The organism is Mycobacterium sp. E3198 (assembly GCF_001667015.1).
Taxonomy (GTDB): Bacteria; Actinomycetota; Actinomycetes; order Mycobacteriales; family Mycobacteriaceae; genus Mycobacterium.
In genome coordinates this window covers 1-57671 of record NZ_LZIS01000114.1, presented here as the reverse complement: position 1 = coordinate 57671, position 57671 = coordinate 1, and the positions used below count along the sequence as shown (strand labels likewise).

The following is a 57671-nucleotide window of genomic DNA, read 5'->3' as shown; positions in this document are numbered from 1 at the left end:
ATCGCGTTGACCGCCGCCGCCGCCATCGCGCTGCCGCCGCGGCGGCCGCGCACCACCAGGTAGGACATCCCGCGCGGACGGTCGATCAGCTCCTGCTTGGACTGCGCCGACCCGACGAACCCGACCGGCCCGCCGAGCACCACCGACGGCGGGGAAACACCCTCGTCGATCAGCTCCAGCAACCGGAACAGCGCGGTCGGGGCGTTGCCGATCGCGAGCACCGCGCTCGGCAGCTGCTCGGCCCACAGCTCCACGCCGGCCGCCGAACGGGTGGTGCGCCGGCGTGCGGCCAGCTCGGCCGCGCGCGGATCGGCCACCAGCGACACGACCCGGTTGCCCGCCGGCAGCCGGGCGGCGGTGATCCCGGCGGCCACCATCGACGAATCGCACAGCACCGGGGCCCCGCCGCGCAACGCGGCGCCGGCCCGCGCGACGACGTCGTCGGTGTAGGCGACGTGGTCGGCGACGTCGACCTGCCCGCAGGTGTGGATCAACCGGACCACCACCCGCGCGACGTCGGCCGGAAACCTCGCGAGGTCGGCTTCGGCGCGGATGGCCGCGAACGACTGCCGGTAGATTTCGGCCGCGTCGCGGATGTAGTCGAGCACCCGCTCACCTTAAGGGCTGGTCGCGGAGCAGCCGGTATCCCTGTCCGGTCGCGACCAGCACCTGGCCGGCCGGCGGGCTGCCGCACGCCCGCTCGCAGCCGACGAAATGACGGTGCCCGCCGGCATCCGGATCGCCCGCCTGCAGCGACAGCGCGGCGTCCGTCCGCACGTCGGCCGCCGAGTGCGCGCAACCCGGGCTGCCCGTGCAGGCGCTGACGCTCAGCCAGGGGGAGTTCTCGTCGAAGACCAGCCCCAGGGGCGCCAGCACCCGCAGGGCAGTGTCCGCTACCTCTTCGCTGAGATCGCACACCAGCACCGACCGCCACGGCGTGACCACGAGGGGAGCCTCGATCGCGGCCAGGAACTCCGCGACCCGCGCGGGCAGCACGCCCAGCGGCACCGCCGCGGCCAGCGTCACCCGGCCGTCGTGCTGGTTGATCCACCCCACCGGGCCCTTCGTGACGGGCGGGAACGGTGCGGCGCTCATGTCGGCGCCGGGCAGCAGTTCAGAGAGATCCGCCAATTCGCCGACGCGCCAAGCCTTTCCGCGGATCCCGACGAACCGCACGGCCAGCGCGACCAGCGCCTGCGCCACGTCGCCGGCGGCCAGCCGGACGCCGGTGTCCCGGCCGGTCACCACCAGGGCGACGCCGTCGTCCAGCGCGTGCACGCCGACGTCGGCGCCCAGTCCGGATACGTCGGCGCGGCCGTCGTCGACGGCGAACCAGAACCGGCCACCCAGCTCCGCCAGCCGGGGCTCGGCGCAAATCGCCGCGTCGAGCTCGGGCACCCACCCGCGCACGTCGGCCGCCCCGCCGACCCGGCCCGACAGCGGAGACGCCACGATGTTGCGGACCCGCTCGTGCGTCGGCGACGGCAACAACCCGGCGCCCGCGATGACCTCGGCGACCGCGGCAACGTCGGTGATGCCGCGCACCTGCACGTTGCCCCGCGCGGTCAGCTCGAGCGTGCCCGAGCCGAACCCGCTCGCGACGCCGGCCAGCGTCGCCAGCTGGGCGGCGGAAATGGCGCCGCCGGGCAGCCGGACCCGCACGAGCGCGCCGTCGGCGGCCTGGTGCACCTGCAGCGCGCCGGGGCAGGCGTCGGCGTCGCGGTCTCGGGCCATCACCACACGCTACGTCCGCCGCCGCACCGGTTGAGTAGCCGACTACGCTAGCCGCCCGGCAACGCCGAGCCGGACACTGCGATTGCCCCATTTCGTCCAGTTCAGGAGCGTGGAATGGAACAACGCGGTGGTCATGCGGTGGTGCTGGGAGCGAGCATGGGCGGCCTGCTGGCGGCCCGCGTGCTCGCCGACTTCTACGACCGGGTCACGGTGGTGGAGCGAGACATCCTGCCGCTGCATCCCATCAACCGCCGCGGCGTTCCGCAGGGCAGGCTGATCCACGCCCTGGCCGCGCGCGGCACGCAGGTTCTCGACGAGCTGTTCCCCGGGTTTGTCGACGAACTCACCGCCAACGGCGCCGGCATCTGGGACGACGGCGACTTCTCGAAGGTGTCGATCTCGGTGGGCGGGCACACCACGCCGCGATCCGGCAGGGCGCCGAACCCGCCCGTCGTCCTCTTCCCGAGTCGGCCGCTGCTGGAATGGAACGTGCGCCGGCGGGTGAAGGCGTTTCCCAACATCACGTTCCTCGAATGCCACGACGTGGTCGGCCTGATGACCACGCCGGCTCGTGACCGTGTCATCGGGGCCAGGGTCGTGGACCGCGTCCTGGAGCGCGGCAAGGCGCTGCCTGCGGACCTCGTCATCGACGCGACCGGCCGGGGGTCTCGCATGCCGGTGTTCCTGGAGGAACTCGGTTACGGCCGCCCGCGGGAGGACGAGGTGACGGTGCAGCTCGCCTACGCGTGCCAGCTGCTGCGCCTGAAGCCCGGCGCGATCCGCCAACACATGATCGCCCTTTTCCCCGAGCCCGGGCGGCCCAAGATGTTCGGCCTGATCCGAAACGAAAACGACACCTGGATGTTCGGGGTGGGAGCCATGGCCGGGCTGCAACCGCCGGGCGCGACGGCCGAAATGATCGAATACGCGGAGGATTTCGTGCCCGCCCCGGTGTTGGACGCGTTGCGCGCGGCCGAACCGCTGGGCGCGGTGGTGCACCATCGCGTGCCCTCGAACCGCTGGCGGCGTTACGACAAGATGCGCCGCACGCCCGATGGCCTGCTGGTGGTGGGCGACGCGGTGTGCAGCTTCAATCCCATCTACGGGCAGGGCATGACGGTCGCCGCGATCGAGGCGACGGTGCTGCGCGACTGCCTGCGTCGCGGGTATCGCGGCCTGCCGCGACGCTTCTTCCGCACGTCCGCGAAAACCGTCCGGGTGGCGTGGCAGACCGCGGCCGGCTCCGACCTGGCGCTTCCCGAAGTCGAGGGGCGCCGGTCGATGTCGATGCGCCTCAGCAACGCCTTCCTGGAGCGGGTGCTGACCGCCGTCGAGGTCGACCCCGTCGTCGCCGGGCAGTTCATGCGGGTCACCGCGATGGTCGACCCGCCGGCCCGGTTGTTCCGTCCGTCGATTGTGCGGCGCGTCGCCCGAGCCAGGGGCCGTCGGCCGGCGGGTGTCCCAGTTAACCGCGAGGAAGAGAAGGGAAGTCAGATGTCGAACGACAACATCGAGGTGACCAAGCAGGGCTACGAGGCATTCACCGCGGGTGACCTCGAAGCGGCGTTGGGCGTCTTCAGCGACTCGGCCGAGTGGACCATCAACGGCGACAGCATGATTGGCGGCACGTATCGGGGCAAGAACGAGCTCACCGAACTGTTCATGCGGCTGGCGGAGAAGGCGACCAAGGTCGAGGCGAAGCGCTACCTCGCCGACGGCGACGTGGTCATCGTCCTGACCCGCGTCAGCGTCGGCGACGAGAGCGCCGACGAGGCCGATGTGTTCGAGTTCCGCGACGGCAAGGTCGTCAAGGCCCACTCGTTCGGCGACACCGCCATGCAGGAACGCGTCTTCGGCAGCAAGCGGGTGGCGACCGCCTAGGTCAGGACGTTCCCGTCCGCCGCGCGTAACCCTGGCGCTTGCCGGTGTCCAGGTCGCTGGTGAAGACGCGGTCCGTGCCTGCCGCGCGTCCGATCGCCTCCGCGATGCCCTGCGGCATCAGTCGCTGCACCGACGCCAGGATGCCCATCGAACGCGGGACGACCACGCGCCGTTTGGGTTTGGCGATCACGCCGACGACGGCGCGGGCGACGTCTTGCGGCTCGGCGTTCTTGAAGCCCCGGGCGTGTCCGACACCCGCGATCATTTCCGTGTTCGTCAGGGTCGGCATGATGGTCGAGAAGTGGACGCCGCGGCCACGGTTCTCCATGCGAACCGAGTCGGTGTAGCCGAGCACGGCGTGCTTGGTGGCGCAATAGGTGGCGATGCCCGCGCATGGCAGCACGCTGGCCATCGACCCGATGTTGACGATGTGCCCGCGACCGCGCGGCAGCATTCGTTCGGCGGCCAGCTTGGTGCCCAGGATGACGCCGACGACGTTGACGTCGAGGACCCGCCGGGTGACGGCGTCGGGCTCGTCGACCGCGCCGCCCGCGGCGATCACCCCGGCGTTGTTCACCAGCACGTCGAGGTACCCCAGCTCGGCCTCGACGGCGTCGAGAAAACCGGCGAAGGATTGCCGGTCCGTCACGTCCAACGCCCGGCACACGGTCAGCCCCAGCCTGCCACCCGCCTCCCGCACGGCCGCCTCGTCGACGTCCCCGATGGCCACTCGGGCGCCCAACCCGTGCAGGGCCGTGGCGATGGCCAGGCCGATTCCGCGAGCACCGCCGGTGACGGCGACAGTTTTTCCGGAGACGTTCATCAGCACAGTGTTGCGCCGAGTGTGAATTGGCGGCGTGGTTCGCGCGAATTTTTCGCCCTGGGTGCACGTTCGGCGCGATTGGATCCGCATCCGCCGGGGCACACTCGTCCCCGTGAGGACGCAGGAGTACGCCCCGGGGCGTTTGGTCGACGTGTTCGGCGACTCAGCGCAACCCACGGTCTTGCTGTGGCACGGCATGCAGACCGACGCGCGCGCCGCCGTCCGCCCCCTGGCCGGCATGCTGGCCGACCGCGGCGCGGCGGTGGTGGCCCCCGACTGGAATTCGCACGCCGACGACGGCGGGCGCGCCGACTTGCTGCGCTCGCTCGACTTCGCCCGCGACCTCGCAACCGACGCCGCCCTCGTGCTCGTCGGGTGGTCCATGGGGGGCTGCGCCGCCGCGGGCCTGACGTTGGACGCGGCGCGCTTCGACCTCGCCCTGGCGCACACGGTCTGCCTGGCCGGCGCCTTCATGGTCCACGACCCGATTTCCGGTCGCCGGCCCTCCGAGATGGTGTCCGCCGACCGCGTCGGTGCACCGTTCACGTTGCTGCACGGCCTCGCCGACGACGCCGTGCCGGTGGCCGCCAGCAGGGCGTTCGCCGCGCAGCTGCAGGAAGTGGGGTGGCCTGTCGAGCTGGTGGAGCTGGCCGCCGACCACGGGTCGATCGCCGGCGCCGACTACGACCCGGTCGCGGATCGCTACGAGCCGGGGACGAGCGAGGAGGCAAAGCGGGTCGCCGGCGAGGTCGCCGCCCGCATCGCGGCGACGCTGCGGTACGAATGATGGGTGGCTGAGCCGACCATCCTGCTGCTGTCGACGTCCGATACGGACCTGATCAGCGCCCGCTCCAGCGGCAAGAACTATCGGTGGGCCAACCCGTCGCGCCTGTCCGACGAGGAACTCCCGGAGCTGTTGGCGGGCGCCTCGATCGCGGTGGTCCGCATCCTGGGCGGTTACCGCGCCTGGCAGAGCGGCATCGACGCCGTGCTCGCGAGCGGCGTCCCGACGGTGCTGGTCAGCGGCGAACAGGCCGCCGACGCCGAACTGACCGGCCTGTCCACCCTGGCCGCCGGCATCGCGGTCCAGGCGCACATCTACCTCGCCCACGGCGGCGTGGACAACCTGCGCCAGCTGCACGCCTTCCTGTCCGACACGGTCCTGATGACCGGCTTCGGTTTCGCCCCGCCCGTGGTGACCCCGACCTGGGGCGAGCTGGACCGGCCGGATGCCCGAATGACCGACGGCCCCACCATCGCGGTGCTCTACTACCGCGCCCAGCAGCTGGCCGGCAACACCGCCTACATCGAGGCGCTGTGCCGGGCCATCGAAGACGCCGGCGGGCGCGCGCTGCCCGTCTACTGCGCCTCGCTGCGCACGGCCGAACCCGAACTGCTGCACCGGCTCGGCGACACCGACGCCATGGTGGTCACCGTGCTGGCCGCCGGGGGGCTGCGGCCGGCCGCGGTGTCCGCCGGCGGCGCCGATGACAGCTGGAACGTCGAACACCTTGCGGCCCTGGATATTCCGATCCTGCAGGGGCTGTGCCTGACCAGCCCCCGGGAGCAATGGCGCGACAACGACGACGGCCTGAGCCCGCTCGACGTGGCCAGCCAGGTCGCGGTGCCCGAGTTCGACGGCCGCATCATCACGGTTCCGTTCTCGTTCAAGGAGATTGACGACGACGGGCTGATCTCCTATGTGGCCGACCCGGAACGCTGCGCGCGGGTCGCGGGCCTGGCGCTCCGGCACGCCCGGCTGCGGCACGTCGCGCCCGCCGACAAGCGGGTGGCACTGGTCTTTTCGGCCTATCCCACCAAGCACGCCCGCATCGGCAACGCGGTCGGGCTGGACACCCCGGCCAGCGCGGTCGCGCTGCTGCGGGCGATGCGCGAGCGCGGCTACCGGGTGGGCGATCTGCCGGGGGTCGAGGCCGGCGACGGCGACGCCCTGATCCACGCCCTGATCGAACGCGGCGGCCAAGACCCCGACTGGCTCACCGACGGCCAGCTGGCCGGCAACCCGATCCGGGTGTCCGCCAAGGACTACCGCGCCTGGTTCGCGACGCTGCCGACCGAGCTCGTCGACGCCGTGGTGGCGCACTGGGGCCCGCCGCCGGGCGAGGTGTTCGTCGACCGCACCCGCGACCGCGACGGCGAGATCGTCATCGCCGCAATGCAAGCGGACAACCTGGTCCTGATGGTCCAGCCGCCCCGCGGCTTCGGGGAGAACCCGGTCGCCATCTACCACGACCCGGACCTGCCGCCCAGCCACCACTACCTGGCGGCCTACCACTGGCTCGATGCCGGGTTCCACGCCGACGCCGTCGTGCACCTCGGCAAGCACGGCAACCTCGAATGGCTGCCCGGCAAGACGCTGGGCATGTCGGCGGCCTGCGGGCCCGACGCCGCGCTGGGCAACCTGCCCCTGATCTACCCGTTTCTGGTCAACGACCCCGGCGAGGGCACCCAGGCCAAGCGGCGCGCGCACGCCGTGCTCGTCGACCATCTCATCCCGCCGATGGCGCGCGCCGAAACCTACGGCGACATCGCGCGTTTGGAGCAGCTGCTCGACGAGCACGCGAACGTGGCCGCGCTGGATCCCGGCAAGCTGCCCGCCATCCGCCAGCAGATCTGGACGCTGATCCGCGCCGCCAAGATGGACCACGACCTCGGGCTGAGCGAGCGGCCCGCCGAGGACGCCTTCGACGACATGATCCTGCACGTCGACGGGTGGCTCTGCGAGATCAAGGACGTCCAGATCCGCGACGGGCTGCACGTCCTCGGCCAGAAGCCCACGGGGGAGGCCGAACTCGATCTGGTGCTGGCCGTCCTGCGGGCACGGCAGCTGTTCGGCGGCGAGCAGGTCCTCCCCGGACTGCGGCAGGCCCTCGGCCTGGCCGAGGACGGCACCGACGAACGGTCGTCGGTCGACCGGGCCGAGGCCGCGGCCCGGGCACTGGTCGGCGCGCTGCAGGCCACCGGCTGGGATCCCGGCGCCGCCGACCGGCTCACCGACGACCCCGACGTCGCAGCGGTGCTGCGGTTCGCGGCCACCGAGGTGGTGCCCCGGCTGGCCGGCACCGCCGCCGAGATCGACCAGGTGCTGCGGGCGCTGGACGGGCGGTTCATCCCCGCCGGTCCGTCGGGTTCGCCGCTGCGCGGCCTGGTCAACGTCCTGCCCACCGGGCGCAACTTCTACTCCGTCGACCCCAAGGCGGTGCCGTCGCGGCTGGCCTGGGAAGCCGGTGTGGCCCTGGCAGATTCGCTGCTGGATCGGTACCGGGCCGACCACGGGCAATGGCCGCAATCGGTGGGGCTGTCGGTGTGGGGCACTTCGGCGATGCGCACGGCGGGCGACGACATCGCCGAAGTGCTTGCGCTGCTGGGCGTCCGGCCGGTCTGGGACGACGCGTCGCGGCGCGTCGTCGGCCTGACGCCGATCCCGCTGGCCGAGCTGGGCCGCCCGCGCATCGACGTCACCGTGCGCATTTCGGGCTTCTTCCGCGACGCCTTCCCGCACGTCGTCACCATGCTCGACGACGCGGTGCGGCTGGTCGCCGAGCTTGACGAGCCCGCCGAGGACAACTACGTGCGCGCGCACGCGCAGGCCGACCTGGCCCAGCACGGCGACGTAAGGCGTTCCACCACAAGGATATTCGGATCCAAGCCCGGCACCTACGGCGCCGGGCTGCTGCAGCTCATCGACAGCCGCAACTGGCGCGACGACGCCGACCTCGCGCAGGTGTACACCGCCTGGGGCGGCTTCGCCTACGGGCGCGATCTGGACGGGCGCGAGGCCGTCGACGACATGAATCGCCAATACCGGCGGATCGCCGTGGCGGCCAAGAACACCGACACCCGCGAGCACGACATCGCGGACTCCGACGACTACTTCCAGTACCACGGCGGGATGGTCGCCACCGTGCGCGCGCTGACCGGCCAGGCGCCCGCCGCCTACATCGGCGACAACACCCGGCCCGACGCGATCCGCACCCGGACGCTGTCGGAGGAGACCACCCGGGTGTTCCGCGCGCGCGTGGTCAATCCGCGCTGGATGGCGGCGATGCGCCGGCACGGCTACAAGGGCGCGTTCGAGATGGCGGCGACCGTCGACTACCTGTTCGGCTACGACGCGACCGCGGGGGTGATGGCCGACTGGATGTATGAGCAGCTGACCGAGCGCTACGTGCTGGACGCCGAGAACCGGAAGTTCATGGCGGAATCCAACCCATGGGCGCTGCACGGCATGGCCGAACGGCTGCTGGAGGCCGCGGGCCGCGGCATGTGGGCGCAGCCGCAACCGGACACGCTCGACGGCCTGCGCCAGACGCTGCTCGAGACCGAGGGCGACCTGGAAGGCTAGCTACTCGCCGGTGTGAGTCAGTCCGTGAAGTCGATGCGGACGCTGATCGGGTCGGATTGCAGGGCGCGGAAAGTCGCGGCGACGACCGGTGACCACAGCCGCGATGTCGCGAACGTGCCGGCCCGCTTCGCCGGGTCGTCGTCGGGCTCGAACCGGGCGACACCGGAACGCCACCGGTTCCGTTGCCGGATGCGCACTTTGGGTTCGGCCGCGACGTTGAGGGCCCACCCGGACCGGCGCCCGTGCTGGGAAATGATCCAGGCGCCGTCGTCGTCGAAATTGGCGGACACCGGAACGCGGCGACGGGACCCCGACTTCCGTCCGGTCGTTTCGAGCTCGGTCGCGAACGTCGTCCGGATGCCGAGGCGGCCGAGCAAAGCCACGGTGGGATTGGCGAGGTAGCGCCCGATCAGGCGCTCCCTGCGGAACTTCCGGACCGCGCGCCGGGTGGTGATGGGGTCAGCCGCGTCGTTCGACATCGTTAGCCTCCGGCGGTAGATCGATCGGTCTACTATCTTGGCTCAATCTAGTAGAATGATCGGTCTACCGCAAGCGGGTGCCGAACGCCGAGGGTGAGGAAGGTCGATGTCTGCACGGGAGCGTCTGATTACCAGCGCCATTGCGCTCGTTCGCACCGCCGGGGTCGCGGGCGCCAGCGTGTCGGCGCTGCTCGACCACTCCGGCCTGGCGCGCCGAACGCTCTATCTGAACTTCCCGGGCGGCAAACCGGAACTCGTGCAGGCGGCAACCGACGCCGCCGGCGCCGAACTCACCGCCGTCCTCGAGGAGTGCGTGCAGGACGCCGATCCGGCGCGGGCCGTGGCGGCCTTCCTGCAGGCGTGGGAAGCGATGCTGGCCGACAGCGACTACACGGCGGGCTGCCCGATCGTCGCGGCGACGCTGGGCCGCGCGGAGGCGCCCGCCGCCGCCGATGCCGCGGCGGGGGCCTTCAGCGCGTGGGAGGGCCTCTTGGCCCGGCTCCTCCGCGAAGCGGGAGTGGAGCGATCGGCGGCCGCCGACCTGGCCACCACCGCGGTTGCCGCCGTGGAGGGCGCGGTCATCATGGCCGTGGCGCAACGCTCGCCGACCCCACTGCGGCGGGTACGGCGGGTGCTCTCCGCCCAATTCGCCGTCGGTTAGCCAAACCCGATCCCGAAGGCTGAGCCGGCAGCCTGTCAGATGAAGTCCGAGCCGCCGTCCACGTTGACCGTGGCGCCCGTGACGTAGCCGTTTCGCCGCGACGCCAGATAGGCGGTGATGGAGGCGACCTCTTCGGGGAGGCCGGCGCGACCGAGATCGCAGGGCTGGTGAAAGTTGTTGTCGATCCAGGTCATGACGTCCACCGGGTTGGTGGCGTCGAGGCCGTCGGCGGCGAGGATGTCTTTCAGGACCTCGGTGAAGCTGGCGGTCACGATGGTCCCGGGACACACGCAATTGACCAGGATGCCGTTCTTGGCAAGGCTTTTGGACAGGTTCTTTGTGATGCTGGCCAACGCCGCCTTCGAGGCCGTGTACGCGACGATGCGCGGGTTCTGCCGCTGAATCGAGTGCGCGGACAGCGTCACGAGGCGGGCCCACTCCGCGGAGCGCAGCAACGGCAGGGCGGAGCGGATCGATCGCACGGCCGACATCGTGCCGAGGGCAAAGGCGTCGTTCCATTGCGCGTCGTCCATCTGCTCGAAATAGCCGTCGCCCGGTCCTATCGTGTGGACGAGGCTGTTGAGTCTTCCCCAACGCTCGGAGATCGCGGCGAAGCCATCGGCGATGGACTCGGCGTCGGCCATGTCCACGCTGATCCCCACGGCATCCGGGGCGCCCGCCTCGCGCAGCGATGCCACGGCGGCATCGAGCGCCTCTTGGCCCCGGGCCATCACCGCCACGCTGGCTCCTTCGGCTGCAAGGGTTTCGGCGATGGCCAGCCCCATACCCTTGCTGCCGCCCGTAACCACGGCCGTCGCTCCCGTGAAGCCCAGGTCCATCCGTGTCTCCCTTCGGTTTGTCTGCGGTTGGCTAAACCTGGGCGATCGCTTTTGCCGGCACGCCCAGCCCGCCCAAGCAGAACCGCAGCGCGCGTTGGCGGACGTTGTCGCGGTCACAAACACCGGTTGCCCATTGCCGCTCGATGGCCGCCCACACCACGGCGTGGATGGCCTGCGCGTCGATCACCGGATCGATGTGACGGAACACTTGGCGCTCCAATCCGTGTCGAAGCGTTTCGCTCAGCGGCGTGAGCAATCGCTCGTAGGCCGGCTGGACAAGTTCGGGGGAGGCGAACATCTGCGATTGGGCCTCCAGCGACACACGGCGCAGGTCGGATTTGATGTTGTCGTCGAACGCCAGGTCGAGCCGTCCGTCGATCCACGCCGCCACGGCGCCGATCTCCGTGGTGGCGGCAGCCATGCGCCGGCGTAGTCGCCGTTCTTCCACCCGCGCCATTTCCAGGAAGAGCGCGGCCACGAGTGCGTCCTTGGACTCGAAATGCCGATAGAACGCGCGGGTGCCCAACGACGCGCGTTCGAGAACGGCTGCGATACTGACGCCGCGAACTCCCTGCTCTCGCAGCGTCATTGACGCGGCGGCCAGGATTTCGCGGCGCACCGCCGGGTCTGGTGGCAGTTTGTCGCGTCGACGCGTTCGAGGAGTGACCACGCGTCAGGCCGTCGCATCGTAGGCGGCGAGGTAGTCCGCAAACCGCTCACGAACACCTTCGGGCGTCAGGCCGTAGTCCGCCAGTTGGTAGTCGTGGCTGCCGCGCGAACCCGGCCGGTGCGCTCGCGCCCATCGCGTGACCGCGCGCAACGAGGCGTCGGTAAAGGTCAACCCCAATGTCTCGTAGCTGGTCTGCAGGGTGCGCACCGGATCGTTTTGCAAATCGGCGAAGGAGACGTCCGCGAATCGGTCGTCGCCGACCCGGTGACGGAAATCCATCGCCCGACGCACGCCTTCGACCCAGCTGTCGAGTTGCTCGGCGCCAAGCTCAATGGCGTCGTCGCGGTCGCTGCTCCAGCTGCGCACGTACTGGATCAGGCTGCACACCGAGCCCATCACCCTGGCCGGATCGCGGTGACTCCACAGGAATTTGGCGTTCGGATACGCGTCGACGAGCGCGTCGAGGGCGAACATGTGCACCGGCGTCTTCAGGTGCCAGAGAACCGGCGGGCAATGCCATTGCAACAGCTTGAGCACCCGCCGGTGGAACGTATACGTCTCGCGCATGTCGCAGCCCATCAGCCACTCCAAGTACCTTGGCGCTCGGACCGCGCCGTCGAAGTGAAAGGTCCGAAAGCTCATACCCATGAGGTCCTGGCATTCGGTGGGGGCCGTGGGTTCGGAGTTGTACAGCGTTTTCATCAGCGGGAACATGTCGTCGAGCATTTCCAGGCCGGCCTGGGCCTGCGCGATCCGGGGGTCGCTGTGCTCGGTCGCCGTCTCCGGCGGCGGGGTGGGTGCCTGCGATTCCCACATGCGCAACGAGCGGAACTGGGGATCGGCCGCCACCAGTTGGCTCAGAGCGGTGGTCCCGGTGCGGGGCAATCCGATGACGAAGACGGGCCCGCCGACCACCTGGTCGTCGATCTCGGGGTGCGCAGCGTAGGCGTCCTCGATCTTCAGGCGCTGGGTCAGCGCGTTGCTGAGGGTGGCGTGCTGGATGACGCGTCCCATGTCGTTGAGGTCGGCCTCGGTGTTCAGCGCTGCGACGATGCGTTCGAGGCCCTCGCGATAGTAGGGCGAGCCGAAATCATCGAGACCGGTTGCGGCGCAAGCACCCTCTTCCAACTCGTCAGCGTCGAAGGTCATCGTCCGAACCTTTCGCGCACAGCGCGGCCGCGTGCCGCCATGATCGATTTCCGCTCTTCGGGCGTGACCATCGCGGTGTCCGAAGGCAATTCCGCCCGAACGTCGCCGACGGATACGACTCGCGTCGTCGGCGTCGGCGCCGTCGTGGTGCGCACACAACGCAGGATGATGGGGCCGCTGCTGTGGCCGGCGGTGTCGAGCCAATTGGCGACGCCGGGATCCTCCGCACACAAGACCGCGCGCACCAGGCCATCGGAATCAACTGCCGCCTGATGGGCGTTCAGGCTGGATTGGTGGCGCCCGTAGTGAATGGTTTCCCACCACGGGTTGCCGATGGAAAAGCTCCAGTAAATCCCTTGCGGCGGTTCCACTTCGACGATGAGCGCCTCGCCGGGGCGCAGCTCCCACCGGCCGATCACCGGCCTGTTCTCCGCGGCGGCGCCCATATCGGTGCGGTCGATGGGCGGCAGAAATCCGTTCGGCGGGGCCGCCGCCCCGAACTGCAAGAAGAACGCCAGGTTGTCGTGGACGAAATCGCCCAGGGCGACCAGCTGTCGAGTCACCGCATGGTCCGCGTCGACCGGTCGGGTGGTGGTCGGCACGGTGTCTCCGATGCTTTCGACGCGCAGCGACGATGCCACCTCGGTGTCCCAGTCGTAGAAGAAGTGCCGCACCGTCAGCGTGGGATGCTCACCGTCGATACGCATCCAATTGCCGGCCTGCTCGGTGGCCGACAGCACCACCTCAAAATTTCCGTCGGCATCAACCTCGAGTTCGTCGACCAGTGCGTTCGCCGTCGCCGCGATGCCGTTCATCGTCTGCAGCCCGACGTAGCGGGCGGTGCCGCGATTGCCGAACAGCCGGTAACTCCGGTCGCCGCGCAGCACGGCACGGGTGTAAATGCAGTCCGGACACTCCATTCCCCAGGTGACGACGTCGTCGGTGCCGGTGCGTTGCACCGCCAGGGTCGGATCCCGATCGAATCGCAGCACCTCATCGATGCCGGCCGTGAGCAATACCAGCAGATGCCGGAAGCCGGCGGCGCGGTCGACTCGATTCCGGCCGGCCGATTCGGATTCCACGACCCGCGCGGCCTCGCGGAGCCTGTCCAGCAGGTGCGACCACGCCCGCGCGAGGTCGACGTCGCCCGGTTCCGGGGAGAGCGCGGCCTCCGCAATCGCGAACGGCAACCACGCCATTGGCTTCTTCGGGTCGCTCACCTGTCCCCGCTTCGGTCGGTGCTACGGCGTCCTTAAATGAAAACCGGGTTTACGGTTAACGCCCGCTGACTATCGCAGCTCATGGACGCGAATGTCAACGCCGCACCCGCTCAGCGGTAGGTTGACAACCGTGACGCCCACCTTCGCCGACCTCGCCAAGGCGCAGTACATCCTGCTGACCACCTTCACCAAGGACGGTAGGCCGAAGCCGGTCCCGATCTGGGCCGCGGCGGACGGCGACCGGCTGCTGGTCATCACCCAGGAAAAATCGTGGAAGGTCAAGCGGATCCGCAACACGCCCCGGGTCACGCTCGCCACCTGCACCATGCAGGGCAAGCCGACCAGCGAGGCCGTCGAGGGCACCGCGGCCATCCTCGACAAGTCGCAGACGGCGGCCGTCTACGACGCGATCGGCAAGCGCTACGGCATCGTGGGCAAGGTCTTCAACTTCGTCAGCAAGCTGCGCGGCGGCATGCAGAACAACGTCGGCCTCGAACTAAAAGTGGCCGCAAGCTAGACCAAATGGGCACCGTCCTGATCCCGATTCCGGATCGCGACTTCGACCCGACCGAGGTCGCCATCAGCTGGCGCGTGCTCACCCGGGACGGGCATCGGGTGCTGTTCGCCACCGAAAGCGGTACCCCCGGCGTCGCCGACGACATCATGGTGACCGGTCGCGGGCTGGACGTCTGGTCGAAGCTGCTCGTGCTGGGCGCCGTCCCGCTGGTCGGGCTGGCGCTGCGGGCCAACAGGGACGGCCGCGCCGCGTATCGGGAGATGCTGAGCTCAAACGACTACCGGCATCCGGTCAGCTGGTCGGAGGCCGGGCTCGAGGGCGTCGACGCGCTGCTGCTGCCGGGTGGCCACCGCGCGCGCGGGATGCGCAGCTACGTCGACAGCCCCATCCTGCAGCGGCTCGTGGTGGACGCGTTCGCCCGCGGGCTGGTCGTGGCCGCGATCTGTCACGGCGTGCTGCTCGCCGCGCGCAGCATCGATCCCGCCACCGGTCGTTCGGTGCTGTACGGGCGCAGGACCACGGCGCTGACCTGGGCGATGGAGCGCACCGCCTGGAATCTCACCCGCCTCACCCGGTTCTGGGATCGCAACTACTACCGCACCTACATCGAGGCGCCCGGCCAGGCCGCCGGGTACATGTCGGTGCAGGCGGAAGTCACTCGCGCCCTGAAGGATCCGGCCGATTTCTGCGACGTGGAACGCGGCTCGCCGCACCGGCGGCGCAAGTCATCGGGGATGGTGCGCGACACCGCCACCGACCCGCGCCCGGCATTCGTCGTCGACGACGGCAGCTACGTCTCGGCGCGCTGGCCCGGCGACACGCACACCTTCGCGACCGTCGTAGCGCGAAAGCTGAAGTGATGCAGCTTTTTTCAGGTAAACGCGGCGCTACGTCGTCGCCCCGGCCGCCAGGTGTTCGCCGAAGAACGCGAAGATGCGCTTCCATGCGTCGTCGGTGGCGGCCTGGTCGTAGCCGAAACCCGTGATGCGAAGCAGCGGTTGGGCCGGAAGGGTGTTGGCGAAGCTGTGCCCGACGCCGGGGTAGACCTTGGTGTCGGTGGTGATCTGCTTGGCCTCGGTCACCTCGCGGAATTTCTCCGGCGCGCCCCGGCCGAGCGGGTCGCGGGCGCCGAAGCTCGCGACGATCGGGCACGCCCCGTCCAGGGTCTTGTCGAGGTTGCGCGGCAGGGGAGTGCCGTAGAACGGCGCCGAGGCGCCAAAACCCTTGGGCGACATGACGAGGGCGAAATGGCCGCCCATGCAGAAGCCCGCGATGCCGACCTGCCCCGTGCACTCGGGCATCGCCTTGAGGTAATCGCGCGCCGCCAAGATGTCGTCCAGCGCGCGGCCCCGCTGCGCCTGCATCTCCCGCATGACCCGGGTGATGCAACGGATGCGGCCGCCGCGGGCGTACATGTTCGGAGTGAGGGCCACGTACCCGCCCCGGGCGATGCGCGCGTTGGTCGCCTGCTTGTCCCGGCCGTAGCCGAACGCGTCGTGGATCACCACCACGCCCGGCCACGGGCCCTGTCCCTGCGGAACGTCCAGCAGCGCATCGATCGGTCCGTCGGGGGTGTCGATCTCAATCGTTGTCATATCGTCATCTAACTGCAGCCGGGACGGACGCCACCAGGGGAACTCGGGGACCGCCCGCGGACGTTTCCGTGACATGTTGTCGCGGCTGCTGTTGATTTACGCCGTCGCCGAGTTGGCGGCGGTCATCGCCCTGGTGTCGACGGTCGGATGGGGCTGGACCCTGCTGGTGCTTCTGGCCACCTCGCTGCTCGCGTGGGGCGTGCTGGCGCCGATGGCGGGGTCGCAACTCGTCGGCCAGATCCGGCAGCTGCGCTCGGACCCCGGCGCGGTGAGCGACGGGACGATGGTCACGCTGGCCATCGTCCTGATCCTGGTCCCGGGCCTGGTGACCACGGCGCTCGGGCTGTTGCTGCTGGTTCCGCCGATACGCTCGCTCGCCCGCCCCGGCCTGGCCGCGCTGGGAGTGCGCGGTTTGCGGCGGCGGATGCCGCTGATCACCGACGCGCGGCTGTTCGGCGCCGACGCCCGCCGGGGCTATCCGGGCGACGGCGGCCCCGCCGACTACATCGACGGCGAGGTGGTCGACGTGCGCGAGTACCGGGCGCCCGCCCTGCCGAACGAGATGCGGGGAGGATTCCCCGGCCACCCGGGGTGGGATTAGCCGCAACGGCCGTCGCCGCACGTAGTTTTGCCCTGTGACGTCTGGTGATCACCCGCCCACCACGCTGCTGGTCAATGGCCGGGTGCACAGCCCGACCCATCCCGACGCGACCGCGATGGCGGTGCGCGGGGGCGTCATCGCCTGGCTGGGCAGCGACGACGTGGGACGCGGCCAATTCCCGGACGCCGAGGTGGAGGATTTGGACGGCGGCTTCGTCGCGCCCGGGTTCGTGGACAGCCACATCCACCTGACCGCCACCGGCCTGACGCTCAGCGGGCTGGATCTGCGGGCCGCCACGTCGCGCGCCCAGTGCATCCGGATGGTCGCCGAATACGCGGCGGCCCACCCCGGCCAACCGGTGTGGGGGCACGGCTGGGACGAATCGTCGTGGCCGGAGAACACCCCGCCGGCGACCGCCGAACTGGATGCGGTCCTCGGTGACCGGCCGGCCTACCTGGCCCGCGTCGACGTCCACTCCGCGCTGGCCTCGACGGGGCTGCGGCGGCTGGTCGCGGACTTGCCCGCGGCGGTCGGTTTCGCCCCCGAGCGGCCGCTGACCGGCGATGCCCACCACCTGGTCCGCAGGGTCGCCCGCGACCTGCTGACGCCCGGGCAGCTGGCCGAGGCCCGGACGGCCGCCCTACGGGCCGCCGCGGCGGCCGGCATCGTCGCGGTGCACGAATGCGCCGGCCCGGAGATCGGCGGCCTCGACGACTGGCTGCGGCTGCGCGAACTGGCCCACGGCGTCGAGGTGATCGGCTACTGGGGTCAGGCGGTGACCACGGCCGCCGAGGCGCGGGCGCTGCAAGACGAGACGGGCGCGCGCGGCCTGGCCGGCGACCTGTTCGTCGACGGGGCGCTCGGGTCGCACACGGCATGGCTGCACGAGCCCTACACCGACGCGCCGGACCGCGTCGGCACCTGCTACCTGGATCCCGACGCCATCGAGGCCCACCTGCGGGCCTGCACCGAGGCGGAGGTGACGGCCGGTTTCCACGTCATCGGCGACGCGGCGGTGTCGGCGGCGGTCGCCGCCCTGGAACGGGTCGTCGCCGACCTCGGGGTCGCCGCCGTCGCGCGCTGCGGGCACCGCCTCGAGCACGTCGAGATGGTCGACGCCGACCAGGCCGCCAAACTCGGCGCGTGGGGCGTCATCGCCAGCGTGCAGCCCAATTTCGACGCCCTGTGGGGCGGGGCCGACGGCATGTACGCGCGGCGGCTCGGCGACGAACGAGGCAGGCGGCTCAACCCGCTTGCGCTGTTAGCATCCCAAGGCGTGCCCCTCGCGCTAGGTTCCGACGCCCCGGTGACGGGCCTTGACCCGTGGGCGAGCGTGCGCGCGGCGGTCAATCACCGCACCCCGGGCAGCGCGGTCTCGGCCCGGGCCGCGTTCGCCGCCGCCACCCGCGGCGGCTGGCGGGCGGCCGGCGTCCGCGACGGGCAGACCGGCACCCTGGTGCCCGGCGCGCCGGCCTCGTACGCCGTGTGGGACGCCGGGACCCTGGACGTCCACGCGCCCCGCGACGCCGTCCAGCGCTGGTCGACCGATCCGCGCTCCCGGGTGCCCGCGTTGCCGCGCCTGGGCCCCTCCGACGCGCTGCCGCGCTGCCGCCGGACCGTCCACCGGGGCGCCGTCGTCCATGGCTAGGGAGTGGTTCGGACGCGAGGAGCGATCCGGCCAGGACCCGGAGCCCGCCCCGGTCTCCGAGGACCTGATCAGCGAGGAAGCCGAATCCGACCGCGACGAAGACCCCATCGAGGTGCACCCCGAGCCCGAGGAAGCGGAGCCCGACGCGCCGGGCCGGGCCGACCGGCTGGGTGCGCTCACGCGCCGGGCGCTGACGGGCCTGGCCGGGGCGGTGGCCGCGCGGCTGCCCGGCGCCCGCGCCGCGCTGGTGCCGCGCCTGCCGCGACTGGCGCTCACGGTCGTGGCCGGCCTGCTGCTGTTCACCAGCTTTCCCGTCGTGAATTGGTGGTGGGCCGCCGTCGTCGCCGCCGCGCTGTTGGGCTGGGTGCTGACGCGTCCGGCCACCACGGTGGCGGGCGGTTTCGGCTACGGGTTCGTGTTCGGGCTGGCCTTCTACGTGCCGCTGCTGCCGTGGATCAGCCTGCTGGTGGGCGCCGTGCCCTGGCTGGCGTTGGCGACGACGTGCGCGCTGTTTCCCGGTCTGTTCGGGTTGGGCGCCGTCCTCGTGCGGCGGCTGCCCGGCTGGCCGGTCTGGTTCGCGCTGGTGTGGGCCGCCGTGGAGTGGCTGAAGTCGGTGTTCCCGTTCGGCGGCTTCCCCTGGGGTGTGGTGGCGTTCGGCCAGACCCAGGGTCCGTTGCTGCCGCTGGTCCAGCTCGGCGGCGTCGCGCTGCTGTCGACGGCGGTCATGCTGGTGGGGTTCAGCGCCACCGCGATCGCGCTGGAGATCGCCACGTGGTGGAAAACCGGCCACGCCCGCAATGCCGCCGAGGCCCCGGGGCCGCCGCCCGCCGTGCTGCTGCCGGGCGTCTGCATCTGTCTGGTGTTGTTCGCCGCGGTGCTCGTCTGGCCGCAGGTGCGCCACGCCGGCGCCGGGGCGGGCGGCGACCCCTCCGTCACCGTCGCGGCGGTGCAGGGCAACGTGCCGCGGCTGGGTCTGGACTTCAACGCCCAGCGCCGCGCGGTGCTGGACAACCACGTGCGGGAGACCCTGCGGCTGGCCGAGGACGTGCGCTCGGGGGCGGCCCCACAACCCCAGTTCGTGATCTGGCCGGAAGACTCCTCCGACATCGACCCGCTGACCAACGCCGACGCCGCCGAACAGGTCGCGCGGGCCGTCGCGGCCATCGGCGCACCGATCTTGATCGGCACGGTGCTCGACGTGCCCGGCCGCACGCCGGACACCTCCACCTACACCAACACCGTCATCGTGTGGAACCCGGTCAGCGGGCCGGCCGACCGCCACGACAAGGAGATCGTGCAGCCGTTCGGCGAGTACCTGCCTATGCCGTGGCTGTTCAAGCACCTGTCCGGGTACGCCGACCGGGCCGGCCACATGGTGCCCGGCAAAAGCAGCGGGGTGGTGCACATCGCCGGGGTGCCGGTCGGGGTGTCCACCTGCTGGGAGGTCATCTTCGACAGGCAGCCCCGCAAGGCGGTCCTGGGCGGCGCCCAGCTGCTGGCAGTCCCCAGCAACAACGCCACTTTCGACAAGGCGATGAGCGAACAGCAGCTGGCGTTCGCCAAGGTCCGCGCGGTGGAGCACGACCGCTACGTCGTGGTCGCCGGCACCACCGGGATCAGCGCGGTCATCGCACCCGACGGCGGTGAGCTGGTGCGCACCGACTTCTTCGAGCCCGCCTACCTGGACATGCAGGTGCGGCTCAAGACCAAGCTGACGTGGGCGACCCGCTGGGCTCCGATCCTGCAGTGGGTTTTGGTGCTGGCGGCCGGAGCGGCCATTCTGGTAGGGATACGGCACAATGGATGGTTCGTGCGTCCGGTTCGCCGGAGGTCGCGGCCCCGCGGCGAACCGGCAGACGCCGGTACGCCCCCGGGCGAGCCCCCGCCCGACGAGGGCGACGCGCAGACCGCGCAAGACGCTGCGCCGGACGAGCGCGGCGGTGACGACACTCCGCCCGACGAGGGCGGGCACCCCGAATTCGGGCAACACAGAGGAGCTACATGACCACCGGCCAGTCGGCGCCCCGGGTCCCGGGCAGCCGTCCCAGCGAGCGCGTCCTGGTGATCATCCCGACGTTCAACGAGCGGGAGAACCTGCCGGTGATCCATCGCCGGCTCACCGACGCGTGCCCGGGCGTGCACCTGCTGATCGTCGACGACAACAGCCCCGACGGCACCGGGCAGCTGGCCGACGAGTTCGCGGCGGCCGACCCCGACCGCGTGCACGTGCTGCACCGCACCGCGAAGGACGGCCTGGGGGCGGCGTACCTGGCGGGATTCGCGTGGGGTTTGGGCCGGGATTATTCGGTGCTCGTCGAGATGGACGCCGACGGCAGCCACGCGCCCGAACAGTTGCACCTGCTGCTGGATGCGGTCGACGCCGGCGCCGACCTGGCCATCGGTTCGCGCTACGTCGACGGGGGCGCGGTGCGCAATTGGCCGTGGCGGCGCTGGGCGTTGTCCTGGACCGCCAACACCTACGCGCGGCTGGCGCTGGGCATCGGCGTCCACGACATCACCGCCGGCTACCGGGCCTACCGCCGCGAAGTCCTCGAGACGATCGGCCTCGACGGCGTGGACTCCAAGGGCTACTGCTTCCAGATCGACCTGACCTGGCGCACCGTCTGCAACGGGTTCGTCATCGCCGAGGTGCCGATCACCTTCACCGAGCGCGAACTCGGTGTCTCCAAGATGAGCGGATCTAACATCCGCGAGGCGCTGGTCAAGGTCACCCGATGGGGCATCGAGGGTCGGACGAACCGTCCCCGCGCGATCCGGGCCAACGACCGCAGCTAGCGACGCGGCCCCAGGTCAGCCGCGGCGGCGCGACCTGATCAGGTCGAGGCGCTCCTTGAGCAGCTCTTCGAGTTCTTCGACCGAGCGGCGCTCCAGCAGCATGTCCCAGTGGGTGCGCGGCGGCTTGACCTTCTTCGGCTCGGGCAGGTCGCCCTCGACGAGGGTGCCCTCCATGCCGTTGCGGCACAGCCAGGTGCCGGGGATGTCGGCGTCGTCGGCGAAGGGGACTTCGAACTCCTCGCCGTTCTCGGTGCGATACCGCGCGATCTGGCGCGGCGCGAGGTCGTGGTTGCGGTCGGTCTCGTAGCTCACGGCTCCAAGGCGACTGCCTCTCAGAACGCGATCGGCCATGGGTGCTACTCCTTCAGGTCCTGCGGGCTGGGCTGCAATTGTGTCCGCTTAAGCAAACGATATGACGGTCGGCGTAGTTCCCAGGCCGACACGCGGCATACGCGACGCGACCTTCAATGATACCGGGGATGTGAAACCGAGCCGACTACAGTCGGCAGGCGTGACTCGCCGCTCTCACCCGCAACCGTGCCGCTGGTGTGGTCGGGACGTGACCGACGCCGGCATGGGCCGCCGCCGCCAGTACTGCCGGCAGTCCTGCCGGCAACGCGCCTATGAGCAACGCGCCTCACTGACCCGGGGCTTGAACGCCGAAGGGGCGGCGGCCTTGCCCGCCGACGCGGTGGTGCTGTCGGCCGACGACGCGGCCGACCTGTCCGATCGCGTCTACCAGGTGCGATGCGCGGCCGAGGACGTCGCCACCGCGCTGGACGAGGGGGCCGGGGCGAGGGAACTGCGCGAGCTGTGCGACGAGCTGATCCGGGCCGCCCGCGCCGCCGACGGATGGCGCCGCGCGGCCGGCTAACCCGGTTTGACCACCGCCGATGGGTAGCCGAGTACAGTCGCGCCATGGGTGGCGGACCGGCCGTACTCGGGCGTACACGCGATGCCGGTCCTCCTCTAGCAGCCGGGAGTGTCGGACGTTTTTGAAATCGTGCCGGAGTTGGCCATACTCACGAGCGACATTCCTGGGTTCCAGAGCAGCGCGACGCTGGTCGAAAAATCCACGAGACCGATTCGTGCAGCAACTTCCGTGACTCGGCCGGGGCTCGGCAGCGGCCGCATCCGGCGGCGACACGACGGGCACCTGCCGGGTGAGGGTTAGGCGAGGTTAGTAGATGGTGGACCAACTCCAGCATGCGACCGAGGCGCTGCGCAAAGCGCTGGTCCAGGTGGAACGCCTGAAGCGCACCAACCGCGCGCTGCTGGAGCGGTCGAGCGAGCCGATCGCCATCGTCGGCATGTCGTGCCGCTTCCCCGGTGGGGTCGAGACCCCGGACGACCTGTGGCGGATGGTCGCCGACGGCCGCGACGTGATCACGGAGTTTCCCACCGATCGCGGCTGGGACGTCGCGGGGCTGTTCGACCCGGATCCCGACGCCCGCCACAAGACCTACGCCCGCACCGGGGGTTTCGTCGACGGCGTCGCGGACTTCGACGCGGCCTTCTTCGGGATCGCGCCCAGCGAGGCGCTGGCGATGGATCCCCAGCATCGAATGCTGCTGGAGCTGTCCTGGGAGGCGCTGGAGCGGGCCGGGATCGACCCCGCCGGGCTGCGCGGCAGCGCCACCGGGGTGTACGCCGGGCTCATCGTGCAGGGCTACGGCATGTTGGCCGAGGAGATCGAGGGCTACCGCCTGACCGGCATGACCTCCAGCGTCGCCTCGGGGCGCGTCTCCTACGTTCTGGGTTTGGAAGGCCCGGCGGTGTCGGTGGACACGGCCTGCTCGTCGTCGCTGGTGGCGCTGCACATGGCGGTGCAGTCGCTGCGGTCGGGGGAGTGCGACCTGGCCCTGGCCGGCGGCGCGACCGTCAACGCCACGCCTACCGTCTTTGTCGAGTTCAGCCGGCACCGCGGGCTGGCGCCGGACGGCCGCTCCAAGGCCTACGCCGGCGCCGCCGACGGGGTGGGCTGGTCCGAGGGCGGCGCCATGCTGGTCGTCGAGCGGTTGTCGGACGCCCAGCGGTTGGGTCATCCGGTGTTCGCGGTGGTGCGCGGTTCGGCGGTCAACCAGGACGGCGCGTCGAACGGGTTGACCGCACCCAACGGCCCGTCGCAGCAGCGCGTGGTGCGCGCCGCGCTGGCCAACGCCGGGTTGTCAACGGCCGACGTGGACGTGGTCGAGGGCCACGGCACCGGCACGACGTTGGGCGACCCGATCGAGGCGCAGGCGCTGCTGGCCACCTACGGCCAGGACCGCACCGAGCCGCTGTGGCTGGGGTCGATCAAGTCGAACATGGGCCACACGCAGGCCGCCGCGGGCGTGGCCGGCGTGATCAAGATGGTTCAGGCGATGCGCCACGACACATTGCCGGCGACGCTGCACGTGGATCAGCCCAGCCCGCATGTGGATTGGTCGGCCGGGGCGGTGTCGCTGCTCACCGAGGCGCGCCCCTGGCCGGCCGGCGACCGGGTTCGCCGGGCGGGCGTGTCGTCGTTCGGGATCAGCGGCACCAACGCGCACGTGATCGTGGAGGCCGTGCCCGCCGTCGAGCCGCGGCAGGCCGGGCCCGGGCCCGCGGTGCTGCCGTGGGTGGTGTCGGCAAAATCGCCGCGGGCGTTGCAGTCTCAGGCCGCCCGGCTGGCCGCGCATCTGCGCGCCCACGGCGATCTCGACGTTGCCGACGTGGCGTGGACGCTGGCGGGCCGGTCGAGCTTCGAGCACCGGGCCGTCGTGGTCGGCGGCGATCGGGACCGATTGCTGGCGGGCCTCGACGAGCTGGCCACCGACGAGCCCGTGTCGGTCATCCGCGGCACCGCCGCCCCCGCGGGCAAGACCGTCTTCGTCTTCCCCGGCCAAGGTTCGCAATGGCTGGGCATGGGTATCGAATTGCTCGACACCGCACCGGTGTTCGCGCAACAGATCGACGCGTGCGCCGAGGCCTTCGCCGAGTTCGTCGACTGGTCGCTGACCGATGTGCTGCGTGGGGCGCCCGACGCCCCGGGCCTGGATCGGGTGGACGTCGTGCAGCCGGTGCTGTTCGCGGTGATGGTGTCGTTGGCCGAACTGTGGAAGTCGGTCGGGGTGAGCCCCGACGCCGTGATCGGGCACTCCCAAGGCGAGATCGCCGCGGCCTACGTCGCCGGCGCGTTGTCGTTGCGCGACGCCGCGCGGGTGGTCACGCTGCGCAGCAAGCTGCTGCGCTCGCTGGCCGGCCCCGGCGGCATGTTGTCCATCGCCTGCAGCACCGAGCGCGCCCGGGAATTGCTGGCGCCCTACGGCAATCGGGTCAGCATCGCCGCCGTCAACGGCCGGTCCGCCGTCGTGGTGTCCGGTGACGTGGCCGCCTTGAACGAACTCGTCGCCTTCTGCGCCGACCTGGAGCTGCGCACGCGGCGGATCGAGGTGGACTACGCGTCGCATTCGGTCGAGGTCGAGGCGATCCGCGGTGAGCTCGCCGGGGCGCTGGCCGGCATCGAGCCGCGCTCGTCGCGCACGGCCTTCTTTTCGACCGTGACCGGGAACCGCTTGGACACCGCGGGTTTGGATGCCGAGTACTGGTATCGCAACATCCGGCAGACCGTTCAGTTCGACCAGGCGGTGCGCAGCGCGTGCGAGCACGGCTACCGGACCTTCATCGAATCCAGCCCGCATCCCGCGTTGATCGCCGGGATCGAAGACACGGCCAACGATTGCGGGGCCGGCGACGCCGAGGCCGTCGTCGTGCCCACCTTGGGCCGTGACGACGGCGGGCTCGAGCGGTTCCTGACCTCCGCGGCCACCGCGTTCGTCGCGGGACTGAGCGTGGACTGGCGGGGCGTGCTCGACGGCGCCGGCTTCGTGGAGCTGCCGACGTACGCCTTTGACCGCCGGCGGTTTTGGCTGTCCGGGGAAGGTGTCGCCGCCGACGCCGCCGGCTTGGGGCTGGGCACCAGCGAGCACCCGCTGCTGAGCGCGGTCGTGGAGCTGCCGGCCGCGGGCGGGGTGGTGTTGACGGGGCGGTTGTCACCCAGCCTGCAGGGGTGGCTGGCCGACCACGCGGTCTCCGGTGTGGCCGTGTTCCCCGGGGCCGGGTTTGTCGAGTTGGCGATCCGCGCCGGCGACGAGGTCGGTTGCTCGACGGTCGACGAGCTGACGCTGCAGGCGCCGTTGCTGTTGCCCGCCAAGGATTCCGCGTCCGGCTCGGTTGCTGTGCAAGTCGTGGTCGGAGCCGAGGAACACGACGGCCGCCGCAGCGTGTCGATCTTCTCGCGCGCCGACGCCGGCTCCGGCTGGGTGTGCCACGCCGAGGGGTCGTTGAGCACCGGCTCGGTCGACCCCGGCGCGGACCTGTCGGCGTGGCCGCCGGCCGGCGCGGTCGCGGCCGATCCGGCCGACGGCTACGAACTGTTGGCGGCGCGGGGATACGGCTACGGCCCGGCGTTCCGCGGACTGACCGCGACGTGGGTCCGCGGCGACGAGGTGTTCGCCGAGGTGCGGCTGCCCGAATCGGCCGGCAGTGTCACCGGATTCGGTGTGCACCCGGCGTTGCTCGACGCGGCGATGCATGCCCTGGTGCTGGGTCACCCGATCGCCGGCCACACCGACGAAGTGGTGCTGCCGTTCTCGTGGCAGGGCGTCTCGCTGCACGCCGCCGGGGCGTCGGCGGTGCGCGCGCGCCTCGCGCCGGCGGGGGCTTCGGCGGTGTCCATCGAGCTCGCAGACGGGCTCGGGCTGCCGGTGCTGTCGGTGCGGGCGATGGCGGCCCGCCCGGTGAGCGAGCAGCAGCTGCGCGCCGCGGTGTCCGGCGCGGGCCCGGACCGGTTGTTCGAGGTGGCCTGGTCGCCGGAAACGGCGACCGTCGGCAGCGCCGAGCCGCCCGCGCACAAAGTATTCGAATCAGTTGCGGCCGAAGGCGATCCGGTCGCCGGAGCGCACGACCGCACGCGCCGGGCGCTGGCCGCGGTGCAGGCGTGGCTGACCGAGCGCGACTCCGGCGTGCTGCTGGTGGCCACCCGGGGCGCGGTGGGGTTGCCGGGTGAGGACGTCACCGATCTGGCCGGCGCGGCGGTGTGGGGGCTGGTGCGCTCGGCGCAGACCGAGCACCCCGGCCGCATCGTGCTGGTGGATTCCGATGCGCCGCTGGACGATGGCGCGATCGCCACCGCGCTGGCGGTCGGTGAGCCGCAGCTGGTGCTGCGCGGCGGGACGGCGCATGTCGCGCGGGTGCGGGGCAGCCGCGCGGTCGACGGCATCATGACACCGCCCGCCGACGGGCCCTGGCGGCTCGGCATCAACAGCGCGGGCACCTTCGAAAACCTGCAACTGGAGCCGGTTCCGAACGCCGACGCTCCGCTGGAGCCGGGCCAGGTGCGGGTGGCGCTGCGCGCCATCGCCACCAACTTCCGCGACGTCATGATCACGCTGGGCATGTTCACCCACGACGCCCTGCTCGGCGGCGAAGGCGCCGGCGTGGTGGTCGAGGTGGGACCGGGAGTCACCGAGTTCGCGGTCGGCGACTCGGTGTACGGGTTCTTCCCCGACGGCAGCGGCACGCTGGTGCCCGGCGACGTGCGCCTGCTGGTGCCGATGCCGGCCGATTGGTCCTACGCCGACGCCGCCGGCATCTCAGCCGTTTTCACCACCGCCTACATGGCGTTCATCCACTTGGCCGAGGCGCGGCCAGGGCAACGGGTGCTGGTGCACGCCGCCGCCGGCGGGGTGGGGATGGCCGCTGTGCAGCTGGCGCGGCATCTGGGCCTGGAGGTTTTCACCACCGCCAGCCGCGGCAAGTGGGACACCTTGCGGGCCATGGGCTTTGACGACGACCACATCGCGGATTCGCGCAGCCTGGAGTTCGAGGAGAAGTTCCGGGCGGTCACCGGCGGTCGTGGCATGGACGTGGTGTTGGATTCCTTGGCCGGCGAATTCGTCGACGCCTCACTGCGGCTGGTCGCCCCCGGCGGCATGTTCCTGGAGATGGGCAAGACCGACATCCGCGATCCCGGCGCCGTCGCCCAGGAGTATCCGGGTGTGCGCTATCGCGCGTTCGACCTGTTCGAGCCCGGCCGCCCCCGCATGCATCAGTGGATGCTGGAGCTCGCCGGCTTGTTCGAGGCGGGGATCCTCAAGCCGTTGCCGGTCACGACGTTTGACGTCCGGCGCGCGCGCAGCGCGCTGCGCTACCTGAGCCAGGCCCGCCACATCGGCAAGGTCGTCATGACCATGCCTTCTGGACTGGCCTCCGGCACCGTGCTGATCACCGGCGGAACCGGCATGGCGGGTGCGACGCTGGCCCGTCATTTGGTGGCGCACCACGGCGTCCGGGACCTGGCGCTGCTGAGCCGCCGCGGCGCGGACGCGCCGGGCTGCGCCGAACTGATCGCCGAGCTGGAGGCCGCCGGGGCCCGGGTGCGGGCGGTCGCGTGCGACGCGGCCGACCGGGACGCGCTCGCGCGGGCCATCGCCGACATGCCGCTGTCGGCCGTCATCCATGCGGCCGGCGTGCTCGACGACGCGATGGTCACCTCGCTGACGCCGGAGCGCGTCGACGAGGTGCTGCGGGCCAAGGTCGACGCGGCGTGGAACCTGCACGAGCTGACCCGCGAGCTGAATCTGTCGGCGTTCGTGCTGTTTTCGTCGATGGCCGGGCTGGTGGGTTCGTCGGGCCAGGGCAACTACGCCGCGGCCAACTCGTTCCTGGATGGACTGGCCGCGCACCGGCGGGCGCACGGGCTGCCCGCGATCTCGCTGGCGTGGGGGCTGTGGGACCAGGCCAGCGCCATGACCGGTGGGCTGGACGCCGCCGACCTCGCCCGGCTGGGCCGCGACGGTATCCTCGCGCTGTCCTCGGCCGAGGCGATGGAATTGTTCGACACCGCGTTGATCGTCGACGAGCCCTTCCTGGCGCCCGCCCGCATCGATCTCGGTGCCCTGCGCGCCCACGCCGTCGCCGTGCCCCCGATGTTCGCCGACCTGCTCAGCGCTCCCACCCGGCGCCGCGTCGACGACACGCTGGCCGCCGCGAAGTCGAAATCGGCTCTCGCGCACCGCCTGCAGGGCCTGCCGGAGGACGAGCAGCACGCCGTGCTGCTGGACCTGGTGCGCTCGCACATCGCCACGGTGCTGGGCAACACCAGCGCCGAGTCGATCGACCCGGACAAGGCGTTCCAGGACTTGGGCTTCGATTCGCTGACGGCGGTCGAAATGCGTAACCGGCTCAAAACCGCGACCGGGCTGGCGCTTTCGCCGACGCTCATCTTCGACTACCCGACGCCCAACGGCCTGGCGGCCTACATGCGCTCCGAACTCGCCGGCGTGCCGCAGGAAATCAAGCAGGCCACGGTCGTGCGCGCCACCGACGACGATCCCATCGCGATCGTCGGGATGTCGTGCCGTTACCCGGGCGGGGTGAATTCGCCCGACGACCTGTGGGAGATGCTCACCGAGGGCCGCGACGTGCTCTCCGAATTCCCGAGCGATCGGGGCTGGAACCTGGCCGGCCTGTACAACCCGGACCCCGACGTTCCCGGCACCTGCTACACCCGCACCGGCGGCTTCGTGGACGGTGTCGCCGATTTCGACCCGGCCTTCTTCGGCATCACGCCCACCGAGGCGCTGGCCATGGATCCGCAGCAACGGCTGTTCCTCGAGTTGTCCTGGGAAGCGTTGGAGCGCGCGGGAATCGAGCCCGGCGGCTTGCGCGGCAGCGCCACCGGCGTGTTCGCCGGGGTGTACACGCAGGGGTACGGCATCGGCGCGGCGCCGGCCGCGGAGGGCTTCCGGCTGACCGGGCAGTCGTCGAGCGTGGCGTCGGGGCGCATTTCGTATGCGCTGGGGCTGGAGGGCCCCGCGGTCTCGGTGGACACGGCGTGCTCGTCGTCGCTGGTGGCGTTGCACATGGCGGCCCAGTCGCTGCGTTCGGGCGAATGCGACCTGGCCCTGGCCGGCGGCGTCACCGTCAACGCCACGCCGGACATCTTCGTGGAGTTCAGCCGCATGCGCGGGTTGTCGGCGGACGGCCGCTGCAAGGCCTACGCGGGCGCGGCCGACGGCACCGGATTCTCCGAAGGCGGCGGCATGCTCGTGGTGGAGCGGTTGTCGGACGCGCGGCGGCTCGGCCACCCCGTGCTGGCGGTGGTGCGCGGTTCGGCGATCAACCAGGACGGCGCCTCCAACGGCTTGACCGCCCCGAACGGCCCCTCGCAACAGCGGGTGCTGCGCGCCGCGCTGGCCAACGCCGGATTGTCCGCGGCCGAGGTCGACGCGGTCGAGGGCCACGGCACCGGAACGACATTGGGCGACCCCATCGAGGCGCAGGCCTTGTTGGCGACCTACGGCCAGGACCGCACCGAGCCCCTGCGGCTGGGGTCGATCAAGTCGAACATGGGTCACACGCAGGCCGCCGCGGGTGTCGCCGGGGTGATCAAGATGGTGCAGGCGATGCGGCACAAACTGCTGCCCGCCACCCTGCACGTCGACGAGCCCAGCCCCCATGTGGATTGGTCGGCGGGCTCGGTGTCGCTGCTGACCGAGCCCCAACCCTGGCCGGCCACCCGCGACCGCCGTGCGGGCGTGTCGTCCTTCGGCATCAGCGGCACCAACGCGCACGTGATCATCGAGGCCGCCCCTGTCGACGCCGCGCCCGCCGCGGAACGGCCGCAGCTACCGGTGACGTCGTGGGCGCTCTCGGCAAAGTCATTGCCGGCGTTGAACTCTCAGGCCGCTCGGCTGGCCGGGCACCTACGCCGGCACGGCAAACTCGACGCCGCCGACGTAGCGTGGTCGCTGGCGGGCCGCTCACACTTCGAGCACCGGGCCGTGGTCGTCGGCGCCGACCGCGACCAGCTGCTGTCCGGCCTCGACGAGTTGGCCACCGGCCAGGCCATCTCGGTCGTGCGGGGCACGGCGGCGCCCGGCAAGACCGTCTTCGTCTTCCCCGGCCAGGGCTCCCAGCTGCTCGGCATGGGACGCGAATTGCACGCCGCATACCCGGTATTCGCCGAGGCGTTCGACACCGTGCTGGGCGAACTGGACCAGCACCTGTTGCGACCACTGCGCGGCATCGTGTGGGGCCGGGACGAAAACCTCCTGAACACCACCGAATACGCGCAGCCGGCCCTGTTCGCCGTGGAAGTCGCCCTGTTCCGGCTGCTCGAATCCTGGGGCGTGCGGCCCGATTTCGTCTTGGGCCACTCGGTCGGTGAGATCTCCGCCGCACACGTGGCCGGCGTGCTGTCGCTGCAGAACGCGGCCGTCCTGGTCGCGGCCCGGGGCCGGTTCATGCAGGCGCTGCCGGCCGGCGGGGCGATGATCGCCGTGCAGGCCACCGAAGACGAGGTGCGGCCGCTGCTGACCCCCGACGTCGGTGTCGCGGCCGTCAACGGGCCCGCCTCCGTGGTGATTTCGGGCGCCCAAGCGGCAGTGGCCGCGGCGGCCGATCGGCTGCGCGCCGACGGGCGCCGCGTGCACCAGCTCGCGGTGTCCCACGCCTTCCACTCCCCGTTGATGGACCCGATGATCGACGAATTCGGCACCGTCGCGGCGGGGCTGGTGGTCGGCACGCCCACGATCCCGATCGTCTCGAACCTCACCGGGCAGCCGGCGGGGGACGACTTCGCCACGCCGGCGTACTGGAAGCGGCACGTCCGTGAGGCGGTGCGATTCGCCGACAGCGTCCGCTTCGTGCACGCGGCCGGCGCCAACCGTTTCCTCGAGGTCGGCCCGAGCGGCGGGCTGACGGCGGCGATCGAGGAGTCGCTCCCGGACGCCGCCGTCGCCACCATGTCGGCGCTGCGCAAGGACCGCCCGGAGCCGGCGACCCTGACCAACGCCGTCGCGCAGGGGTTCGTCGCCGGGATGGACGTGGACTGGCGCGCCGCGCTGGGGGCCGGCGGCTTCGTCGAGTTGCCCACGTACGCCTTTGACCGGCGGCGCTTTTGGCTGTCCGGCGACGGCGCCCCGGCCGACGCCGCCGGGCTGGGGCTGGCCGCCGGCGAACACGCCCTGCTGGGCGCGGTGGTGGAGCTGCCCGCCTCCGGCGGTGTGGTCCTGACCGGTCGACTCTCGCCGGCCGCGCAGGGCTGGCTGGGCGATCACGCCGTCGGCGGTGTCGTGCTGTTCCCCGGCGCGGGATTCGTCGAGCTGGCGATCCGCGCCGGCGACGAGGTGGGCTGCGGAATCGTCGACGAGCTGAATTTGGCTGCGCCGCTGGTGTTGCCGGCCGGTGGCTCGGTCGCGGTTCAGGTCGTGGTCGGCGGCCCGGACGATGCGGGCGCCCGCGCGGTGTCGGTGTTCTCGCGCGCCGAGGCGGGGTCGGGCTGGTCGCTGCACGCCGAGGGCGTCCTGCGGGCGGGGTCGGTGCAGCCGAGCGCGGACCTGTCGGCGTGGCCGCCGGTGGGCGCCGTCCCGGTGGACATCGGGGACGGATACGAGCAACTGGCCGAGCGCGGTTACGGGTACGGTCCCGCCTTCCGCGGCCTGACGTCGATGTGGCGCCGCGGCGACGAGGTGTTCGCCGAGGTCGCGCTGCCCGAGGACGCCGGGGTGTCGGTGACCGGGTTCGGGGTCCACCCCGCGATCCTCGACGCCGCGCTGCACGCCGTGATCCTCGCGTCGGACGACGGCGAGCTCGCGGCGGGTTCGATGCTGGTGCCGTTCTCGTGGCAGCAGGTGTCGTTGCACGCCGCCGGCGCGGCGGCGGTGCGGGCGCGGATCGTGCCGGTGGGCCCGTCGGCCGTGTCGATCGAGCTGGCCGACGGGCTGGGGCTGCCGGTGCTGTCGGTGGCGTCGATGGTCGCCCGGCCGGTGACCGATCAGCAGCTGCTGGCCGCGGTGTCGAGCTCGGGGCCGGACCGACTCTTCGAGGTCATCTGGTCCGCCCAGCCGCTGTCCGCGGTGCAGCCGGTCTCGGTGTCGGCCTGGGGGACGGCAGAATTCGATGCCGCCGAGGTTTCGGCGGTGCTGTTCGAATCGGCACCGGTGACCGGCGACGTCGTGACGGAGGTCTACGCGGCCACGCGCGCGGTCCTGCCGGTGCTGCAGTCGTGGTTGGCCCGCGACGGGGCGGGGACGCTGGTGGTGTCGACCCGCGGCGCGATGGCGTTGCCGGGGGAGGACGTCACGGATCTGGCGGGCGCCGCGGTGTGGGGCCTGGTGCGCTCGGCGCAGACCGAGCATCCCGGCCGAATCGTGCTGGTCGACACCGACGCTCCGCTGGATGCCGACGCGGTCGCGGCGGTGCTGGCGACGGGCGAGCCTCAGGTCGTGCTGCGCAACGCGACGGTCTACACCGCGCGGGTGCACGGCAGCCGCGCCGTCGGCGGCCTGTTGGTGCCGCCCGACGACGGGCCGTGGCGGCTCGGCATGAGCAGTTACGGCACCATCGAGAACCTGCGGCTCGAGCGCATCCCCGACGCCGACGCGCCGCTGGGCCCCGGTCAGGTGCGGGTCGCCCTGTCGGCCATCGCCGCCAACTTCCGCGATGTGATGATCGCGCTGGGCCTCTATCCCGACCCCGACGCGGTCATGGGCATCGAGGGGTCCGGCGTCGTGGCCGAAATCGGGCCGGGCGCGGGACGTTTCGCGGTGGGCGACCGCGTCATGGGCCTCTTCCCGGACGGCACCGGAACGATCGCCACCACCGACCAGCGACTGCTCGCCAAGGTGCCGGCCGGCTGGTCGCACACCGCCGCCGCGACGGCCTCGGTCGTGTTCGCGACGGCGCGCTACGCGCTGGTGGACCTGGCGGGCGCGCGGCCCGGCCAGCGGGTGCTGGTGCACGCCGCCGCCGGCGGGGTCGGGATGGCGGCCGTGCAATTGGCCCGCCACCTCGGCTTGGAAGTGTTCGCGACGGCCAGCCGAGGCAAGTGGGACACGTTGCGCGCCATGGGTTTTGACGACGATCACATCGCGGACTCGCGCAGCCTGGACTTCGAGGAAAAGTTCCGCGCGGTCACCGGTGGGCGCGGCGTGGACCTGGTGCTCGACTCGCTGTCCGGCGATTTCGTCGACGCGTCGCTGCGGCTGGTCGCCCCCGGCGGGATGTTCCTGGAGATGGGCAAGACCGACATCCGCGAGTCCGAGGCCGTCGCCCGCGACCACGCCGGCGTGCGCTATCGCGCCTTCGACCTCTTCGAGGCCGGCCCGGAGCGCATCGCCCAGCTGCTCGACGAGTTGGCGGCGCTGTTCGGCGAGGACGTGCTGCAACCGTTGCCGGTCACCAGGTTTGACGTGCGGCGCGCTCCCGCGGCGCTGCGGTACCTGAGCCAGGCCCGCCACGTCGGCAAGGTCGTGATGAGCATGCCCGGCGCCTGGGTGGCGGGCACGGTCCTGATCACCGGTGCCACCGGCATGGCGGGTTCGGCGCTGGCGCGCCATGTCGTGGCCCGGCACGGCGCGCGCCACCTCGTGCTGGTCAGCCGGCGCGGGCTGGACGCCCCGGGGGCTGCGGAGCTGGTGACCGAGCTGACCGCCGCCGGCGCCCAGGCGCAGGTGGTCGCCTGCGACGCGGCCGACCGCGAGGCCGTCGCCAAGGTGCTCGCCGACATCCCGGTGCAACGACCGCTGTCCGGGGTGATCAATGCGGCCGGGGTCCTCGACGACGCGGTGATCTCGTCGCTGACCCCGGAACGCATCGATGCGGTGTTGCGCGCCAAGGTCGACGCGGCGTGGAACCTGCACGAGCTCACCCGCGAGCTCGATGTGTCGGCGTTCGTGATGTTTTCGTCGATGGCCGGGCTGGCGGGCGCGTCGGGCCAGGCCAACTACGCCGCGGCCAATTCCTTCCTCGACGGGTTGGCCGCGCACCGGCGCAAGCGGGGGCTGCCGGCGATCTCGCTGGCCTGGGGCCTGTGGGATCAGGCCAGCGCCATGACCGGCGCACTGGGCGCCGCGGACCGCGCCCGCTTCGGCCGGGACGGGATCGTCGCGATGTCCTCCGACGAGGCGCTGGAATTGATGGACACCGCCCTGATCGTTGACGAGCCGTTCATGCTGCCCGCCCACATCGACCTGGCGGCACTGCGCGTCAAGTTCGACAACGGCACGTTGCCACCCATGTTCGTCGACCTGATCAACGCGCCGACGCGACGCCAGGTGGACGACTCGCTGGCCGCGGCGAAGTCGAAATCGGCCCTGCTGCAACGCCTCGAGGGGCTGCCCGAAGACGAGCAGCAGGACGTGCTGCTGGACTTGGTGCGGTCCAACATCGCCACCGTGCTGGGCAACTCCAGCCCCGAGTCCATCCATCCGGACCGGGCGTTCCAGGAGTTGGGCTTCGACTCGCTGACCGCCGTCGAGATGCGCAACCGGCTGAAATCCGCGACCGGGCTCGCGCTTTCGCCGACGCTGATCTTCGACTATCCCAACTCGGCCGCGCTGGCGGGCTACATGTACCGCGAGCTGGTCGGCAGCGCGGAGCAGCAGGCCCCGGCCGCCGCGCCCGGCGAGGCCGAGATCCAGCGCGTGGTGGGGTCCATTCCGGTCAAGCGCCTGCGCCAGGCGGGCGTGCTCGAACTGCTGCTCGCGTTGGCGAACGAGGCCGACAGCGGCGGTCCCGCGTCCCCCGCGGCGACCACCGAAACGGACATCGCGGGCATGGACCTCGACGCGCTGGTCAACGCGGCGTTGCGCGACGATGACGAAGAGTAGCCCGTGAGGATCGCGGTCACCGGGGCCAGCGGCGTGCTCGGGCGCGGCCTCGCCGCCCGATTGCTCACCCAGGGCCACCACGTGGTCGGCATCGCCCGGCGCCGCCCCGAAAGTTGGCCGAGCGCGGCCGAGTTCGTCGCCGCGGACATCCGTGACGCCGCCGCGGTCGAGCGCGCCATCGGCGGCGCGGACGTCATTGCGCATTGCGCCTGGGCACGCAACAGCGAGCAGGTCAACATCGGGGGAACGCGCAACGTCCTCCAGGCGATCGCCGCGACCGGGGCCCGGCGCATCGTGTTCCCGTCCTCGGCGCACGTCTACGGCGCGGCAGGCGCCCCGCTGGCCGAAACCGACGCGCCGAAAACGCAATTCGCGGACGGCCTGCACCAGGCCCGCGTCGAAGAGCTGCTGGCGGGCGCCGACGCCGAATCGGTGACGATCCGGTGCGCGCTCATCGTCGGTCGCGGCGTCGACAACTGGGTGCGCCGCGCGCTGGCCCTGCCGGTCTTTCCCAACGAAGCTCCGGACCGCCGCGTGCAGCTGGTCCACCTCGACGACGCGCTCCGGCTGCTCACCCGCGCGGTCGTCGATGCCGAGATCCCTAGCGGCCCAGTCAACCTGGCCGCGCCCGGTGCGCCCACCTTCCGGGATATCGCCACCGCGCTCGGGCGCCGCATCGTGCCGCTGCGCGGGCCGCGCCCGGCGTCGTTCGGCGAACTGAAACTGGTCTGGAGCGCGCCGCTGATGGATACCTCACGGCTGCGCGACGAATGGGGATATCAACCGGCGTGGAACTCCGACGAATGCGTCGAAGACCTGGCGCTGGCGGTACGCGGCCGGGTCACGTTGGGCAGGCGGGTGATTTCGCTGCCCTGGCGCCTGGCCCATATCCAGGACCTGCCGTCCGTCGATGCGCCCGCGAGGGACGGCGTGGCGCCGGCGTTGGCCGGACCGATCGGGGTCAACGGCGAGTTCGACACGCCGATAGACCCGCGCTTCCCGACGTTCCTGGCGACCAACTTGTCCGAGGCGCTGCCCGGCCCGTTTTCGCCGTCGTCGGCGTCGGCGACGGTGCGCGGGCTGCGGGCCAGCGCCGTGTGCGTCGCCGAGCGGTTGCGCCCCGGGGGGCTGATCCAGCGCGAGATCGCCATGCGCATGGTCGCGGTGTTCGCCCACCGGCTCTACGGCGCCATCACGACGGCGCACTTCATGGCCGAGACGGTGCCGTTCATCAAGCCGGCAACGGTGGTCAGCAACAGCGGCTTCTTCGGCCCGAGCATGGCGTCCCTGCCGGTCTTCGGGGAGAACCGCCCACCGCTGGAGTCCGGCCGCGCCCGAAGGCGATTGCGCACCCTGCGCAACATCGGGGTGTTCGGCGTGAACCTGGTGGGGCTGAGCGCCGGTGCGGACGGAGACACCCAGGCCTTCGTCGCGGACGTCGATCGGTTGGAGCGGCTCGCCGGTGACGATCCCACCCGGCTCGACGACCGCCGGCTGCTCAGTCTGATCCTGCTGGCGCGCGACCATGTGGTGCACGGCTGGGTGCTGGCGGCGGGTTCGTTCCTGCTGTGCGCGGCGTACAACGTGTTGTTGCGCGCCCTGTGTGGGCGCGACACCGCGCCGTCGGCGGGTCCGGAACTGGTCAGCGCGCGCTCGGTGGAGGCGATGCAACGGCTGGTGTCCGCGGCGCAACGCGACCCGAACGTGCTGCGCGTGCTCGCCGAACCGGGGGAGCGCATCGGCAAGCTGGCCGTCGACGCGCCCGAATTTCACGCCGCCGTGCTCGCCGAGCTGGCGTTGATCGGCCATCGTGGCCCGGCGGAACTCGAGATGCTGTCGACGAGTTACGCCGACGATCCGGAGTTGCTGGTCCGCATGGTGACCAAGACGCTGAGCGCCGTTGCCGCGCCTGCGCCGGTGCACCCGGCGATTCCGTTGCGCGCCAAGCCGGTCGCCGCCCTGGCGGTGCGCCAACTGCGGGACCGCGAAATCCGGCGGGACAAGGTGGTGCGGGCCAACTGGGTACTGCGTGGTCTGCTGCGGGAGTATGGCCGCCGGCTGGTCGACGCCGCGGTCTTCGAGCGCGCCGACGATGTGTTCTATTTGCTGGTCGACGAACTCGACGCCCTGCCAACGGACGTCGCGAAGCTGGTGGGCGCGCGGCGGTCCGAGCAGCGCCGGCTGGCCGGCGTCGTTCCGCCGACGGTGTTCAGCGGGAGCTGGCAGCCGTCCGTGACGTCGGCGCCGGCGCTGGCCGGCGGGGACACCCTGCGCGGGGTGGGCGTGTGCGGCGGCCGCGTGCGGGGCCGGGTGCGGATCGTGCGGCCCGAGACGATCGACGACCTGCAACCGGGCGAGATCCTCGTCGCCGAGGTCACCGATGTCGGCTACACCGCGGCGTTCTGCTACGCCGCGGCGGTGGTGACCGAGCTGGGTGGCCCGATGTCGCACGCCGCGGTGGTGGCCCGCGAATTCGGGTTCCCCTGCGTGGTGGACGTCCAGGGGGCCACCCGGGCCCTGCCGCCGGGTGCCCTCGTCGAGGTCGACGGGACGTCCGGTGAAATTCACGTGCTTGATGTAACCCCTTAAGGGTTGTCGAACCCGATGTGCAAGCCGGTTGGGCCGCTCATGCCGAGGAGTGGTCTCGACGGCGGGTTCAGCTCCATCGCGCTCGGCGAGACACCGCCCGGCACCGCGGAGCACCCCGTAGCACAACTCCTCGCCGTGCCGTTGTTCCACGCCAGCGGCATGTTCGAGCGTCGCTACGTTTCACACCACTGATACACAGCAAATTCGTTCTCTCACCGCGAGACATATTGGGCTGGACGTCTCATCTATATGCGCAGCTTCTGACCATTTTGGGAGCGGCATTGCCCGTCGGTCCCCCCGCGGGGCCTCTCAACTTCGCTGCCAGGTATTGACCGCCGGGGCGGTCGGTATCGACGCTAAGCAGGGTGCTGTCGGGAAAGGTGCGCTGAATCTTGAAGCTTGAAAAGCCCGGTGACGGTGCCACCGCGATGTTGTCCCCGTTCATCTCTGCGGGGCGACTGAACTTGTCTGCGGCGATCCGCACACGGAGACGTGGGTACAGCGGGTGGACGGGTGCGATCAATACCGACTACGACCCGTTGGACGCGGCCGTCGCAGCGCAGCCCCACGCTGCTTACGACGCCCTGCATCGCAGCGGACGCGTTCACTACAACCCCCGGCGTGCCACGTGGATTCTGCACAGACTCGACGATGTCCGCGCAGCCCTACGCGACACAGATCAGGTGACCAGCAGCCACGGAGTGACCCGAGTACGCATGGTCGCCGATCTTGTTGTGGTCACCGACGGAGAGCAGCACAGCCGCCTGCGCAAACAAGTCCAGCCGGCGTTTACCAAAGGTGCTCTGGAGAGTTGGCGCAGCATCATTGACAAGCTTGCCGCCGACCTCGTCGATGACATGATCGCTGCTGGCGAGTGTGATGCCGTACAGCGGCTGACAATCCCGATGCCTCTTCGTGTGATCGCCGCCATCATCGGCGTCCCGGAGAGCGACATCGCCGACTTCCGCCGTTGGTCAGACGACAGCACCCAGATCATCAACTTCACTCCAACGGTGAAGGGCGTTGTGAATACCGCGCGATGCATGCGGGCCGCAGTAGCGCTGCGCCGCTATTTCTTGAAGCATTTGGCGGAAGGGCACCTCAAGGGATCGGACACCGTCCTCGGTCGCCTGTTGGCGCACAGCACCGATGGCGCGCTGACGGACAACCAGTTGTTCTACATCGCCATCTTGCTTCTGATCGCCGGAAATGAGACCACAACCAACCTTCTCGGGGGGATGCTTCACACCTACGCCCACTACCCCGATCAATTCGACATGATCCGCGCCAACCCCGACCTCATCCCGCAGGCCATCGAAGAACATGTCCGCTACACCAGTCCCATCCAAAACCTCTACCGCTACACCCGTGCCGACTACCAAGTAGGCGATGTCACCATCCCATCTGGTTCACGGGTACTGCTGTCATTCGGAGCGGCCAACCGCGATCCAGTTGCCTTCCACGATCCCAACACCTTCCGCGCCGACCGAAATCCACGCACCCACGTCGGCTTTGGTTACGGCCCACACCTATGCCTCGGTGCGCCACTCGCACGCATGGAGGCACAAGCCGTCCTGCGCGAACTCGTCGACCGCGTGTCACGAATCTCGGTCACCGGACCCACAACGTGGTCCACCAACAGCTCGCTGCGTGGCCCAACCCACCTTCCCGTCGTTCTCCACGAGAAGTCGACCCGATGAAGTCCGGACGTACAGAATCGGAGAGATGGGCTTTGTTCGCGGGCCTAGCGCTGATGGCCTCTGGTATGGCGCACCTTCTGTGCCCGAGTGCGTTCGAATCGGTGAATCGGATGGCCTTCAAGGACCGCATTCGCGCCCACGTGCTTATCAACGGCAGCATCGAAGCGGCTCTGGGCTTCGCGCTGCTCAATTCTCGTATTCGTCGAGCCGCCGTCGCCGCCACAGTTGCCTATCTGACCTATTTCAACATCAGCCTGCTGTACAGGCAGCGCGTCCTGCGCAGTTGAATACGCATTTACGCTGGTAGGGCACGCCACCTATCGCGCGTCTCAGGTATCGAACTCGACCGATAGGCGCGTGGGACCGCTCATGCCGAGAAGTGGCCGCCACGGCGGACTTTCGGTGCAGCGGGGATGCGGTATGCGGCGGGCAAGAATCTTGAGTGCTTCGGAGAGTTCCCGCCGGGCGAGGTTCGCGCCAAGGCAGTAGTGCGCGCCCCCGCCGAAGGTGAGGATGGGCGGTGGGTCGTCGCGAGTGATGTCGAAGCGAGTGGGGTCATCGTAGATCGACGGATCACGGTTGGCGGCATAGGTGTTCACGATGATGAATGTGCCGGCCGGGAACGTGTAGTCGCCGATTGTGACGTTGTCAGTGACACTGCGCAGGGTGCTGCACATCGACGGCGAGTGACGCATGGTTTCCTCGACGGCTCTCATTCCGAGCTCGGGACGGTCGCGGAGTAGCGCCCACTGGTCCGGATGTTCGCAGAGGACTTCCATCGAGGCCGCTAATTGGGTGCGTGTGGTGTCGGTTCCCGCCACCAGGATGCTGAACGCCAGCATGCGGACTTCGCCGGCATCGAGCCGGTCGCCGCGGTCTTCCGCCCGGATGAGTTCCGAGAGCAGGTCGTCGGTAAGCGTTGTGCGCCGATCGGCGATCATCCCGTCGATGTATTCGTCGAACGAGTCCCAGGCCTTGAGGACCTTCGGCTCTTCCTCGGCGAGGTCGCAGTCGAAGCTGACGATCTTGAAGATGTCCTCTGCCCATTTCGAGAACAGCTGCCAGTCTTCCCGCGGCGCGCCCAGCAGGGCACAGATGACCGGGATCGGGTACGGCCGTGCGATCTCCCCGACGAACTCGCAACCCCGTTTCGCGACGACGGCATCGGCGAGTTCGTTGATGACCGCGTGGATCGTCTCGTCCATCCGCGCGGTTGCCCGTGGGGTGAAGGCTTTTGACACCAGGCTGCGCAGACGACGGTGTTCGGCGCCGTCCATGCACAAGATGCTGCGGATCACCCTGTCCCACAGCGGGCCTGACGTGATGCCGTGCGCGGCGAGATGGATCCCGGGAGGAATTATGAAGCGGGGGTCGCGAAGGATCGCCCGGGCAAGTTCGTAGGAGAGCACTTCGGGGCCCAACGGCCCGATCGCGATCGGCGCCACCGCCTGCGTCGCCCGGATCCGGGGATAGACGTCGTGCGGTGATTCGCCGACGTCATAGCTGAGCGCCGGAAGGCCCGCGTCGAATACGCTCGGCATCGCCGTGCCGACGGGTTGGTCGGCGGTCACGGGATATCCGTGGCGAGAAATGTCAGTGGCAGGCCGCAGACGGACACGTCGATCTCGTCGAGATATGAGCCATCACCCTCGAAGTGCTGCCGAAATCGCGTTGTCGCGCCGTAGCGTTCGGCGACGGCTCCAGCGGAGGATGCTGTAGGAACTCCGATCACCACCGTGTACACCCCGTCGCCGTGGCGCTCGAGAAACTCATTCACTGAAGCGGCCACCTCCCCGGGCGATCCTGGGATGGGGCTGATCAGTTCGATACCGCGAGTCCAGTCGAGGTGAATGTCCAGCCCGAGTTCGGTCAGCTGGAAATTCTCAAAGGCAAACCCCAGGTCGGCGAACATTTGCGCGACAGTTGGATGCCGCTCCGGTGCCACCGCGAACACGACGTGATGAAGCAGCGGAGATTCAGGCATGGACGTCTCCCAATCGAAAGTTATGCATCGGCGCAAACTACTCCGCGCGGAAGTAGCAGTGGCAGCTCGTTGTAGGTGGCGATTCCGGGGGCCGCCGCGACGACGGCGGGTATCGCGGTGATCGCCGGCATCGCGGTGATGGTGAGACCCAGCATGATGTAGTCGTCCAGCGTCTCGCCCCGAAAGTCCGGCGGCGGAAGGAAGCTCAGCGTGGTCCTGATCGTCGGTCGACCCTGAACCTCGATGGTGTAGCCCATGTCCAGCGGCCAATCCGGATCCAAGGATTGCCCCTTGCGCCATCGTCCGCGGATTTCGATGACCTCGCGGTCACCGACGATCCCCTTCCAACGGACGTCCACGCCGGCGACGCAGCCCTTCGCGATCGTCCAGTCGCCGGGCAGGTGAAGGTCCTCGGTGGTCTGGGCGTACTGTGCCTCGCACCGCACGTCGTCGAGCTCCGCACCGAGGGCATCGGCGATCAGCAACACGCCGTCCCGGAAGATGCCGGAACCCTTTTCGGTGATGGCCCGAAGATCCGGCTGGTCGATGGGATAACCGAAGCCCATGGGGATTTCGGTCGCGGGCGAGTTGTAGATGGTGGTGTCAACGGATTCCAGCATGGACACCTTGTCCACCCGGTCGGAGAGCCCCGCCGACACGATCGCGAAGAGTTGGATGAAACCGGGGTTGATGCCGCTGCCGAAGATGGTCGATCCGCCCTCTTCGCAGGCCTGCGCGATGCGCTCGCGTCCCGCGCCGAGGAAGTGGCCGGTGATGAACCCGGCCGTGCCCACCACGTTGACGCCGGCACCGAGGATGCGAACCAGCTCATCGACGTTGGCGAACATCGGGTTGTAGACCACGCAGTCGGGTTTCAGCGCGAGCAGCGCCTCAACGTCGTTGGTGGCCTTCACGTTAAGCGGCGCGATCCCGCACAGCTCGCCGACGTCGCGCCCGGCCTTCTCGGGCGACCATGCGTAGCATCCGACGAGCTCGAGTGTCGGGTTGGTGGCTATCGCCCGGACCGAACTCTTGCCGACGTTGCCGGTCGTCCATTGAACGACCCGATAGGTCACGGGTGCGGCGCCGGGTGTTGTTGGGCGGCCTGGCGGGCGAGCCGCTCGTCGTGAATCCTGACGAGCTCGCGGAAGCCGAGCCTGTGGTACTTCGGTATCGGCTGGATGCCCCACACGTCCTGCGCGGTGGCCTTGCCCTCGGCGCCCTCCGGCGGCCCGAACGGCGGGTACGGGTACTTGCACTCCAGCGTGTCGTTGGAGTATCGAATCTTCAGCAGTTCGCTGCAGATTTCGGTGAGGCTCAGCGTCGGGTAGCCGTAGTAGACCGCCATGAACGGCAGGGTGAACGCACCTTCGATCACCAGTGCCACCAGGCACACCAACACGGCGCGCTTGATCCATTTGTGCATTCGCGCGTAGTAGGGGGTTGTCCCGGGTTCGAGGTCGGTGGTGGCCGGGTCGTTGTCTTCGGCGGTTGGTGCATTCATGGCACTGCCCCTTCTAGTCGGAGAAGATTTCGCGGTTGACGGTGTGCAGGTACGGAATCGCGAGGAACGGGGTGATGTAGAAGATGTCGTAGAGCCACCAGCCGACGACCGGGAATACGACGCCGGCATAGCGCACGTCGGCGTACATGGTCATGTTGAACACGTAGGCGGACCAGATCACCACGCCCATCCAGCAGGTGACGACCATCCACTGATGGCCCCACCGCTTCATCTGGAGAAATCCGATCGCCGCGGCCACCCGCATCGAGAACACCGTGAGGATCAGGCCCGCCACATACGCCTTCTCGCCCGGCCCCGCAGCGCCCCCGATCCACAGCTCGTTGTAATGCCAGAAGTAACCGGCGTCGAACATGTTGCCCCACCCGACCATCAGCACCCTGTTGATCAACGTGTGGTTGGCGACCAGGTCCAGGGCCCAGCCCAGGCTGTTGAGCATCCCGTCGATCAGGACCAGATATCCGATCAGCGTCACGATCATCGGCCGCACCGACAGGCCGGCGCGCAGGGCCTGGCGCTGCAGCCACACCCCCCGCATGAAGACGGGAAATCCGATCAGGCCCGGCGCCCACATACCCATCAGGGCTGCGCCGACGATCATCCACTTGTCGGCGTGGCGCTGGGCCCGGCGCGACTCGCCGTGGTGGTCCTCGAGACTGACCGAGCTGCCTGTCTGCGCGGCAACGGGATTCACAGGTCCCACCACCCCCGCGCGAACGACATGTAGAGCTGGATGCCGAACATCGCCAGTAAGTAGCCGTAGATGAAGATTTGGAAGACGATCAGCGCCCTCTTACGCTTCTGCTCCTGTCGGTCCATACCGATTGCTCCTTTCTAGGGCGACGTGGCCAGGCTGGCCGCCGCGACCTCACGGAGGCCGTCGGTGATCGCGCCGTCGGTACTCAGTGGCGCGAGTATGCACGCGTCGGCCGCATCCAATTCTGTTGCGCCGGAGGCGATCAGCTGCGCCGCCGTGACCAACACCCTGGTCGACGGCGGCTCGAAGTGAAAAACCTCGTCGGCGGTGCGGATCGCGAGCGCGCATCCGACCAGCCGCTGGGCCGTAGCCAAGGGAATCCCGGATTCCGCGACGATCACCTCGGCCTCGCGGTCGGGCGGCAGATACCGCATCGCCAGCGTGACGAACCGCTGGCGGAACGACGGTTTGAGCTCCTTGAGCGAGTTGCGGTATGCCGGGTTGTACGAACACACCAGCATGAACTCCTCCGGTGCTTTGACCACCTCCCCGGCGCGGTCGAGGTACAGCGACCGGCGGTGATCGGTCAGCGAATGCAGGATGGCCAACGAGTCGTGGCGCGCTTCGACGACCTCGTCGAGGTAGCAGATTGCCCCCGCCTTGACGGCCCGGGTCAAGGGGCCGTCGTTCCACACCACGTCGCCTCCGGTCACCATGAACCGGCCGACGAGATCGGAGCTGGTGAGATCGTCGTGGCAGCTGATGGTGACCACGGGTCGTTGCAGCAGCGAGCCCATGTGTTCGACGAATCGTGTTTTGCCGCAGCCGGTCGGGCCGGTGAGCATCACCGGTATGCGCCGGCGGAATGCCCGCTCGAACAGCTGGACTTCGTTGCCGTGTGCGAAATAGGTGTGGTCGGGGTTCATGCGGCCACCAGTTCACGATGGACATGGGCCAGCACCCGGGGCAGCTCTTCGACGCGCCGGATCCGTTGGGAGCGGCGCGGTCCGAACACCTCGGGCAGGGGATCGACTCGTGTCGGCCCCACGCCCACGTAGTACATCGATACCCCGGCGTCGTTGGCCTCCTCGACGGCGTGCGCGGCGTCGGCCCAGGCATAACGGCCCTCATAACCCTCGTCGGAGATCAGCCCGTCTCCGATGATGATCAGCAGGCGTCGTTCGGAGGCCTCCGCCAGCAGGCGGCTCGTCAAATGCCGGAGCGGCGCGCCGAGTCTGGTGTAACCGCGCGCGGACAGGCCCAGCCCGCTCGGCGGAACGAAGCGACGGTCTTCGAAGTCCTTCAGGCAGCGCACTTCGACCCGATGGCGGGTGTTGCCGGTGAACACGAAAACGCCGTGTCGCTCGCGTGCGAGCGTCATGGCGCGCGAGAGCGCATCGGCACAGGCCAATTCGAGCTGGAAGACTCGGCCGCCGTGTACACCCAACGACGAACTGCCGTCGAGCAGCAACGCTGTGGTCACGTCGCGGCTGCGGGGCAGCAGGTCGCGGAAGACCCTCGGCTCCTTCGCTTGGCCGGTCGTGAGATCGATGTAGTGGCTGACGTATTGGTCGACATCAAGGTCGGAGCCGTCTTCGAGGCGGTTTGTCATCGCACGATGGGTGTGTTCCTCGAACCACTTGCGCACGTCGATGGCGACCGGCACCGGGCGGCGGCTGCGCCGGCCGTCGGCATGCTCGATGACCGCGACATGGTCCCGCATGAATCGCTGTGTCCACATGTTCCATTCGGGGTAGGGGATCCCGGGCCGGTGTTCCGGTGTGACGTCGAGATCGCTGTCCCGCGGCCGGCTCGGTGGCGGTAGGTTGGGGTTGCGGACGCCTCCGTCGCCGCCGACGGGAACCGAGTAGGGACGCGGCCGACGTTTCTGCATCGTCGTCCATGGCATCCTGCCGAAGCTGCGTCGCAGCTTGTCGGTCAATCCATGCGGCGCCGTATGGGCCAACGGCAGGGTGCCCAGCAGTGGATGGATCGGCAATGCCCGCCCGGTGGCCGCCAATACGATTGCCCGGTTGAGCATTTCGGCGGCTGGCAGGTCGCCGGCTTCGGCTCGGATTTCGGGCAGCAGCCGTTGGGCATCGGGGAGCAGGCCGGGCCACCGCGACGCCAGCCAACCGAGGGCGACGCCGGCCTCGACGAGCGCGAGCGCGCGCAGTTCGCGCGCGGACAGCTCGTTCAGGTGGTATTCGGTGATGCGTTCTTTCGAAGGTGAGCATTGGAGGGCCACTCCGCACGTCAGGGTTCTGCGCGTCCAATCGGAGACGGCGGGGTAGGGGACATGGACGAACGTGAGCGCCGCGTTCAAACCGAAGCCGCGCCGTTCGCCCGTGACGAGCCGGGCGCCTTCGCGGCGTCGCTCGCTGAGCGCGACCGCCGTCACGGCGCAGCTCCGTTCCAGCGCCATCGCATGGTCATCGGAATACTCACCCATGGGCGCAATCCCGTGCAGTTCGCCCATCCGGTCCGCGGTTCAGAACGTGCCGATGTTGGAGAACAGCCAGTACCAGAACCAGATGATCAGGCCGGTGCCGCCCCAGGCGGCGACGTAACGAAGGATCTCCCAGAAGTAATCCATGAGCTGACCTCCTCGGTGATGTCATGGTCGCGCGCTCAGTCGGAGAAGAGTTCGCGGTTGACGGTGTGCAGATACGGGATCGCGAGGAACGGGGTGATGTAGAAAATGTCGTACAGCCACCAGCCGACGACCGGCAGGACGACGCCGGCGAAACGCACGTCGGCGAACATGGTCATGTTGAAGACATAGGTAATCCAGATCACCACGCCCATCCAGCAGGTGATGACCATCCACTGGTGGCCCCAGCGTTTCATCTGCAGGAAGCCGATGGCGGCGGCGATGCGCATGGTGAAGACGGTCAGGATCAGCCCGACTTCCATGGCCTTTTCGCCGGGTCCGGCCGCGCCGCCGACCCACAGTTCGTTGTAATGCCAGAAGTAGCCGGCGTCGAACATGTTGCCCCACCCGTTGAGCAGCACTCGGGCGAGCAGCGTGTGGCTGGCCACCAGGTCGAGCGCCCATCCGACGGTGTTGATCGCGGCATCGATGATCACCAGGTAGCCGAGCAACGTGACCAGCATCGGGCGAACGGAGAGGCCATCGCGTTGGGCCCGGCGCAGCAACCGCACTCCCCAGAGGAACAGCGGCAAGCCGAAGACGCCGAGGGCGGCGGTGCCAATCAGGAGGCCGCCGGAGATGAGCCACTTGTCGGCCCGGCGCTGCGCCAGCTGCGACCGCTCCATGTGTTCGTCGATTGCGAGACGCGGCGGGGCGGCGCCGCTTGCCCCGATGGTGGTGCCAACGCCGGCATCACGCTGGTGCAGCTTCGGCAGATTCACGAACCCTCCCCGGCGCGCTGATTGGATCGGCTTGTGCACTATAACAGGCTGACTAGAGTCAGCAGAAGGAGCAACGATCCTGCGTGAGGCTGGTGTAATCCGTTGCACCTAGCAAAATGTATGCGCGATCCTGGACTTTTGACTGACGAAAGTCAGCTGTAAATCGTTGACACACCGTTCGGAGCGCGCCTACGCTCGGCAGGCGCTCAGCTGTGTCGGTGCGTGCAAAGGAGTAGCGATGGCGCTCAGCTCGCCGGCCGAGAAGAAGTATCGCGTGATCCAATGGGGCGTAGGCAATGTCGGGACCGTGGCGCTCCGACATTTTGCGCACAACCCCGCCTTCGAGGTGGTCGGGGTGCTCTGCAACCGCCCGGAGAAGGTGGGCAAGGACGCCGGTGAACTCGTCGGCGTCGCGCCGATCGGGGTGCTCGCCACGACCGATAAGGCGGCGATCGAGGCGCTCGATGCGGATTGCGTGTTCTACGCGCCGCTGTGGTCGGATCCCGACGAGGTCTGTCGCCTGTTGCGTTCGGGCAAGAACGTCGTCGCATCGGGCGGCGCGTGGTGGTTTCGAACCGAGCACAGCCAGGCGGACATCGACAAGATCGATGCGGCGTGCCACGAGGGCGGAACATCTTTCCACGCGGGCGGGGTCAACCCCGGTTTTGCCGGAGACCTGCTCGTCCTGACGCTGGCCCGCATCGTCAGCCGGATCGACGCCATCCACATCTACGAGGTGGTGAACTTCGGCAAGGACACCTTGAAGTACCTGCACGAGATGGGCATGGGGAACACCCCCGAAGAGTTCCTGGCCGGACCGAACCTGCTCGGCAACGCCTGGCCACTGTTCGCCCAGTCGATGGCCATGGTGGTCGACGGCCTCGGGAAGAGGGTCGAGAAGTACACGACGGACGTCGAGCTGGGGACGGCAATCCGGGACATTCCGTATGAGGGCGGACCGACCAGCGACATGCCGGGCTTCAAGGGCTCGATCAAGAAGGGCACGGTCGCCTCCCAGCACCACAAGTGGACGGCGTGGGTCGACGGCAAGCCCCTCATCACGTTTCACGAGATGTACACGATGGACGAATACGATGCCATTGAGCCGCAGCCGGATTGGGGCGGCCACTATCACTACCGTATCGTGATCGAGGGCGACGAACCCACGGAGCTGATCCTGCAGGCGCCCGCCGATCCACAGGGCAATTACCCCAAGCCGGGCTACACCTGGACCGCGATGGGCCCGGCGAACACGGTTCCGGCCGTGTGCGAGGCCGCGCCGGGGTTCCTGACCCACAAGGAACTCGGCTTGGTGCCGTTGCGCGGTGTGGTGCGTTAGCGGCGTAAGGCGTTGCTCGGTCAGGGCTTCAGGCCGCGCAAGGTCCTCGCGACGTAGTCTTCCAGCAGCGCGTGGCCGGTGGGCCAGTGGTTGGTGGTGATCAGCAGCGCGTAGAGACCCAACAGGAAGAACACCGCGCTGTTCATGGGATCGGCCTGCGGATCCGCCTCCCCACGTTCTTGGGAAAGCGCGATTTCCTGAGCGACCAGGACGATCAGGGGGTGATCCCTGCCGTCCTCGGTCTGCGGGCGGGTTTGGGAGAAGTGCAGCGCGAGAAAGTCATTGAAGAGCAGGTCGCCCAGTCGGCGCTCCAATCCCACCACCAGGCGGACGGCCTCGTTCAATGCGGCAGCAAGGTCGTGCTTGGACTTCAGGAACTGCGCGAACTGCTTGGCGATGCGTTCTTCCTCGCGGTGCTCCAGCTCCAGCAGCACATGCTCCTTGGTGGGGAAGTGGAAGAAGAACGTCCCGTGGGCGACTCCCGCCGCGGCCACAATGGCACTGACGTCGGCCTCGGCCATGCCGGCGCGGGCGAACTCCGCGATCGCGGCGCCCATCAAGCGTTCCCTCGTCTGCAGGCGCTTGGCTTCTCGCGCGGACAGCCGATCCGTCACAGCCATTTCATTCCTCACGGTTGACTTGACTACTGCAAGAGTTACGCCGGCACCCGCTCATTATGCCGTGTTTCCGCCAGAAAGGCTTGCACAACTTGGTCATTGTCGGCTGACACCCGCGATTGCAGGGTCCAATCCCATACTTTGATTGACTTTAGTCAGTTACGTTTCTAGATTTGAACGGCGCACCCGACACCCGCGACCTCGAAGGAGCCCGGCATGGCGTTGGAGCAGTTCCGGCTGGACGGACAGGTCGCGATCGTCACGGGCGCCGGCAAGGGTGTCGGGGCGGGCATCGCCCGGGTTCTGGGGGAGGCAGGCGCCACGGTCGTGGGGACCGCACGTACCGAGGCGGATATCGTTGGCACCATTGAGGGTATCGAGACGGCGGGTGGCAAGGGCCTGGCGCTCGTCGCCGACGCGATGAGCCGTCCGGACGGAGAACGCGTCGTCAACGCGACCATGGAGCGGTTCGGCCGCATCGATATTCTCGTCAACAACGTCGGCGGTTCGACCTACGCGCGGTTCTTGGACATCACCGACGAAGACTTCCGGCACACCTTCGACTGGTGTGTGACGTCGGCGTTCATCATGAGTCAGCTCGCCGCGCCGCACATGCTCAGCGCCGGGCACGGTTCCATCATCAACATTTCCTCGGGCTCAGCTAGATTCGGCATCCGGGCGTTGACCGCCTACTGCGTCGCCAAGGGCGGCCTGGAAGCGCTCACCCGCGCCATGGCACAGGAACTCGCCCCGAAGATTCGCGTCAACGCCATCGCCCTGGGTTCGTTCGCCACCGACGGCCTTCGAGGCAGCCTGGACTTGATGCCCGGGTCGCTGGAGAAGATGCAGGAGGCCACCCCCCTGCACCGGCTGGGTGACGTCGAGGATCTCGGACGGCTCGCGGTGTATCTGTGCACACGCGATTGCTACGCGACCAACGCGACCTTCCACGTCGACGGGGGTATCGACTCCAACAATTCGCCGCTGCCGATACCCGACTACTGAGCTTCGCCTGACATGATCGGTGATCACCCACCGCTGAAAGGACGAGGTTAACCGTGCGCAGAGTCATTCAATTCTCGACCGGAAACGTTGGCCGGCATTCGTTGCGGGCCATCATCGGCAGGCCGGACCTCGAACTGATCGGCGTGCACGCCGCCGGCGCCGAGAAGATCGGCCGGGACGCCGCCGAACTCTGCGGTCTGGATGAGCCGACCGGCATCATCGCCACGGACGACATCGACGACCTGGTGGCCCTCGGCGCCGACTGCGTGGTGTACACATCGCAGGGTGAAACCCGGCCGATGGAAGCCATCGAACAGATGGCCAAGTTCCTCGCGGCGGGCAGCAACGTCGTCGGTACGTCGATGGTCTGGCTGGTCACGCCTCGCCACGCCGACGATTGGTTGCGGGAGCCCCTGCAGCGCGCCTGTGCGGCCGGCAACACCTCGCTCTACGTCAACGGAATCGACCCCGGCTTCTCCGGCGACACGCTGGTGCACTCTGCGGCCAGCCTGACTACCCGCATCTCTTCGATCACCGTGCAGGAGATCTTCGACTACGGGAACTACGATGACGCCGAGTTTACGGGCGCCGCAATGGGATTCGGTTCAACACCGGACGACGACTCGCCGATGATGTTCCTGCCCGGGGTGATCGTGTCGATGTGGGGCGGTCAGGTCCGCAGCCTGGCGGATAATCTCGACATCAAGCTGGACGACGTGCGGCAGCGCGTCGAACCCTGGTACACGCCCGAACGAATCGACTGCACCATGATGACGGTGCAGCCGGGACAGATGGCCGCCGTTCGGTTCGCCACCGAGGGCGTTCGCGACGGCAAGCCGGTGATCACCCTCGAGCACGTCACCAGGCTCACCCAAGCCGCGGCCCCCGACTGGGAATTCCCGCCCGAGGGCCACACCGGAGTCCACCGTGTCGTCGTCGACGGCGAACCCCGGGTGGAAATCAACACCCACGTCTCGCATCCTCGTTACGACTCCACCGATGCCGGCTGCATTTCGACGGCGGGCCGGGTCGTCAATGCCATCGACTGGGTGTGCCGCGCTCCCCAGGGACTGATCGGCGTGGAGGACATCCCGCTGTCCGCGACGATGCGCGGCCTGATGTGGAACGAGCAGTAGGTGGGACGCGTTGCCGGTAAGCGCATTCTGATCACCGGTGCCGCCCGCGGTCTGGGGCGCAGCCACGCGCTGCGGCTCGCCGAGGAGGGTGCGGACCTCATCCTGGTCGACATCTGTCAATCCTTGCCGCAGATCGAGTACCCCTTGGCCACCGAAGACGACCTGGCCGAAACCGCAGAACTGGTCCGGGATTTGGGCCGCCGCTGCGTGAGTCGCATCGTCGACGTTCGCGACGAGGCGCGATTGCGCTCCGCGGTCGATGAGGGCGCCGGCGAGCTGGGCGGCCTGGACGGGGCGGTCGCCAACGCCGGTGTGCTCACGGTGGCGCCCTGGGACAGGACGACCGCCGATCAGTGGCGCGCGGTGGTCGATGTGAACCTCATCGGCGTGTGGAACACCTGCGCGGCCGCGATACCGCACCTGCTCGACCAGGGTGGCGGCAGCCTGGTCAACGTCAGCTCTGCCGGTGCCATCAAAGGCTTTCCGCTGCAGACGCCCTACACCGCCGCGAAGTACGGCGTCGTCGGCTTGACGCTGGCCCTGGCGAACGAACTGGCCGCGCAGAACGTGCGCGTCAACACCGTCCTTCCCACCGGCGTGCCCACCGGGATGGTTCCGCCGTCGTTCGGGTCGCTGTTGGGTGAGCAACGGTCCGACCTGATCCCCATCTTCGTCAACGCCATGCCCACCCCGGCCGTGGCGCCGGCCGACGTCAGCAATGCGGTGCTGTTCCTGCTATCCGATGAGTCTCGCTACGTGACGGGCCTGCAGTTCAAGGTCGACGCCGGGGTCACCATCAACTGAACCGCCTACAGTGGCCAGCTATTAGGCCCGACCTCATAACGCAGCGGCGCGGCCGGAGGCAACGGTTGCCGTTCGTTGACCGATACCGCATCGACGACGAGGGCGACATACCGTCGCCAGCCGTCGCAGTCCGCATCCATGGTCGCCAGCACGCCGAAGAGCATCGCCATCAGGCGGGGCAGGTCGTCGGTGACCAGGTCGGCGCGGATGCTGCCGGCTCGCTGGCCCTCGCGGGCAAGCTCGCCGAGCGCGGCGTTGAGCGGAACCGAGATGTCGGAGGTGAGTGACCCGGCCCGGCGTGCCGCGGTCAGCAGGCTGTGTTCGCGGGCGCCCAGCGATATCGCCGCTTCGATCAGTTGGGTGAGGCCGCGCAACGGGTCCTCGGCGCGGCGGGCCTTGTCGATGACCGGCGTGAGGTCCTCGGCGATGCTCTGATCGAGGGCGGCCCGGACCAGATCAGCCTTCGTGGGAAACCTGCGATACAGCGTTCGCTCGCCGACGCCCGCCCGGCGCGCGACGGCTTCCACCGGTGCATCGGGCCCGAATTCGGCATAGACGTCCCGCGCCGCGCGCAGTATGCGCTCGACGTTGCGCGCCGCGTCCGCCCGCAATGGCCGGTCGTCAACCCCGGACATGGGGACAGCCTAACCGACAGTTGACTGCCACCAAGCGTGGCTTTACGCTCTATAACTGGCAGACGCCTGACACTTAATGGGAAACGCGGGATATGTCAACAACTTCCGAAGTGCGCTCTGACGCCGATCTTCCGGCGCTGCCGGTGCCACGGCCTGCGCGGTGCCCCCTCGCGCCGCCCGCCGAGTTCGCCGACTGGCGGGAGCAACCCGGGCTTCGACGCGCGATGTTCCAGGGCAACCCGGTCTGGGTGGTCAGCCGTTACCGGGACATCAGGGCGGCGCTGGTCGATCGGCGCTTGTCCGCGAGGACCATTCCGGACTCGATCATGCCGAAGGACGACGAGAACAAGGTCCCGGTGATGTTCGCCCGCACGGACGATCCCGAGCACCAACGGCTGCGGCGGATGATGACCAGCAACTTCACCTTCCGGCGTTGCGAATCGATGCGGCCGCACATCCAGGAGATGGTCGACCACTATCTGGGGCAGATGATCGATAACGGTGCGCCGGCCGATTTGGTGCGTGAATTCGCCTTGCCGGTGCCATCAATGGTGATCGCGCTGCTGCTGGGGGTGCCGCCCGAAGACCTGGAACTATTCCAGTTCAACACCACAAGAGGGCTTGACCAGAGATCCACCGACGCGGAAAAGGGCCAGGCCTTCGGGGCCATGTACGCCTACATCGAGGAGTTGGTGGAACGCAAGGCGCGCGAACCCGGCGACGACTTGATCAGCCGGCTGGTCACCGAGTATGTGGCGACCGGTCAGCTCGACCATGCCACCACGGCCATGAACAGCGTGATCATGATGCAGGCCGGCCACGAAACCACCGCCAACATGATTTCCCTGGGAACCGTTGCGCTGCTGGAACATCCCAAAGTATTCCAACGCCTCGGACAAACAGAGGACCCCGGCGTCGTCGCGAATATCGTCGAAGAGCTGATGCGCTACCTGACCATCGTGCACAGCCAGGTCGACCGGGTGGCGACCGAAGATCTGCTGATCGGCGGCCAGCTGATACGCGCCGGGGAGTTCGTCATGATGAACCTGCTCGCCGGAAACTGGGATCCCGAATTCGTCGACGATCCCGAATCCTTCGAGGCCGACCGAAACGCCCGAGGGCACTTGGGCTTCGGCTACGGCGTCCATCAATGCATCGGGGCGAATCTGGCTCGCGTCGAAATGCAGGTTGCGTTCACCACACTGGCGCGCCGGCTGCCCGGGCTGCAGTTGGCCGTGCCGCCGGGGGAGCTGAGGTTCAAAGACGCCAACATCTACGGCATGAAAGAGTTGCCGGTCAGTTGGTGAGCAACGACCTGCGGTTTGATGACCAGGTCGCCGTGATCACCGGCGCCGGTGGGGGACTGGGCAGGCAGTATGCGCTGCTGCTGGCAGCCAGGGGCGCGCGCATCGTGGTCAACGACATTGGCGGCTCGGTGACCGGGGAAGGCTCGGACGGCGCGGCGTCGAGGGCCGTCGTCGATGAGATCCGTCGCGCCGGCGGCCAGGCCGTCGCCGACTCGCACAGCGTGACGAGTCCCGCTGGAGGACAAGCCATCGTCGACACCGCCCTGAGCGCCTGGGGGCGGGTGGACATCGTCATCAACAACGCCGGAATCGTCGGCGACGCACCCTTCGAGGACATGACGTCCGCCCGGCTGGAACCCCTCATCGATGTGCACCTGAGAGGCGCGTTCTACGTGACGCGCCCGGCGTGGGCGGTGATGCGTGAGCGCGGCTACGGGCGGATTCTCAACACCTGCTCGGCGGCGGGAATCCTTGGCGCCGAACGCATGAGCAACTACGGGGCGGCCAAGACGGGGCTGATCGGCTTCACCCGGGTGCTGGCCGCCGAAGGGGCGGCCCACGACATCAAGGTCAACGCCATCGCCCCGATCGCGTACACCCGGATGCTCGAGGAATCCTTGAGCCGCGCCGGGCAACCCGGTGAGGCGGCCGCGCAAGAGGTGCTGGATGACCTTGTCGGCCAATACCTTCGGCAATTAGACCCGGCACTGGTGGCTCCGGTAGCGGCCTTCCTGACCCACCGGGACTGTCCGGTGTCCGGGGAGATCTACACGGCCGGCGCCGGGCACGTCGCGCGGTTCTTCATCGGCAGGACAACGGGTTTCTACAGTCCCGGGCTGTCCGTCGAGGACGTGCGCGATCACCTCGATCAGATTCGCGACGAAGCCGGCTACACCGTTCCACGCGGACCCGCCGACGAAATGGCTGAGTTGTTCGCCGCCGTCGCCAACCGGCCCGGCTGACGGTCAGCTCTGCCTGCGTAAGCCGCGCCAGACCAGGAACCCGACGCCGACCGCGGCGGCCAACACCAGGGTGGCCAGCATCGTCTGCAGCGCGTCGATCGCGATCCAGCTGGGCTCGTAAGAGCCGGTAGCGCCGACGCATTCGAAGCTCACGCTGGTCCCCGACTGGCCGGGCTTGTAGCTGTAGTTGGTGGTGTTGTATGCGAGCTGGTACCCGCTGTCGCACACGAAGGGGCTCGTCCACATCGCGCTCGCCGGCATCGTCGCGGTCAACGACGCGGCGGCCCCGATGCAGAGGCCGAGGGCCCCGACGATCGCCCCGATGCGGTCCGGCCACCCGCGCATGCCCCACGGCCGGCGGCGGCCCGTCGCGACCTGGCGCCTGGAGCCGACGTGTTGCGAGAACACGGGTGGCTGTGCCATGCCGGCGGCCGCGCCGAAGCCCGGCGCGGCGCCCTGCTGCGAATACACGACCGAATGCCCCACCCGGAAGGTCGCCTTGCCGTGCTGGAAGATGTTGTCGATCTGTTCCTGCGACAGGCCCGCCTGGGCTGCGGCTTGCATGAAAGCCTCTCGATGCTGCGCCATCTCGGGCGCGGACGGTCCGCCGGGGCCCGCGGGACCGCCGGTGCGCAGGCCCTCCCACAACGACTGCGCGTACTGGCGTGCGCGAGCGTCGGCATCGGTTCCCGTGGCCGCCTTGGCTTCGGCCAGTTGACGTTCCAACTCGGCGATGCGCTTTTGCTCGGCGAGCTGACGTTCCAGATCAGCGATGCGCCTTTCGGCATCGTCGGCGTCCACCGGCAAATCGTCCCACGCCCAAACCGCGGATGCAGCAAAATTCGGCGCCGCGCCGGGCGCAGAAGCTCAGCAGCTGAACGCCGTGCCGACCCCGTCCGGCGCCGGCACGGACTTCAGGCAACCGAACGGCTGGATGCCGGCGGTCGCGAACCGCACCGCGGATTGATGGGCGTAGTTCACGCAGAACAGGCCCGATTGGTCGGCGCGGCAGCGGTAGTCGCCGAACGACAACGTGTCCCCGTTGGCCAGCTCGGGTCCGTTGCCGTTGACGAACGGACCCGGGTCGGCGCGCGCCGACCCGACCTGCAGGTTCGTCCCGTCGAAGTCGACCCAGCCGCCCTTCCAGTCGCCGTAGGCCGTATCCGGTCGGGGCGGCGGATTGGTCAGGCTCACCAGGCACGCCAGTGCACCGCCGGTGTGCTTGGCATCGGTCATGCAGGAAACTTTGCCGGCTTGGGCGGTCAGCGCGATGTCGTTGCCGAGCGGCGTGGGGGCGCCCTCCCGCGTCGCCGTGTGATAGCGGCCCGGATCGGCGGGATGACCTGCCTCGATCCAGGCGATGACGTCGGAGATCGCGGCGCCGGCCGCCGGCGCTGCGGACGGCGCCGGTGGTTTGCTGCCCGACGGCGCGGTCGTCGTCGCGGCGGTGCCGGCCGAGGTCTCCGACGTGGTTTGCGGGCGTCCCGCGTTGTCGCCGCCGAAGTGAGAGCACCCGGCGACCAGCAACGTGGCTGCGACCAGCGCGGCGATCCGCATCCCGCCAGGCTAACCGCCACGCCCCGGGATTCGGCCGCTACCCGCGCCCGGGGCCGTGGTGTCGGCTACCGTCACGGGTATGCATGAGCGCACCATCCGCGCCCGCACCACCGCCGGCACCGTCGAAGGCTTCACCCGCGACGGGGTAAACCGCTGGCGATCCATCCCGTACGCCCGCCCGCCCGTGGGGCCGCTGCGCCTGCGGGCGCCGCAGCCCGCGCCGCCGTGGTCGGGTGTGCGGCACTGCCACGGCTTCACCGGTTGCGCGCCCCAGCAGCGCCGCTACACGCTGCTCGGCGTCGGGCGCTACCAGCCCATGAGCGAGGACTGCCTTACCCTCAACGTCGTCACGCCGGAAGTGCCCTCCGACAAGCCCTTACCGGTGATGGTCTTCATCCACGGCGGCGGCTACATCCTGGGCAGCTCGGCCACGCCGCTGTACGACGGCGCGGCGCTGGCGCGCCGCGGCTGTGTGTACGTCTCGGTCAACTACCGCCTGGGCGCCCTCGGCTGCCTGGACCTGTCTTCGCTGTCGACCCCCGACATCACCATCGACAGCAACCTCTACCTCCGCGACCTGGTGCTGGCGCTGCAGTGGATCCGCGACAACATCGCCGAATTCGGCGGCGACCCGGCCAAGGTCACCATCTTCGGGGAGAGCGCGGGCGCGCACATCACCGCCACGCTGCTCGCGGTGCCCGCCGCCGAAGGCCTGTTCGCCCAGGCGATCTCGGAAAGCCCGGCCTCGGGCATGGTGCGGTCGCGGGAAACGGCCGCCGAGTTCGCGACCCGCTTCGCGCGCCTGCTCGGGGCCCGCCCGCAAGACGCGGCCACCGCGCTGATGCGGGCGTCGGCGGCGCAGTTCGTCGAGACCCAACACCGGCTGATCGACCAGGGCATGGAGAACCGGTTGGGCGCGTTCCCGATCGGCCCGGTGTTCGGTGACGACGTCCTGCCGGTGGACCCGGTCGAGGCCATGCGAACCGGCCGCGCGCATCGCGTGCCGCTGATCGTGGGCACCAATGCCGAAGAGGGCCGCCTGTTCACCCGCTTTTTGCGCATGCTGCCGACGAACGAGTCGATGATCGAAGAGCTGCTGGCAGACGCGGAACCCGCTGCCCGGGAACGCATCACCGCCGCATATCCCGACTACCCGGCGCCGTCGGCCTGCATTCAGCTCGGCGGCGACTTCGCGTTCAGCTCGGCGGCCTGGCAGATCGCCGAGGCCCACGGCGCTCACGCGCCCACCTATCTGTACCGGTACGACTACGCGCCGCGCACGCTGCGCTGGTCGGGGCTGGGCGCGACGCACGCCACCGAGTTGCTGGCGGTCTTCGACCTGTATCGCACCCGGTTCGGTGCGCTGCTGACCGCGGCCGCGGATCGGCGCGCGGCGCTGCGGGTCAGCAACCATGTGCAGCGGCGGTGGCGGTCCTTCGGCCGCACCGGGTCGCCCGGCGACGACTGGCCCGCCTACACCCCCGACGACCGCGCCGTCATGGTGTTCGACCGCAAGAGCCGGATCGAGTTCGATCCCCACCCCCATCGCCGAATGGCGTGGGACGGCTTCTCACTGGCGCAGTGACCTGGCACGCTGTCCGTCATGCATGCCGATACAGAGCAAGTCATCGAACGACCCGGTGATCTCACGGCGGCCTGGCTGGCCGCCTCGATCGGCACCGGACCCATTGCCGACTTCGCCGTGGAACGCATCGGCACCGGCCAGATGAGCGAGTGTTACCGCGTCCGGCTCACCGGGTCGGACGCCGCGACCTTCAGCACCACCGACTCGGGCCCCTCGGCGTCGGCGTCGGCGTAGGTGA

45 protein-coding genes and 1 pseudogene (1 of these 46 running past the window's edge) are annotated in these 57671 nt (G+C 69.4%); 23 read left to right on the top strand and 23 right to left on the bottom strand.

The window, feature by feature from the left end; translation table 11 throughout:
• Positions 1-608: the 5' portion of a precorrin-8X methylmutase gene (locus A5673_RS13025; RefSeq protein WP_068232445.1), read on the bottom strand. 19 nt of this gene lie to the left of the window's left edge; only the first 608 of its 627 coding nucleotides appear in the window; its start codon is at positions 606-608; the stop codon falls past the left edge of the window.
• A 4-nt stretch (positions 609-612) separates the two neighbouring features.
• Positions 613-1734, bottom strand: a complete 1122-nt coding sequence (gene cobG / locus A5673_RS13020) for a precorrin-3B synthase (RefSeq protein WP_068232480.1) — start codon at positions 1732-1734, stop codon at positions 613-615.
• Between the two features lie 114 nt (positions 1735-1848).
• Between cobG and A5673_RS13015 the strand changes: the two genes are divergently transcribed.
• Positions 1849-3615: a nuclear transport factor 2 family protein gene (locus A5673_RS13015; protein ID WP_068232442.1), complete on the top strand. Its 1767-nt coding sequence runs from the start codon at positions 1849-1851 to the stop codon at positions 3613-3615.
• 1 nt (position 3616) lies between these two features.
• On the opposite strand, the gene A5673_RS13010 is transcribed toward A5673_RS13015, so the two are convergent.
• Positions 3617-4438 (bottom strand): SDR family oxidoreductase, encoded by an 822-nt coding sequence (locus A5673_RS13010; protein WP_068232439.1) that lies wholly within the window; start codon positions 4436-4438, stop codon positions 3617-3619.
• Positions 4439-4550: 112 nt separating this feature from the next.
• On the opposite strand from A5673_RS13010, the gene A5673_RS13005 reads away from it, so the two are divergent.
• Positions 4551-5225, top strand: coding sequence for a S9 family peptidase (locus A5673_RS13005; protein ID WP_068232477.1), 675 nt, complete (start codon positions 4551-4553; stop codon positions 5223-5225).
• Between the two features lie 3 nt (positions 5226-5228).
• Entirely contained in the window at positions 5229-8804 is a 3576-nt protein-coding gene (gene cobN, locus A5673_RS13000) for a cobaltochelatase subunit CobN (protein WP_068232436.1), read from the top strand.
• A gap of 17 nt (positions 8805-8821) precedes the next feature.
• Here the strand turns inward: cobN and A5673_RS12995 are convergent, their stop codons facing one another.
• Positions 8822-9283, bottom strand: a complete 462-nt coding sequence (locus A5673_RS12995) for a nitroreductase/quinone reductase family protein (RefSeq protein ID WP_068232434.1) — start codon at positions 9281-9283, stop codon at positions 8822-8824.
• Positions 9284-9389: 106 nt separating this feature from the next.
• Between A5673_RS12995 and A5673_RS12990 the strand changes: the two genes are divergently transcribed.
• Positions 9390-9944, top strand: coding sequence for a TetR/AcrR family transcriptional regulator (locus tag A5673_RS12990; protein ID WP_068232431.1), 555 nt, complete (start codon positions 9390-9392; stop codon positions 9942-9944).
• 35 nt (positions 9945-9979) lie between these two features.
• Here A5673_RS12990 and A5673_RS12985 read toward each other — a convergent pair whose 3' ends face one another.
• The 4 genes from A5673_RS12985 to A5673_RS12970 are packed head-to-tail and all read right to left on the bottom strand — an operon-like array spanning position 9980 to position 13822.
• Positions 9980-10783 carry an SDR family NAD(P)-dependent oxidoreductase gene (locus A5673_RS12985; protein WP_068232428.1) on the bottom strand — a complete coding sequence of 268 codons (804 nt, stop codon included), beginning with the start codon at positions 10781-10783 and terminating at the stop codon, positions 9980-9982.
• A 31-nt stretch (positions 10784-10814) separates the two neighbouring features.
• Entirely contained in the window at positions 10815-11453 is a 639-nt protein-coding gene (locus A5673_RS12980) for a TetR/AcrR family transcriptional regulator (RefSeq protein WP_068232425.1), read from the bottom strand.
• Positions 11454-11456: 3 nt separating this feature from the next.
• The gene (locus A5673_RS12975) at positions 11457-12602 is read right to left on the bottom strand and encodes a sulfotransferase (RefSeq protein WP_068232422.1); all 1146 of its coding nucleotides are present in this window, start codon (positions 12600-12602) and stop codon (positions 11457-11459) included.
• Positions 12599-13822 (bottom strand): hypothetical protein, encoded by a 1224-nt coding sequence (locus A5673_RS12970; RefSeq protein WP_197518367.1) that lies wholly within the window; start codon positions 13820-13822, stop codon positions 12599-12601. Before A5673_RS12970 ends, A5673_RS12975 begins: the two co-directional genes overlap by 4 nt.
• A 130-nt stretch (positions 13823-13952) precedes the next feature.
• On the opposite strand from A5673_RS12970, the gene A5673_RS12965 reads away from it, so the two are divergent.
• Together A5673_RS12965 and A5673_RS12960 are read left to right on the top strand one after the other, a co-directional pair.
• On the top strand, positions 13953-14339 hold the full coding sequence (locus A5673_RS12965; RefSeq protein ID WP_068232417.1) for a PPOX class F420-dependent oxidoreductase: 387 nt from the start codon (positions 13953-13955) through the stop codon (positions 14337-14339).
• 5 nt (positions 14340-14344) lie between these two features.
• On the top strand, positions 14345-15199 hold the full coding sequence (locus A5673_RS12960; protein ID WP_068232412.1) for a type 1 glutamine amidotransferase domain-containing protein: 855 nt from the start codon (positions 14345-14347) through the stop codon (positions 15197-15199).
• A gap of 27 nt (positions 15200-15226) precedes the next feature.
• Here the strand turns inward: A5673_RS12960 and A5673_RS12955 are convergent, their stop codons facing one another.
• Positions 15227-15934 (bottom strand): dienelactone hydrolase family protein, encoded by a 708-nt coding sequence (locus tag A5673_RS12955; RefSeq protein WP_068232409.1) that lies wholly within the window; start codon positions 15932-15934, stop codon positions 15227-15229.
• Positions 15935-16007: 73 nt separating this feature from the next.
• On the opposite strand from A5673_RS12955, the gene A5673_RS12950 reads away from it, so the two are divergent.
• From A5673_RS12950 to lnt, 3 genes and pseudogenes are all read left to right on the top strand, one after another.
• Positions 16008-16535 carry an FxsA family protein gene (locus tag A5673_RS12950; RefSeq protein ID WP_068232406.1) on the top strand — a complete coding sequence of 176 codons (528 nt, stop codon included), beginning with the start codon at positions 16008-16010 and terminating at the stop codon, positions 16533-16535.
• A 115-nt stretch (positions 16536-16650) separates the two neighbouring features.
• On the top strand, positions 16651-18183 hold the full coding sequence (locus tag A5673_RS12945) for an amidohydrolase (protein ID WP_068232474.1): 1533 nt from the start codon (positions 16651-16653) through the stop codon (positions 18181-18183).
• Positions 18176-20979, top strand: a pseudogene (lnt, locus tag A5673_RS12940) (apolipoprotein N-acyltransferase). The gene A5673_RS12945 and the pseudogene lnt overlap by 8 nt, the downstream one beginning before the upstream one ends.
• A 15-nt stretch (positions 20980-20994) precedes the next feature.
• Here the strand turns inward: lnt and rbpA are convergent.
• Positions 20995-21330, bottom strand: a complete 336-nt coding sequence (rbpA, locus tag A5673_RS12930) for an RNA polymerase-binding protein RbpA (RefSeq protein ID WP_068232398.1) — start codon at positions 21328-21330, stop codon at positions 20995-20997.
• A 160-nt stretch (positions 21331-21490) separates the two neighbouring features.
• On the opposite strand from rbpA, the gene A5673_RS12925 reads away from it, so the two are divergent.
• The 6 genes from A5673_RS12925 to A5673_RS30020 all read left to right on the top strand — a co-directional run bounded on the left by A5673_RS12925 (position 21491) and on the right by A5673_RS30020 (position 39195).
• Entirely contained in the window at positions 21491-21853 is a 363-nt protein-coding gene (locus A5673_RS12925; RefSeq protein ID WP_082958702.1) for a hypothetical protein, read from the top strand.
• Positions 21854-22166: 313 nt separating this feature from the next.
• On the top strand, positions 22167-34619 hold the full coding sequence (locus A5673_RS12920; protein ID WP_068232395.1) for a type I polyketide synthase: 12453 nt from the start codon (positions 22167-22169) through the stop codon (positions 34617-34619).
• Positions 34620-34622: 3 nt separating this feature from the next.
• Complete coding sequence (locus A5673_RS12915) at positions 34623-37208, top strand: sugar epimerase family protein (protein WP_068232392.1); 2586 nt, start codon at positions 34623-34625, stop codon at positions 37206-37208.
• Positions 37209-37223: 15 nt separating this feature from the next.
• On the top strand, positions 37224-37400 hold the full coding sequence (locus A5673_RS29085) for a hypothetical protein (protein WP_156748151.1): 177 nt from the start codon (positions 37224-37226) through the stop codon (positions 37398-37400).
• 236 nt (positions 37401-37636) lie between these two features.
• Entirely contained in the window at positions 37637-38908 is a 1272-nt protein-coding gene (locus tag A5673_RS12910; RefSeq protein ID WP_068232389.1) for a cytochrome P450, read from the top strand.
• A 110-nt stretch (positions 38909-39018) separates the two neighbouring features.
• Positions 39019-39195, top strand: coding sequence for a hypothetical protein (locus A5673_RS30020; protein ID WP_231971053.1), 177 nt, complete (start codon positions 39019-39021; stop codon positions 39193-39195).
• Positions 39196-39237: 42 nt separating this feature from the next.
• On the opposite strand, the gene A5673_RS12900 is transcribed toward A5673_RS30020, so the two are convergent.
• The 9 genes from A5673_RS12900 to A5673_RS12865 all read right to left on the bottom strand — a co-directional run bounded on the left by A5673_RS12900 (position 39238) and on the right by A5673_RS12865 (position 46390).
• A complete protein-coding gene (locus A5673_RS12900; RefSeq protein ID WP_068232469.1) occupies positions 39238-40449 on the bottom strand; it encodes a cytochrome P450 in 1212 nt (403 codons plus the stop codon).
• A gap of 26 nt (positions 40450-40475) precedes the next feature.
• Positions 40476-40892, bottom strand: a complete 417-nt coding sequence (locus tag A5673_RS12895) for a hypothetical protein (RefSeq protein WP_068232383.1) — start codon at positions 40890-40892, stop codon at positions 40476-40478.
• 20 nt (positions 40893-40912) lie between these two features.
• Entirely contained in the window at positions 40913-41968 is a 1056-nt protein-coding gene (locus tag A5673_RS12890; RefSeq protein ID WP_068232380.1) for a dihydrodipicolinate reductase, read from the bottom strand.
• On the bottom strand, positions 41965-42396 hold the full coding sequence (locus A5673_RS12885) for a hypothetical protein (protein WP_068232377.1): 432 nt from the start codon (positions 42394-42396) through the stop codon (positions 41965-41967). Before A5673_RS12885 ends, A5673_RS12890 begins: the two co-directional genes overlap by 4 nt.
• A 13-nt stretch (positions 42397-42409) precedes the next feature.
• Positions 42410-43108, bottom strand: coding sequence for a hypothetical protein (locus A5673_RS12880; protein WP_068232374.1), 699 nt, complete (start codon positions 43106-43108; stop codon positions 42410-42412).
• Positions 43105-43233 (bottom strand): hypothetical protein, encoded by a 129-nt coding sequence (locus tag A5673_RS30330; RefSeq protein WP_255361372.1) that lies wholly within the window; start codon positions 43231-43233, stop codon positions 43105-43107. Before A5673_RS30330 ends, A5673_RS12880 begins: the two co-directional genes overlap by 4 nt.
• A gap of 15 nt (positions 43234-43248) precedes the next feature.
• Positions 43249-44037, bottom strand: a complete 789-nt coding sequence (locus A5673_RS12875; protein WP_068232371.1) for a CbbQ/NirQ/NorQ/GpvN family protein — start codon at positions 44035-44037, stop codon at positions 43249-43251.
• Positions 44034-45563 carry a nitric oxide reductase activation protein NorD gene (locus tag A5673_RS12870; RefSeq protein WP_068232466.1) on the bottom strand — a complete coding sequence of 510 codons (1530 nt, stop codon included), beginning with the start codon at positions 45561-45563 and terminating at the stop codon, positions 44034-44036. The genes A5673_RS12875 and A5673_RS12870 overlap by 4 nt, the downstream gene beginning before the upstream one ends.
• A gap of 179 nt (positions 45564-45742) precedes the next feature.
• The gene (locus A5673_RS12865) at positions 45743-46390 is read right to left on the bottom strand and encodes a hypothetical protein (RefSeq protein WP_197518368.1); all 648 of its coding nucleotides are present in this window, start codon (positions 46388-46390) and stop codon (positions 45743-45745) included.
• Between the two features lie 334 nt (positions 46391-46724).
• Between A5673_RS12865 and A5673_RS12860 the strand changes: the two genes are divergently transcribed.
• The gene (locus tag A5673_RS12860) at positions 46725-47825 is read left to right on the top strand and encodes a dihydrodipicolinate reductase (protein WP_068232368.1); all 1101 of its coding nucleotides are present in this window, start codon (positions 46725-46727) and stop codon (positions 47823-47825) included.
• A 20-nt stretch (positions 47826-47845) separates the two neighbouring features.
• Here A5673_RS12860 and A5673_RS12855 read toward each other — a convergent pair whose 3' ends face one another.
• The gene (locus tag A5673_RS12855; protein WP_068232365.1) at positions 47846-48445 is read right to left on the bottom strand and encodes a TetR/AcrR family transcriptional regulator; all 600 of its coding nucleotides are present in this window, start codon (positions 48443-48445) and stop codon (positions 47846-47848) included.
• Positions 48446-48658: 213 nt separating this feature from the next.
• Here A5673_RS12855 and A5673_RS12850 point away from each other — a divergent pair, with 213 nt between their 5' ends.
• The 3 genes from A5673_RS12850 to A5673_RS12840 are packed head-to-tail and all read left to right on the top strand — an operon-like array spanning position 48659 to position 51387.
• The gene (locus tag A5673_RS12850; protein WP_068232362.1) at positions 48659-49447 is read left to right on the top strand and encodes an SDR family NAD(P)-dependent oxidoreductase; all 789 of its coding nucleotides are present in this window, start codon (positions 48659-48661) and stop codon (positions 49445-49447) included.
• Positions 49448-49500: 53 nt separating this feature from the next.
• A complete protein-coding gene (locus tag A5673_RS12845; protein ID WP_068232359.1) occupies positions 49501-50583 on the top strand; it encodes a dihydrodipicolinate reductase in 1083 nt (360 codons plus the stop codon).
• Positions 50584-51387: a mycofactocin-coupled SDR family oxidoreductase gene (locus A5673_RS12840; RefSeq protein ID WP_068232355.1), complete on the top strand. Its 804-nt coding sequence runs from the start codon at positions 50584-50586 to the stop codon at positions 51385-51387.
• A gap of 5 nt (positions 51388-51392) precedes the next feature.
• Here A5673_RS12840 and A5673_RS12835 read toward each other — a convergent pair whose 3' ends face one another.
• Positions 51393-52022: a TetR/AcrR family transcriptional regulator gene (locus tag A5673_RS12835; protein ID WP_068232352.1), complete on the bottom strand. Its 630-nt coding sequence runs from the start codon at positions 52020-52022 to the stop codon at positions 51393-51395.
• 92 nt (positions 52023-52114) lie between these two features.
• On the opposite strand from A5673_RS12835, the gene A5673_RS30015 reads away from it, so the two are divergent.
• Positions 52115-53329 (top strand): cytochrome P450, encoded by a 1215-nt coding sequence (locus A5673_RS30015; protein WP_068232349.1) that lies wholly within the window; start codon positions 52115-52117, stop codon positions 53327-53329.
• Positions 53326-54291 (top strand): SDR family NAD(P)-dependent oxidoreductase, encoded by a 966-nt coding sequence (locus A5673_RS12825; protein ID WP_231971050.1) that lies wholly within the window; start codon positions 53326-53328, stop codon positions 54289-54291. The genes A5673_RS30015 and A5673_RS12825 overlap by 4 nt, the downstream gene beginning before the upstream one ends.
• A 3-nt stretch (positions 54292-54294) precedes the next feature.
• On the opposite strand, the gene A5673_RS12820 is transcribed toward A5673_RS12825, so the two are convergent.
• Together A5673_RS12820 and A5673_RS12815 are read right to left on the bottom strand one after the other, a co-directional pair.
• Positions 54295-55092 (bottom strand): hypothetical protein, encoded by a 798-nt coding sequence (locus tag A5673_RS12820; RefSeq protein WP_068232342.1) that lies wholly within the window; start codon positions 55090-55092, stop codon positions 54295-54297.
• 66 nt (positions 55093-55158) lie between these two features.
• Positions 55159-55848, bottom strand: coding sequence for a hypothetical protein (locus A5673_RS12815; protein ID WP_068232340.1), 690 nt, complete (start codon positions 55846-55848; stop codon positions 55159-55161).
• A gap of 79 nt (positions 55849-55927) precedes the next feature.
• Here A5673_RS12815 and A5673_RS12810 point away from each other — a divergent pair, with 79 nt between their 5' ends.
• A complete protein-coding gene (locus A5673_RS12810) occupies positions 55928-57433 on the top strand; it encodes a carboxylesterase/lipase family protein (RefSeq protein ID WP_068232336.1) in 1506 nt (501 codons plus the stop codon).
• A gap of 18 nt (positions 57434-57451) precedes the next feature.
• Positions 57452-57667 carry a hypothetical protein gene (locus A5673_RS12805; protein WP_068232333.1) on the top strand — a complete coding sequence of 72 codons (216 nt, stop codon included), beginning with the start codon at positions 57452-57454 and terminating at the stop codon, positions 57665-57667.
• Positions 57668-57671: the final 4 nt, after the last annotated feature.

Coding starts and splice junctions, on each gene's coding strand:
- A5673_RS12945 (WP_068232474.1), top strand. CDS start 16,651: ATGGCGGTGCGCGGGGGCGTCATCGCCTGGCTGGGCAGCGACGACGTG.
- A5673_RS12815 (WP_068232340.1), bottom strand. CDS start 55,848: ATGCGGATCGCCGCGCTGGTCGCAGCCACGTTGCTGGTCGCCGGGTGC.
- A5673_RS12850 (WP_068232362.1), top strand. CDS start 48,659: ATGGCGTTGGAGCAGTTCCGGCTGGACGGACAGGTCGCGATCGTCACG.
- A5673_RS12865 (WP_197518368.1), bottom strand. CDS start 46,390: ATGGAGCGGTCGCAGCTGGCGCAGCGCCGGGCCGACAAGTGGCTCATC.
- A5673_RS12805 (WP_068232333.1), top strand. CDS start 57,452: ATGCATGCCGATACAGAGCAAGTCATCGAACGACCCGGTGATCTCACG.
- A5673_RS29085 (WP_156748151.1), top strand. CDS start 37,224: ATGTGCAAGCCGGTTGGGCCGCTCATGCCGAGGAGTGGTCTCGACGGC.
- A5673_RS12875 (WP_068232371.1), bottom strand. CDS start 44,037: ATGAACCCCGACCACACCTATTTCGCACACGGCAACGAAGTCCAGCTG.
- A5673_RS30015 (WP_068232349.1), top strand. CDS start 52,115: ATGTCAACAACTTCCGAAGTGCGCTCTGACGCCGATCTTCCGGCGCTG.
- cobG (WP_068232480.1), bottom strand. CDS start 1,734: ATGGCCCGAGACCGCGACGCCGACGCCTGCCCCGGCGCGCTGCAGGTG.
- A5673_RS12885 (WP_068232377.1), bottom strand. CDS start 42,396: ATGAATGCACCAACCGCCGAAGACAACGACCCGGCCACCACCGACCTC.
- A5673_RS12870 (WP_068232466.1), bottom strand. CDS start 45,563: ATGGGTGAGTATTCCGATGACCATGCGATGGCGCTGGAACGGAGCTGC.
- A5673_RS13010 (WP_068232439.1), bottom strand. CDS start 4,438: ATGAACGTCTCCGGAAAAACTGTCGCCGTCACCGGCGGTGCTCGCGGA.
- A5673_RS12975 (WP_068232422.1), bottom strand. CDS start 12,602: ATGACCTTCGACGCTGACGAGTTGGAAGAGGGTGCTTGCGCCGCAACC.
- A5673_RS12995 (WP_068232434.1), bottom strand. CDS start 9,283: ATGTCGAACGACGCGGCTGACCCCATCACCACCCGGCGCGCGGTCCGG.
- A5673_RS12920 (WP_068232395.1), top strand. CDS start 22,167: ATGGTGGACCAACTCCAGCATGCGACCGAGGCGCTGCGCAAAGCGCTG.
- A5673_RS13015 (WP_068232442.1), top strand. CDS start 1,849: ATGGAACAACGCGGTGGTCATGCGGTGGTGCTGGGAGCGAGCATGGGC.
- A5673_RS12910 (WP_068232389.1), top strand. CDS start 37,637: ATGTTGTCCCCGTTCATCTCTGCGGGGCGACTGAACTTGTCTGCGGCG.
- A5673_RS30020 (WP_231971053.1), top strand. CDS start 39,019: ATGGCCTTCAAGGACCGCATTCGCGCCCACGTGCTTATCAACGGCAGC.
- A5673_RS12835 (WP_068232352.1), bottom strand. CDS start 52,022: ATGTCCGGGGTTGACGACCGGCCATTGCGGGCGGACGCGGCGCGCAAC.
- A5673_RS12900 (WP_068232469.1), bottom strand. CDS start 40,449: ATGCCGAGCGTATTCGACGCGGGCCTTCCGGCGCTCAGCTATGACGTC.
- A5673_RS12860 (WP_068232368.1), top strand. CDS start 46,725: ATGGCGCTCAGCTCGCCGGCCGAGAAGAAGTATCGCGTGATCCAATGG.
- A5673_RS12810 (WP_068232336.1), top strand. CDS start 55,928: ATGCATGAGCGCACCATCCGCGCCCGCACCACCGCCGGCACCGTCGAA.
- A5673_RS12950 (WP_068232406.1), top strand. CDS start 16,008: ATGTTGTCGCGGCTGCTGTTGATTTACGCCGTCGCCGAGTTGGCGGCG.
- A5673_RS12985 (WP_068232428.1), bottom strand. CDS start 10,783: ATGGACCTGGGCTTCACGGGAGCGACGGCCGTGGTTACGGGCGGCAGC.
- A5673_RS12990 (WP_068232431.1), top strand. CDS start 9,390: ATGTCTGCACGGGAGCGTCTGATTACCAGCGCCATTGCGCTCGTTCGC.
- A5673_RS30330 (WP_255361372.1), bottom strand. CDS start 43,233: ATGGACCGACAGGAGCAGAAGCGTAAGAGGGCGCTGATCGTCTTCCAA.
- A5673_RS12955 (WP_068232409.1), bottom strand. CDS start 15,934: ATGACAACGATTGAGATCGACACCCCCGACGGACCGATCGATGCGCTG.
- A5673_RS12895 (WP_068232383.1), bottom strand. CDS start 40,892: ATGCCTGAATCTCCGCTGCTTCATCACGTCGTGTTCGCGGTGGCACCG.
- rbpA (WP_068232398.1), bottom strand. CDS start 21,330: ATGGCCGATCGCGTTCTGAGAGGCAGTCGCCTTGGAGCCGTGAGCTAC.
- A5673_RS12855 (WP_068232365.1), bottom strand. CDS start 48,445: ATGGCTGTGACGGATCGGCTGTCCGCGCGAGAAGCCAAGCGCCTGCAG.
- A5673_RS12960 (WP_068232412.1), top strand. CDS start 14,345: ATGGGCACCGTCCTGATCCCGATTCCGGATCGCGACTTCGACCCGACC.